This window comes from Streptomyces sp. NPDC018947 (genome assembly GCF_044390505.1).
GTDB lineage: Bacteria > Actinomycetota > Actinomycetes > Streptomycetales > Streptomycetaceae > Streptomyces.
Window position 1 is genome coordinate 244,969 of the sequence record NZ_JBIRZD010000007.1, and the last position, 56,205, is coordinate 301,173.

The 56,205-nt window shown below is 72.9% G+C and carries 53 protein-coding genes (1 of these 53 only partly in view); 28 read left to right on the plus strand and 25 right to left on the minus strand.

Going from position 1 to position 56,205, the window contains the following annotated elements; all coding sequences use genetic code 11:
• The first annotated feature begins 293 nt into the window (after nucleotides 1–293).
• Nucleotides 294–860, plus strand: coding sequence for a hypothetical protein (locus tag ACH499_RS16105; protein ID WP_399016320.1), 567 nt, complete (start codon nucleotides 294–296; stop codon nucleotides 858–860).
• A gap of 18 nt (nucleotides 861–878) precedes the next feature.
• On the opposite strand, the gene ACH499_RS16110 is transcribed toward ACH499_RS16105, so the two are convergent.
• Both ACH499_RS16110 and ACH499_RS16115 read right to left on the minus strand, forming a co-directional pair.
• Nucleotides 879–2,018, minus strand: a complete 1,140-nt coding sequence (locus tag ACH499_RS16110; protein ID WP_356199883.1) for an adenylate/guanylate cyclase domain-containing protein — start codon at nucleotides 2,016–2,018, stop codon at nucleotides 879–881.
• A gap of 216 nt (nucleotides 2,019–2,234) precedes the next feature.
• Nucleotides 2,235–3,098 (minus strand): biotin--[acetyl-CoA-carboxylase] ligase, encoded by an 864-nt coding sequence (locus ACH499_RS16115; protein ID WP_399016322.1) that lies wholly within the window; start codon nucleotides 3,096–3,098, stop codon nucleotides 2,235–2,237.
• Nucleotides 3,099–3,208: 110 nt separating this feature from the next.
• Between ACH499_RS16115 and ACH499_RS16120 the strand changes: the two genes are divergently transcribed.
• From ACH499_RS16120 to ACH499_RS16135, 4 genes are all read left to right on the plus strand, one after another.
• Nucleotides 3,209–4,810 (plus strand): acyl-CoA carboxylase subunit beta, encoded by a 1,602-nt coding sequence (locus tag ACH499_RS16120; protein ID WP_356199886.1) that lies wholly within the window; start codon nucleotides 3,209–3,211, stop codon nucleotides 4,808–4,810.
• Nucleotides 4,811–4,819: 9 nt separating this feature from the next.
• Entirely contained in the window at nucleotides 4,820–5,029 is a 210-nt protein-coding gene (locus ACH499_RS16125; protein WP_399016325.1) for an acyl-CoA carboxylase epsilon subunit, read from the plus strand.
• Between the two features lie 132 nt (nucleotides 5,030–5,161).
• Nucleotides 5,162–5,290, plus strand: coding sequence for a morphogenic membrane protein MmpB (gene mmpB, locus ACH499_RS16130; protein ID WP_356199889.1), 129 nt, complete (start codon nucleotides 5,162–5,164; stop codon nucleotides 5,288–5,290).
• A 31-nt stretch (nucleotides 5,291–5,321) separates the two neighbouring features.
• Complete coding sequence (locus ACH499_RS16135) at nucleotides 5,322–5,945, plus strand: nucleoside triphosphate pyrophosphatase (protein WP_356199891.1); 624 nt, start codon at nucleotides 5,322–5,324, stop codon at nucleotides 5,943–5,945.
• On the opposite strand, the gene ACH499_RS16140 is transcribed toward ACH499_RS16135, so the two are convergent.
• On the minus strand, nucleotides 5,914–6,393 hold the full coding sequence (locus ACH499_RS16140; RefSeq protein WP_399016327.1) for a hypothetical protein: 480 nt from the start codon (nucleotides 6,391–6,393) through the stop codon (nucleotides 5,914–5,916). The genes ACH499_RS16135 and ACH499_RS16140 overlap by 32 nt on opposite strands.
• 373 nt (nucleotides 6,394–6,766) lie before the next feature.
• On the opposite strand from ACH499_RS16140, the gene ACH499_RS16145 reads away from it, so the two are divergent.
• The gene (locus ACH499_RS16145; protein ID WP_356199894.1) at nucleotides 6,767–8,539 is read left to right on the plus strand and encodes a biotin carboxylase N-terminal domain-containing protein; all 1,773 of its coding nucleotides are present in this window, start codon (nucleotides 6,767–6,769) and stop codon (nucleotides 8,537–8,539) included.
• A gap of 96 nt (nucleotides 8,540–8,635) precedes the next feature.
• Here the strand turns inward: ACH499_RS16145 and ACH499_RS16150 are convergent, their stop codons facing one another.
• Entirely contained in the window at nucleotides 8,636–9,616 is a 981-nt protein-coding gene (locus ACH499_RS16150; protein ID WP_356199895.1) for a DeoR/GlpR family DNA-binding transcription regulator, read from the minus strand.
• Nucleotides 9,617–9,784: 168 nt separating this feature from the next.
• The gene (locus ACH499_RS16155; protein WP_399016330.1) at nucleotides 9,785–11,233 is read right to left on the minus strand and encodes an NAD(P)H-quinone dehydrogenase; all 1,449 of its coding nucleotides are present in this window, start codon (nucleotides 11,231–11,233) and stop codon (nucleotides 9,785–9,787) included.
• An 84-nt stretch (nucleotides 11,234–11,317) separates the two neighbouring features.
• Between ACH499_RS16155 and ACH499_RS16160 the strand changes: the two genes are divergently transcribed.
• From ACH499_RS16160 to ACH499_RS16175, 4 genes are all read left to right on the plus strand, one after another.
• A complete protein-coding gene (locus ACH499_RS16160; protein ID WP_356199899.1) occupies nucleotides 11,318–11,755 on the plus strand; it encodes a gamma-glutamylcyclotransferase in 438 nt (145 codons plus the stop codon).
• A gap of 98 nt (nucleotides 11,756–11,853) precedes the next feature.
• Nucleotides 11,854–12,678, plus strand: a complete 825-nt coding sequence (locus tag ACH499_RS16165; RefSeq protein WP_365593888.1) for a purine-nucleoside phosphorylase — start codon at nucleotides 11,854–11,856, stop codon at nucleotides 12,676–12,678.
• A 571-nt stretch (nucleotides 12,679–13,249) separates the two neighbouring features.
• Nucleotides 13,250–14,881, plus strand: coding sequence for a phospho-sugar mutase (locus tag ACH499_RS16170; RefSeq protein ID WP_399016332.1), 1,632 nt, complete (start codon nucleotides 13,250–13,252; stop codon nucleotides 14,879–14,881).
• A 254-nt stretch (nucleotides 14,882–15,135) separates the two neighbouring features.
• Nucleotides 15,136–16,371, plus strand: coding sequence for a hypothetical protein (locus tag ACH499_RS16175; RefSeq protein ID WP_399016334.1), 1,236 nt, complete (start codon nucleotides 15,136–15,138; stop codon nucleotides 16,369–16,371).
• Between the two features lie 321 nt (nucleotides 16,372–16,692).
• On the opposite strand, the gene ACH499_RS16180 is transcribed toward ACH499_RS16175, so the two are convergent.
• The gene (locus ACH499_RS16180) at nucleotides 16,693–17,391 is read right to left on the minus strand and encodes a PH domain-containing protein (RefSeq protein WP_356198159.1); all 699 of its coding nucleotides are present in this window, start codon (nucleotides 17,389–17,391) and stop codon (nucleotides 16,693–16,695) included.
• 135 nt (nucleotides 17,392–17,526) lie between these two features.
• On the opposite strand from ACH499_RS16180, the gene deoC reads away from it, so the two are divergent.
• From deoC to ACH499_RS16200, 4 genes are all read left to right on the plus strand, one after another.
• The gene (gene deoC / locus ACH499_RS16185) at nucleotides 17,527–18,510 is read left to right on the plus strand and encodes a deoxyribose-phosphate aldolase (protein ID WP_356198181.1); all 984 of its coding nucleotides are present in this window, start codon (nucleotides 17,527–17,529) and stop codon (nucleotides 18,508–18,510) included.
• A 5-nt stretch (nucleotides 18,511–18,515) separates the two neighbouring features.
• Complete coding sequence (locus ACH499_RS16190; protein ID WP_399016337.1) at nucleotides 18,516–19,952, plus strand: aldehyde dehydrogenase family protein; 1,437 nt, start codon at nucleotides 18,516–18,518, stop codon at nucleotides 19,950–19,952.
• Entirely contained in the window at nucleotides 19,945–20,838 is an 894-nt protein-coding gene (locus ACH499_RS16195) for an aldehyde dehydrogenase family protein (RefSeq protein ID WP_356198156.1), read from the plus strand. Before ACH499_RS16190 ends, ACH499_RS16195 begins: the two co-directional genes overlap by 8 nt.
• A gap of 159 nt (nucleotides 20,839–20,997) precedes the next feature.
• Nucleotides 20,998–21,711: a uridine kinase gene (locus tag ACH499_RS16200; RefSeq protein WP_399016339.1), complete on the plus strand. Its 714-nt coding sequence runs from the start codon at nucleotides 20,998–21,000 to the stop codon at nucleotides 21,709–21,711.
• Nucleotides 21,712–21,942: 231 nt separating this feature from the next.
• On the opposite strand, the gene ACH499_RS16205 is transcribed toward ACH499_RS16200, so the two are convergent.
• Entirely contained in the window at nucleotides 21,943–22,704 is a 762-nt protein-coding gene (locus ACH499_RS16205; RefSeq protein ID WP_399016341.1) for a SigE family RNA polymerase sigma factor, read from the minus strand.
• Between the two features lie 278 nt (nucleotides 22,705–22,982).
• Between ACH499_RS16205 and afsQ1 the strand changes: the two genes are divergently transcribed.
• From afsQ1 to ACH499_RS16230, 5 genes are all read left to right on the plus strand, one after another.
• Complete coding sequence (afsQ1, locus tag ACH499_RS16210; RefSeq protein WP_029394402.1) at nucleotides 22,983–23,660, plus strand: two-component system response regulator AfsQ1; 678 nt, start codon at nucleotides 22,983–22,985, stop codon at nucleotides 23,658–23,660.
• Nucleotides 23,657–25,288, plus strand: a complete 1,632-nt coding sequence (locus ACH499_RS16215; RefSeq protein ID WP_356198153.1) for a HAMP domain-containing sensor histidine kinase — start codon at nucleotides 23,657–23,659, stop codon at nucleotides 25,286–25,288. The genes afsQ1 and ACH499_RS16215 overlap by 4 nt, the downstream gene beginning before the upstream one ends.
• Complete coding sequence (locus ACH499_RS16220) at nucleotides 25,288–25,890, plus strand: hypothetical protein (protein ID WP_399016343.1); 603 nt, start codon at nucleotides 25,288–25,290, stop codon at nucleotides 25,888–25,890. Before ACH499_RS16215 ends, ACH499_RS16220 begins: the two co-directional genes overlap by 1 nt.
• Nucleotides 25,891–25,982: 92 nt before the next feature.
• Complete coding sequence (locus ACH499_RS16225) at nucleotides 25,983–26,531, plus strand: VanZ family protein (RefSeq protein ID WP_356198149.1); 549 nt, start codon at nucleotides 25,983–25,985, stop codon at nucleotides 26,529–26,531.
• Between the two features lie 95 nt (nucleotides 26,532–26,626).
• Nucleotides 26,627–26,830, plus strand: coding sequence for a PspC domain-containing protein (locus ACH499_RS16230; protein WP_356198147.1), 204 nt, complete (start codon nucleotides 26,627–26,629; stop codon nucleotides 26,828–26,830).
• A gap of 111 nt (nucleotides 26,831–26,941) precedes the next feature.
• Here the strand turns inward: ACH499_RS16230 and ACH499_RS16235 are convergent, their stop codons facing one another.
• Both ACH499_RS16235 and ACH499_RS16240 read right to left on the minus strand, forming a co-directional pair.
• Entirely contained in the window at nucleotides 26,942–27,220 is a 279-nt protein-coding gene (locus ACH499_RS16235; RefSeq protein WP_356198146.1) for an ATP-binding protein, read from the minus strand.
• Nucleotides 27,221–27,367: 147 nt separating this feature from the next.
• Nucleotides 27,368–28,543: an adenosine deaminase gene (locus tag ACH499_RS16240; protein ID WP_399016346.1), complete on the minus strand. Its 1,176-nt coding sequence runs from the start codon at nucleotides 28,541–28,543 to the stop codon at nucleotides 27,368–27,370.
• 150 nt (nucleotides 28,544–28,693) lie between these two features.
• Here ACH499_RS16240 and ACH499_RS16245 point away from each other — a divergent pair, with 150 nt between their 5' ends.
• Nucleotides 28,694–29,455, plus strand: coding sequence for an alpha/beta hydrolase (locus ACH499_RS16245; protein WP_356198142.1), 762 nt, complete (start codon nucleotides 28,694–28,696; stop codon nucleotides 29,453–29,455).
• A 12-nt stretch (nucleotides 29,456–29,467) separates the two neighbouring features.
• Here ACH499_RS16245 and ACH499_RS16250 read toward each other — a convergent pair whose 3' ends face one another.
• Complete coding sequence (locus ACH499_RS16250; RefSeq protein WP_399016348.1) at nucleotides 29,468–30,421, minus strand: LysR family transcriptional regulator; 954 nt, start codon at nucleotides 30,419–30,421, stop codon at nucleotides 29,468–29,470.
• 63 nt (nucleotides 30,422–30,484) lie between these two features.
• On the opposite strand from ACH499_RS16250, the gene ACH499_RS16255 reads away from it, so the two are divergent.
• Together ACH499_RS16255 and ACH499_RS16260 are read left to right on the plus strand one after the other, a co-directional pair.
• Entirely contained in the window at nucleotides 30,485–31,816 is a 1,332-nt protein-coding gene (locus ACH499_RS16255; protein WP_399016350.1) for an MFS transporter, read from the plus strand.
• Between the two features lie 108 nt (nucleotides 31,817–31,924).
• Nucleotides 31,925–32,929 carry a sigma-70 family RNA polymerase sigma factor gene (locus tag ACH499_RS16260; protein ID WP_399016352.1) on the plus strand — a complete coding sequence of 335 codons (1,005 nt, stop codon included), beginning with the start codon at nucleotides 31,925–31,927 and terminating at the stop codon, nucleotides 32,927–32,929.
• On the opposite strand, the gene ACH499_RS16265 is transcribed toward ACH499_RS16260, so the two are convergent.
• The gene (locus ACH499_RS16265) at nucleotides 32,822–33,208 is read right to left on the minus strand and encodes an STAS domain-containing protein (protein WP_399016354.1); all 387 of its coding nucleotides are present in this window, start codon (nucleotides 33,206–33,208) and stop codon (nucleotides 32,822–32,824) included. The genes ACH499_RS16260 and ACH499_RS16265 overlap by 108 nt on opposite strands.
• A 131-nt stretch (nucleotides 33,209–33,339) precedes the next feature.
• Between ACH499_RS16265 and ACH499_RS16270 the strand changes: the two genes are divergently transcribed.
• Nucleotides 33,340–34,260, plus strand: a complete 921-nt coding sequence (locus ACH499_RS16270) for an AEC family transporter (RefSeq protein ID WP_399016356.1) — start codon at nucleotides 33,340–33,342, stop codon at nucleotides 34,258–34,260.
• 96 nt (nucleotides 34,261–34,356) lie between these two features.
• Here the strand turns inward: ACH499_RS16270 and ACH499_RS16275 are convergent, their stop codons facing one another.
• From ACH499_RS16275 to ACH499_RS16330, 12 genes are all read right to left on the minus strand, one after another.
• Nucleotides 34,357–35,634, minus strand: coding sequence for a thymidine phosphorylase (locus ACH499_RS16275; protein WP_399016432.1), 1,278 nt, complete (start codon nucleotides 35,632–35,634; stop codon nucleotides 34,357–34,359).
• Between the two features lie 18 nt (nucleotides 35,635–35,652).
• On the minus strand, nucleotides 35,653–36,045 hold the full coding sequence (locus tag ACH499_RS16280) for a cytidine deaminase (protein ID WP_356198128.1): 393 nt from the start codon (nucleotides 36,043–36,045) through the stop codon (nucleotides 35,653–35,655).
• A complete protein-coding gene (locus tag ACH499_RS16285; RefSeq protein ID WP_356198125.1) occupies nucleotides 36,042–37,307 on the minus strand; it encodes an ABC transporter permease in 1,266 nt (421 codons plus the stop codon). Before ACH499_RS16285 ends, ACH499_RS16280 begins: the two co-directional genes overlap by 4 nt.
• On the minus strand, nucleotides 37,304–38,428 hold the full coding sequence (locus ACH499_RS16290) for an ABC transporter permease (RefSeq protein WP_356198123.1): 1,125 nt from the start codon (nucleotides 38,426–38,428) through the stop codon (nucleotides 37,304–37,306). The genes ACH499_RS16285 and ACH499_RS16290 overlap by 4 nt, the downstream gene beginning before the upstream one ends.
• A complete protein-coding gene (locus ACH499_RS16295; RefSeq protein WP_356198121.1) occupies nucleotides 38,428–39,993 on the minus strand; it encodes an ABC transporter ATP-binding protein in 1,566 nt (521 codons plus the stop codon). The genes ACH499_RS16290 and ACH499_RS16295 overlap by 1 nt, the downstream gene beginning before the upstream one ends.
• Before the next feature lie 212 nt (nucleotides 39,994–40,205).
• Entirely contained in the window at nucleotides 40,206–41,255 is a 1,050-nt protein-coding gene (locus ACH499_RS16300) for a BMP family ABC transporter substrate-binding protein (protein ID WP_356198119.1), read from the minus strand.
• A gap of 314 nt (nucleotides 41,256–41,569) precedes the next feature.
• Nucleotides 41,570–42,622 carry a BMP family ABC transporter substrate-binding protein gene (locus tag ACH499_RS16305; protein ID WP_356198116.1) on the minus strand — a complete coding sequence of 351 codons (1,053 nt, stop codon included), beginning with the start codon at nucleotides 42,620–42,622 and terminating at the stop codon, nucleotides 41,570–41,572.
• A 177-nt stretch (nucleotides 42,623–42,799) separates the two neighbouring features.
• On the minus strand, nucleotides 42,800–44,032 hold the full coding sequence (locus ACH499_RS16310; protein ID WP_356198114.1) for a M20 family metallopeptidase: 1,233 nt from the start codon (nucleotides 44,030–44,032) through the stop codon (nucleotides 42,800–42,802).
• Between the two features lie 232 nt (nucleotides 44,033–44,264).
• Entirely contained in the window at nucleotides 44,265–45,329 is a 1,065-nt protein-coding gene (locus ACH499_RS16315; protein ID WP_356198111.1) for a hypothetical protein, read from the minus strand.
• 47 nt (nucleotides 45,330–45,376) lie between these two features.
• Nucleotides 45,377–46,315 (minus strand): N-acetylneuraminate synthase family protein, encoded by a 939-nt coding sequence (locus ACH499_RS16320; protein WP_356198108.1) that lies wholly within the window; start codon nucleotides 46,313–46,315, stop codon nucleotides 45,377–45,379.
• A gap of 13 nt (nucleotides 46,316–46,328) precedes the next feature.
• Nucleotides 46,329–47,591: a cytidylyltransferase domain-containing protein gene (locus ACH499_RS16325; protein ID WP_399016360.1), complete on the minus strand. Its 1,263-nt coding sequence runs from the start codon at nucleotides 47,589–47,591 to the stop codon at nucleotides 46,329–46,331.
• A gap of 56 nt (nucleotides 47,592–47,647) precedes the next feature.
• Nucleotides 47,648–48,964, minus strand: a complete 1,317-nt coding sequence (locus ACH499_RS16330) for a DUF6716 putative glycosyltransferase (RefSeq protein ID WP_399016362.1) — start codon at nucleotides 48,962–48,964, stop codon at nucleotides 47,648–47,650.
• A gap of 198 nt (nucleotides 48,965–49,162) precedes the next feature.
• Between ACH499_RS16330 and ACH499_RS16335 the strand changes: the two genes are divergently transcribed.
• From ACH499_RS16335 to ACH499_RS16355, 5 genes are all read left to right on the plus strand, one after another.
• Nucleotides 49,163–50,143: a glycosyltransferase family 2 protein gene (locus ACH499_RS16335; RefSeq protein WP_356198100.1), complete on the plus strand. Its 981-nt coding sequence runs from the start codon at nucleotides 49,163–49,165 to the stop codon at nucleotides 50,141–50,143.
• Complete coding sequence (locus tag ACH499_RS16340) at nucleotides 50,140–51,474, plus strand: polysialyltransferase family glycosyltransferase (RefSeq protein WP_399016365.1); 1,335 nt, start codon at nucleotides 50,140–50,142, stop codon at nucleotides 51,472–51,474. The genes ACH499_RS16335 and ACH499_RS16340 overlap by 4 nt, the downstream gene beginning before the upstream one ends.
• Before the next feature lie 206 nt (nucleotides 51,475–51,680).
• Nucleotides 51,681–52,640, plus strand: coding sequence for a class I SAM-dependent methyltransferase (locus tag ACH499_RS16345; RefSeq protein ID WP_399016367.1), 960 nt, complete (start codon nucleotides 51,681–51,683; stop codon nucleotides 52,638–52,640).
• 40 nt (nucleotides 52,641–52,680) lie between these two features.
• Entirely contained in the window at nucleotides 52,681–53,826 is a 1,146-nt protein-coding gene (locus ACH499_RS16350) for an acyltransferase family protein (protein ID WP_399016369.1), read from the plus strand.
• Between the two features lie 77 nt (nucleotides 53,827–53,903).
• Nucleotides 53,904–54,860, plus strand: coding sequence for a class I SAM-dependent methyltransferase (locus tag ACH499_RS16355; protein WP_356198088.1), 957 nt, complete (start codon nucleotides 53,904–53,906; stop codon nucleotides 54,858–54,860).
• On the opposite strand, the gene leuE is transcribed toward ACH499_RS16355, so the two are convergent.
• Nucleotides 54,857–55,507 (minus strand): leucine efflux protein LeuE, encoded by a 651-nt coding sequence (leuE, locus tag ACH499_RS16360; protein WP_356198085.1) that lies wholly within the window; start codon nucleotides 55,505–55,507, stop codon nucleotides 54,857–54,859. The two genes, ACH499_RS16355 and leuE, sit on opposite strands and share 4 nt — an antisense overlap.
• 86 nt (nucleotides 55,508–55,593) lie before the next feature.
• A protein-coding gene (locus tag ACH499_RS16365) for a methylmalonyl-CoA mutase family protein (protein ID WP_356198082.1) crosses the window boundary here: on the minus strand, nucleotides 55,594–56,205 show its 3' portion. The gene runs 969 nt beyond the window's last position; 612 of the gene's 1,581 nt are visible here — the last part of the coding sequence; its start codon lies beyond the right edge, outside the window — the gene reads right to left on this strand; its stop codon occupies nucleotides 55,594–55,596.

Consider the following 56,205-nt stretch of genomic DNA (forward strand, 5'->3'; position numbering starts at 1 on the left):
ACGCCGCGACGGCCACACCACCGGACGCGACCACGGGCCCGGAGGTCACACCGGAGGTCACATCGGCGCGGCCCGCGGCGGACAGGCCGGCCGCCGCCGAGCGGGGCACCCCTGTGGACGCACAGGCCGCACAAGACGCGCCGGGCACGCCGACCCCGACGGCAACGGAGACAGCCACCACAGCAGCCACAACCACCCCGCCCACCGTCGCGGCACCTCCCCCGCGCCCCCGCGCCCGGGGCCGTCACCGGCGGACGAGGCCCCGTAAGGCGCTGCTCGCCCTCGGGGGACTGGTGCTGGCGATCGGTGCGCTGAGCCTCGTACGCCTGGGCACCGAGACCGGGGTCGGCGCACTCGACGGCTTCGGCGCCGGAGCGGCGCCCCGCGTCGAGGCGGGCGAGGACACCGGCGCGGACCGCGGCTCCCCCGCCGGCACGGGCGAGGGCACCGGCACCGGGCCCGCCGCGAGCCCGTCGGCGACGTCCCTCATGGACGGGATGAGCGCGCCCCCGGGCCCGGCCCTCATACCCGGCGCGTCCGCGAGCGGTTCCCCGGGCAGCCCGCCGTCCCCGTCGGCCCCGGACGACCCCGCACCCTCGTCGGCGGCGGACGCCACGGGCGTCCCGGAGGCCCCGGAGGGGCCTCACGCGCCGGGGACCGGGGCCGGGGAGCCCACGCCTCACCCTCCACAGCAGACTCAGCCGACCCAGCCGCCGCCCGGCACCGGTGCTCCCGCGCCGCGTCCCACGCCCACTCCGACCCCGAGCCGCAGTACGCCGCCCGCACCGCAGCCGGCGGATCCGGGACTGTGCGTGCCGATCATCGGTCTCTGCGTGGACCTGCTGCTCGGCGGCGGCTGAGCAGCGCCGCTCCCGCGGCTACTCCCCGCCGCCGTCCCGCCGGGTGAGCAGCCACGGCTCGACCACGCCGAGACCTCGTACCGGCCGCTGCCACATCGGCTGGAGCGCGAAGCGGTACACCGGGGGCTCCTCGCCCTCCTTCTCCGCCGCCGCGGCCTCCTCGGCCGCCTGCGCCTCGGAGGACGGGGCGTCGCGGGTGCGGATCAGCTCCTCCGCGAAGGCGGAGTCGATGAGCACGGCGTCCTTGGGGGCGATCGAGGTCAGCCGGGAGGCCAGGTTGACGGTCGTGCCGAAGACATCGCCCATCCGGGTGGTCACCGTGCCGAAGGCGAGGCCGACGCGCAGCTCCGGCATGGTCTCGTCGTTCGCCATCGTCTCGATGAGGCGCAGGGCGATCTCGGCGGCGGTGCCCGCGTCGTCGGCGACGTACAGCACCTCGTCGCCGAGGGTCTTGATCAGGCGTCCGCCGCGGGCGGCCACCAGGTCGGCGGCGGTGGTCTCGAAGGCCTCGACGAGTTCGCCGAGCTCCTCCTCCTCCATCCGGCGGGTCAGCCGCGTGAAGCCGACCAGATCGGCGAAGCCGACCGCGAGCCGCCGGTCCACCATCTCCTCGTCGTCGCCGGCCTGGACGACCCTGCCGGTCGAGGCGGCGAGCTGGCGGCGCCAGACGTAGACGAGGAATTCCTCCAGCTCCGGCAGGAGCAGCTCGATCAGGGGGTACGTCACCTCGGTGCGGGTCATCCCCGGCTCCGGCGGCTCCGTCAGGCCCTCCAGGAAGGAGTCGATCTGCCACTCGGCCAACCGGGCGGTGGTCTGCCCGGTCGACCGGGCCACCTGCACGGCCATGGCCTCGCTGAGCAGCCCCGCCTCCACGAGACCGGCCAGGCGCCGCAGGGCCAGGACGTCGGCCTCCGTGAGCGCCTTGGCCTGGCCTATGTCGGCGAAGCCCATCGCCCGCCAGAAGCGGGAGGCCAGTTCCATGGAGACGCCCGCGCTGCGGGCGGCCTGGAAGGGTGTGTAGCGGCGCTCGGCGCCCAGGATGAGCCCTTCGAGGCGCAGTGCGAGCGGGTCCTCGCCGGAATCGGCGGAGTCCGGGCCCGGCTCGGGGTCCACCCGGCCGTCCCCGTCCGCGCCGGAGCCCGTGTCGTCGACGGTCACGCCTGCTGCCCTTCCGATCTGCCGCGGTCAGGTATCGACCGCGCCCAACTTTACGTCAGGTGTGCCCCAGCTCACTCCCGGGAAGTCTCCGGCCGCGGCGGGCGGGCACCCGCACCCCTCCCGCCACCTGACCGGCCCGGACGCCCCCGGGCAACACGGGCGGGCCGCTCCCCGTGCCTCCGCCGGGAGCCGCTCGGCGCGCCCCCGGACGCCGCCTCACACCCCCCGCAGATGCACGATGTCCCCGGCCCCCACCGGCTGCTGCACCCCCGCGTCCGTGGCCAGGACCAGCCGGCCGTCACCGTCGACGGCCACCGCCTCGCCGACCAGGGAGCGGTCCCCCGGCAGTTCCGCCCGTACCGTGCGGCCGAGCGTCGCGCAGCCCGCCGCGTACGTCTCCTGGAGGCCGCTCGCCACCGGGTCGCCGCCCGCCGAGCGCCACCGGCCGTACCAGTCCTCCAGGGCCCGCAGCACGCCCCGCAGCAGCGGGTCCCGGTCGGTGCTCACGGCGCCGGCCAGCGCGAGGGAGCCCGCCCGGGGGACGGGCAGCTCGTCGGCCCGCAGGGTGACGTTCACGCCGACGCCGACGACCACCCCGTCGCCGGCTCGCTCGGCCAGGATCCCGCCGGCCTTGCGTTCCTCGCCGTCCACCGTGACCAGCAGGTCGTTGGGCCACTTCAGGGCCGTGTCCACCCCGGCCGCCCGGGACAGCCCGGTGGCGACCGCGACGCCGGTGAGGAGCGGCAGCCAGCCCCAGCGGGCCACGGGCACCTCGGCGGGCCGCAGCAGCACGGAGAAGAAGAGCCCGGAGCGGGCCGGCGCCGTCCACTGCCGGTCGAGGCGCCCCCGCGCGGCGGTCTGCTCCTCGGCGACGAGCACGCTGCCCTCGTCCGCCGTGCCCGCGGCGGCGCGGGCCACCAGGTCGGAGTTGGTGGAGCCGGTGCGCTGCACCACGTCCAGTTGCCGCCACAGTCCCCCCTCGCGCACCAGTCCCCGGCGCAGCGCCGCGGGGTTCAGGGGCGGCCGGTCCAGGTCGGACCAGCGGCTGCCGAAGGGGTCGGAGGCATCTCGGGGCGTCATGCAACCCACACTAGGTGTGGGAAACACCGCACTGCCGATCGGAGGACCCCCTACTACTCTACGGATGAGTAACCGTCCCCCCTTTTGAGCAGGCAGGGAGCCGCATCCCGATGTCCGAGCCGGAAGAGCAGCAGCCTGACATTCACACGACCGCGGGCAAGCTCGCGGATCTACAGCGCCGTATCCAGGAGGCTACGCACGCCGGTTCGGAACGCGCGGTCGAGAAGCAGCACGCCAAGGGCAAACTGACGGCGCGCGAGCGGATCGATCTCCTGCTCGACGAGGGGTCCTTCGTCGAGCTGGACGAGTTCGCCCAGCACCGGTCCACCAACTTCGGCCTGGACCGGAACCGCCCCTACGGGGACGGCGTCGTCACCGGCTACGGCACCGTCGACGGCCGCCCCGTCGCCGTGTTCTCGCAGGACTTCACCGTCTTCGGCGGCGCCCTCGGCGAGGTCTACGGCCAGAAGATCGTCAAGGTGATGGACTTCGCGCTGAAGACCGGCTGCCCGGTCATCGGCATCAACGACTCCGGCGGCGCCCGCATCCAGGAGGGCGTGGCCTCGCTGGGCGCGTACGGGGAGATCTTCCGCCGCAACACCCACGCCTCCGGTGTGATCCCGCAGATCAGCCTGGTCGTGGGCCCGTGCGCGGGCGGCGCGGTCTACTCGCCCGCGATCACCGACTTCACGATCATGGTCGACCAGACCTCGCACATGTTCATCACCGGGCCCGACGTGATCAAGACGGTCACCGGTGAGGACGTCGGCTTCGAGGAGCTGGGCGGCGCCCGCACCCACAACGCGACCTCCGGCGTGGCCCACCACATGGCGGGCGACGAGAAGGACGCCATCGAGTACGTCAAGCAGCTCCTGTCGTACCTGCCGTCCAACAACCTCTCCGAGCCCCCGGCCTTCCCCGAGGAGGCGGACCTCGCGGTCACGGACGAGGACCGCGAGCTCGACGTGATCGTCCCGGACTCGGCGAACCAGCCGTACGACATGCACGCGGTGATCGAGCACGTCCTGGACGACGCCGAGTTCTTCGAGACGCAGCCGCTGTTCGCGCCGAACATCCTCACCGGCTTCGGCCGGGTCGAGGGCCGTCCGGTCGGCATCGTCGCCAACCAGCCGATGCAGTTCGCCGGCTGCCTGGACATCACCGCCTCCGAGAAGGCCGCCCGCTTCGTGCGGACCTGCGACGCCTTCAACGTGCCCGTGCTCACCTTCGTGGACGTCCCCGGCTTCCTGCCCGGCGTCGACCAGGAGCACGACGGCATCATCCGCCGCGGCGCCAAGCTGATCTACGCCTACGCGGAGGCCACGGTCCCGCTGATCACGGTCATCACCCGCAAGGCCTTCGGCGGCGCCTACGACGTCATGGGCTCCAAGCACCTGGGCGCCGACCTCAACCTGGCCTGGCCCACCGCCCAGATCGCCGTCATGGGCGCGCAGGGCGCCGTCAACATCCTGCACCGCCGCACCCTCGCCGAGGCGGAGGCGAGCGGCGAGGACGTGGAGGTGGTGCGGGCCCGGCTGATCCAGGAGTACGAGGACACCCTCCTCAACCCCTACACGGCGGCCGAGCGCGGCTACGTCGACGCGGTGATCATGCCGTCCGACACCCGCCGCCACATCGTCCGCGGTCTGCGTCAGCTCCGCACCAAGCGGGAATCCCTCCCTCCGAAGAAGCACGGCAACATCCCCCTGTAAGGAGCCGCTGTGACGATCAAGGTCGTACGGGGCAATCCGACCCCGGAGGAGCTCGCCGCCGCCCTGGCGGTGGTCCGGGCGCGCGCCGCGGCGGCTCAGGACGAGCCGTCCGGCGCGCCGGGCCCGCGGGACGCGTGGTCGGACCCGTCCCGCATCGCCGTCGCCAGGGTCCCCCGGCCCGGCCCGGCGTCGTGGGGCCGCACCTACTGGCCCGGCTAGCGGACCGGGGCAGGGACGGGGGCCCTGCCGGCGTGCGGCCGCGCCGCGTGGGCGCACGCCGGGCCGTCCCCGCGTCCCAAATGAGTACCCGTACTCAAGCGCCGCCCCGTCGCCCGGCCGCACGCTGGTGTCATGCTGTGGTCCGACCCCGAGAACGAGCCGCCCGAGGAACTGCGCGACATGCAGGCCATGCTTCGGCGGCTGGGCGTTCTCCTGGCGCTGGCCATGGTGCTGGCGATGATCGTGGCCGGGCTCAAGTAGCCCGCCGGGGCACCGCCGCTACCCTGGCCGCATGACAGACCAGCAGCCCCGCCGCCGACTCGTCCTCGCCTCCCAGTCCCCCGCCCGGCTCGGGCTGCTGCGCCAGGCCGGGCTGGCGCCCGAGGTGATCGTGAGCGGCGTCGACGAGGACGCCGTCTCCGCCCCCACCCCCGCCGAGCTGGCCCTCGCCCTCGCCGAGGCCAAGGCCTCCGTGGTGGCCGCGAAGCCCGAGGTGGCCGGCGCGCTGGTGATCGGCTGCGACTCCGTGCTCGACCTGGACGGACAGGCCCTCGGCAAGCCCGCGGACGCCGAGGAGGCGACCGCCCGCTGGAAGGCGATGCGCGGACGGGCCGGCACGCTGCAGACCGGCCACTGCGTCTGGGACACCGTTACCGGGCGCCACGTCTCGGCGACCGCCTCCACCGTCGTCCGCTTCGGCGACCCGACCGACGAGGAGATCGCCGCGTACGTCGCCTCCGGCGAGCCGCTGTACGTCGCCGGGGCCTTCACCCTGGACGGCCGCTCGGCGCCGTTCATCGACGGCATCGACGGTGACCACGGGAACGTCATCGGCATCAGCCTGCCCCTCGTACGCCGGCTGCTGGCCGAACTGGGGGTCGGCATCACGGAGTTGTGGGAGCGGGCGGAGAGCTGACCGGGGAGCCGTCGTCGCCCTGGCCGCCCCCCGACGGTCCGGCGGCCGGCTCCGGCCGGTCGTCGTAGGTCATCAGCAGCAGCACGATGAGGGCGAGCACGAGGAGCATGGACAGGAAGGCCTGCCAGCCCACCAGCCCCCAGGTGAAGGCGCCGAGCAGTCCGTGGACCACGGCCGCGCTGATCAGCAGGACCCTGCCGAACCCGGCGGGCGGCCGGTCCCGCAGCGCCACCAGCAGGGCGACCAGGGCGCACAGGGCGAAGTAGAGCCCGAAGACCACGCCGCCGATCTTCGAGGACACGGACATCATGTCCGGGTCGAGGCCGGCCAGGGACATGTCCTGCCGGTCGACGACGACGCCCAGGAACCAGTTCAGCGCGGCGACTGCGAGCGCCTCCGCGAACAGCACGACCGCCACGATCCACGCCACCGGTCTGCGCACCGCCACCGGCCCCACCCACCTTCGACCGCTGCCGCCCCGGACAGCCGTTACCCCGAGTACGTTCCGGACGCCGCAAACGCTACTAACGGGTAAACCTCGCGGCAAGGGTTCTGCGACGGGCAAAGAATCATTGGGCCATTCGTAGGGACTCCACAAAGAATCGGAGTGGCGCGCGGCACGCTCTCACAGAGACCTTGGCCACACAAGAGGGCTAGGGTTACGCGGAGGAGTCCTGCGTAACGCGGTAGGACAAGGGATTTCGCGGGTCGAGCGAGCCTCGAATCACTCTCCGTGTGGGCAAGCTCACCATTGGGGACGGGTCGAAGTGCCGTGTCGGCAGTCCCTAAACTCGGCTTGTTTCAAGGAGGGAGCCTCAATCGTGCGCAAGGTGCTCATCGCCAACCGTGGCGAAATCGCTGTCCGCGTGGCCCGGGCCTGCCGGGACGCCGGGATCGCGAGCGTGGCCGTCTACGCGGACCCGGACCGGGACGCTCTGCATGTCCGCGCCGCTGATGAGGCGTTCGCCCTGGGTGGTGACACCCCGGCCACCAGCTACCTGGACATCGCCAAGGTGCTGAAGGCGGCGAGCGAGTCGGGCGCGGACGCCATCCACCCCGGCTACGGCTTCCTCTCGGAGAACGCCGAGTTCGCGCAGGCGGTCCTGGACGCGGGTCTCATCTGGATCGGCCCGCCCCCGCAGGCCATCCGCGACCTGGGTGACAAGGTCGCCGCCCGGCACATCGCCCAGCGTGCCGGCGCCCCGCTGGTCGCCGGCACGCCCGACCCGGTGTCCGGGGCGGACGAGGTCGTGGCGTTCGCCGAGGAGCACGGCCTGCCGATCGCCATCAAGGCGGCCTTCGGCGGCGGCGGACGCGGCCTGAAGGTCGCCCGCACCCTCGAAGAGGTCCCCGAGCTGTACGACTCGGCGGTCCGTGAGGCCGTGGCCGCGTTCGGCCGCGGCGAGTGCTTCGTCGAGCGCTACCTCGACAAGCCCCGCCACGTGGAGACCCAGTGCCTGGCCGACCAGCACGGCAACGTGGTCGTCGTCTCCACCCGTGACTGCTCGCTCCAGCGCCGCCACCAGAAGCTGGTGGAGGAGGCTCCCGCGCCCTTCCTGTCGGACGCCCAGATGGAGGAGCTGTACTCGGCCTCCAAGGCGATCCTGAAGGAGGCCGGCTACGTCGGCGCGGGCACCGTCGAGTTCCTCGTCGGCAACGACGGCACGATCTCCTTCCTCGAGGTCAACACCCGTCTCCAGGTGGAGCACCCGGTCACCGAGGAGGTCGCCGGCATCGACCTGGTCCGCGAGATGTTCCGCATCGCCGACGGCGAGGAGCTCGGTTACGGCGACCCGGAGCTGCGAGGCCACTCGTTCGAGTTCCGCATCAACGGCGAGGACCCGGGCCGCAACTTCCTCCCGGCCCCCGGCACCGTGACCGCGTTCAACCCGCCCACCGGCCCCGGCGTGCGCCTGGACGCGGGCGTCGAGTCCGGCTCGGTGATCGGCCCGGCGTGGGACTCCCTGCTGGCCAAGCTGATCGTCACCGGCCGCACCCGCAAGGAGGCGCTCCAGCGCGCCGCCCGCGCCCTGGAGGAGTTCCAGGTCGAGGGCATGGCCACCGCGATCCCGTTCCACCGTGCCGTGGTGCGCGACCCGGCGTTCGCCCCGGAGCTGACCGGCTCGGCCGACCCCTTCACGGTCCACACCCGCTGGATCGAGACGGAGTTCGTCAACGAGATCAAGCCGTTCACCGCCCCGGCGGACGCCGAGGCGGACGAGGACGCGGGCCGTGAGACGGTCGTCGTCGAGGTCGGCGGCAAGCGCCTGGAGGTCTCCCTCCCGTCCTCGCTGGGCATGTCCCTGGCGCGCACGGGCCTCGCGGCCGGCGCCAAGCCCAAGCGGCGCGCGGCGAAGAAGTCCGGCCCGGCTGCCTCGGGCGACACCCTCGCCTCCCCGATGCAGGGCACCATCGTGAAGATCGCGGTGGAGGAGGGCCAGGAGGTCAAGGAGGGCGACCTGATCGTCGTCCTGGAGGCCATGAAGATGGAGCAGCCCCTCAACGCCCACCGGTCCGGCACCATCAAGAACCTGGGCGCCGAGGTCGGCGCGTCCGTCACCTCGGGTGCGGCGATCTGCGAGATCAAGGACTGACACCCGTACGACAGCACCGGGGCGCCCGGCAGGCCGTTCACCGCGGTCCGCCGGGCGCCCCGCGTTTCACGGGGACGCGACGGACCGCACGGCCGTTCAGCGGCGGCGCAGATCCGCGACCCGGGCCCGCTCGGTCCCGGCGTTGTCGCCCAGTGCCGTGGCCGCCCGCAGCCCCGCCCCGGCACCGGGGACCTGGCGGCGCGGGCCGGGCAGCGGCACGTCCCGGCGCTGCTGCCGTGCCGGGGCGGAGTCAGCCCCGGCCGCCTGGGGGTTTCCCGCGCCGCTCCCGCCCCCCGAGGCCCCGGCCACGGCGATCTGCACGCCCTGGTCGGCGAGGGCCTGGAGCTCGGTGGCCGCGCGGTCGTCGTGGCCGGGCGGATCGTCCGTGACCAGGCGGGTGATGAGGTCCGTGGGCACGGTCTGGAACATGGTGTCCGTGCCCAGCTTCGAGTGGTCGGCGAGGACGACGACCTCGGCGGCGGCCTGCACCAGCGCGCGGTCGACGGACGCCGACAGCATGTTGGACGTGGACAGGCCCCGCTCGGCCGTCAGACCGCTGCCCGACAGGAAGGCCTTGGACACCCGCAGCCCCTGGAGGGACTGCTCAGCGCCGCTGCCGACCAGGGCGTAGTTGGACCCGCGCAGCGTGCCGCCGGTCATCACCACCTCGACCCGGTTGGCGTGGGCGAGGGCCTGGGCCACCAGCAGCGAGTTGGTGACGACGGTCAGCCCGGGCACCCGCGCGAGCCGGCGTGCCAGCTCCTGCGTCGTGGTCCCCGCCCCGACCACGATGGCCTCGCCCTCGTCGACGAGGCCCGCGGCGAGATCGGCGATGGCCGTCTTCTCGGCGGTCGCGAGATGGGACTTCTGCGGAAAGCCGGACTCCCGCGTGAAACCGCCCGGCAGTACCGCACCGCCGTGCCGGCGGTCGAGGAGTCCTTCTGCCTCCAGTGCACGCACGTCCCGCCGTACGGTCACTTCGGAGGTCTGGACGACGCGGGCGAGTTCACGGAGCGACACGGCTCCGTTCGCTCGCACCATTTCGAGGATCAATTGGCGACGTTCTGCAGCGAACACGAAACTGACAGTAACCCCAACGACCGTCTGCTTTCAGCAGTATGCGCCGAATAACAGAAGTTGTTCGCAGCGCAGGCAGGGAGGTGGTATATGCGCCTACTCCGGCCGCCTATGCCACCCGCAAGCGTCGCGACTCCCCGTGACCGGCGGGGAGTCGGTTCCGGCCGCTCAGCCCTCTCCGTTGGCCTTCCGGGTGTGGAGCTGGCGGGCCACCTCCGCGATCGATCCCGACAGGGAGGGGTACACGGTGAAGGCGTTCGCGATCTGTTCGACCGTCAGGTTGTTGTCGACCGCGATCGAGATGGGGTGGATGAGTTCGGAGGCGCGCGGCGCCACCACCACGCCGCCGACCACGATCTCGGTGCCGGGCCGGCAGAAGATCTTGACGAAGCCGTCGCGGATGCCCTGCATCTTGGCGCGCGGGTTGCGCAGCAGCGGCAGCTTGACCACGCGGGCGTCGATCTTGCCGGCGTCGACGTCGGCCTGCGTGTAGCCGACCGTCGCGATCTCGGGGTCGGTGAAGACGTTGGAGGAGACGGTCTTCAGGTTCAGCGGGGTCACGGTGTCGCCGAGGAAGTGGTACATGGCGATGCGCCCCTGCATCGCGGCGACCGAGGCGAGCGCGAAGACGCCGGTCACGTCGCCTGCGGCGTACACGCCGGGGGCGGTGGTGCGCGAGACCCGGTCGGTGCGGATGTGGCCGGAGTCCTTGAGCCTGACCCCGGCCTCCTCCAGGCCCATGCCCTCGGTGTTGGGGATGGCGCCGACGGCCATCAGGCAGTGCGACCCGGTGATGACACGCCCGTCGGCGAGGGTCACCTCCACCCGGTCCCCGACCCGCTTGGCGGACTGGGCGCGGGAGCGCGCCATGACGTTCATGCCGCGCCGCCGGAAGACGTCCTCCAGGACCGCGGCGGCGTCCGGGTCCTCGCCGGGAAGCACCCGGTCCCGCGACGACACGAGCGTCACCTTCGACCCGAGCGCCTGGTAGGCACCGGCGAACTCGGCACCGGTGACACCGGACCCGACGACGATCAGCTCTTCCGGCAGTTCCTCCAGGTCGTACACCTGGGTCCAGTTCAGGATGCGCTCGCCGTCCGGCTGGGCGTCGGGCAGCTCGCGGGGGTGGCCGCCGGTCGAGATCAGCACGGCGTCGGCCGTCAGCGTCTCCTCGGTGCCGTCGGCGGCGGTCACGACGACCTTGCGGGAACCGTCGAGGGCCTGCATGCCCTCCAGCCGGCCGCGCCCGCGCACGACCCGCGCGCCGGCACGGGTCACGGAGGCGGTGATGTCGTGCGACTGGGCCAGCGCGAGGCGCTTCACACGCCGGTTGACCTTGCCCAGGTCCACGCCGACCACCCGGGCGGCCTGCTCCATGGGCGGGGTGTCGTCGGCGACGATGATCCCCAGTTCCTCGTACGACGAGTCGAAGGTGGTCATCACCTCGGCCGTGGCGATCAGAGTCTTGGACGGCACGCAGTCGGTCAGCACCGACGCCCCGCCCAGACCGTCGCAGTCGACGACGGTCACCTCCGCGCCGAGCTGCGCGGCCACCAGCGCCGCTTCGTATCCGCCGGGTCCGCCACCGATGATCACGATCCGAGTCACGTATTCCATTGTCCCGCACCGGTCCACGTGGGACCGCCCGGGGGCACGTCTGTTACCGGAGCGACGCCGGGGAGGCTGCCGTACCCTCTCCCCATGTCGCTCTACGCCGCGTACGCCGGCAACCTCGACGCACGGTTGATGACGCGCCGCGCCCCGCACTCCCCGCTGCGCGCCACCGGCTGGCTGAACGGGTGGCGGCTCACCTTCGGGGGCGAGCACATGGGCTGGGAGGGGGCCCTCGCGACCCTCGTCGAGGACCCGCTGTCGCAGGTCTTCGTCGCGCTGTACGACGTCGCCCCGATGGACGAGGACTCGCTCGACCGCTGGGAGGGCGTGGGGCTGGACATATACCGCCGGATGCGCGTCCGGGTCCACACCCTGGACGGCGAGGAGAAGGCCTGGACCTACGTCCTGAACGCCTACGAGGGCGGTCTGCCCTCCGCCCGCTACCTGGGCGAGGTGGCGGACGCCGCGGAGTCCGCCGGGGCGCCCCACGACTACGTGATGGAGCTGCGCAAGCGCCCCTGCTGACGCGACCCGCATCTCGTCGGAAACGACAAGACAACGATCCCGATCCCGTGACCTCCGTCATCTACGCGCGTAGGCGTAAAGCGGCTACCCTCGTCGACGTGAACGCATCTCTTCTTCCGGACGACATCCAGGGCGACCCCTACGCCGCCGCCGACGCCGCCGCGGCCCGCCTGCGCGAACTCACCGGCGCCGAGACCCACGACGTCGCCCTCGTGATGGGCTCCGGCTGGGCACCGGCCGTGGACGCCCTGGGCGACCCCGAGACCGAGCTCCAGGTCACCGATCTGCCCGGCTTCCCCAAGCCGGCGGTGGAGGGCCACGGCGGCAAGATCCGCTCGTACTCCATCGGTGACAAGCGCGCGCTGGTCTTCCTCGGCCGTACGCACTACTACGAGGGCCACGGCGTGGCCGCGGTCTCCCACGGCGTCCGCACGGCCGTCGCCGCCGGTGCCAAGACGATCATCCTGACCAACGGCTGCGGCGGCCTGCGCGAGGGCATGCGCCCCGGCCAGCCGGTCCTGATCAGCGACCACATCAACCTGACCGCCACGTCGCCGATCGTCGGCGCGAACTTCGTGGACCTCACCGACCTGTACTCGCCGCGGCTGCGCGCGCTGTGCAAGGAGGTCGACCCCACGCTGGAGGAGGGCGTCTACGCCCAGTTCCCCGGCCCGCACTACGAGACGCCGGCGGAGATCCGCATGGCCCGCGTGATCGGCGCGGACCTGGTGGGCATGTCCACGGTCCTCGAGGCGATCGCCGCGCGTGAGGCGGGCGCCGAGGTGCTGGGGATCTCGCTGGTGACGAACCTCGCGGCGGGGATGACCGGGGAGCCCCTCAACCACGAGGAGGTCCTCCAGGCGGGCCGCGACTCGGCGACCCGGATGGGCGCGCTGCTGGGCCAGGTACTGGGGCGCCTGTAACCGACCCGGTGCGGTGCCCGGCGAGGGCTCGCGGATCCCGCGTCGCCCGGTCGCCCGGCGTGGCTGCGGTGCGGGGGTGGGTCGCGCGCCCGGCGCCACGAGGTGCCTCCCCCACCGCCCACCCGTGCCGCCCCGGGGGTGCCTCCCAGGCCGTTCAGGCACTGAGGGAGGCACGACTGCCCGCAGCGGCGGCGGCTGGGCGGTCAGCCGGGGGCGGGACGGCGGTCAGCCGCGTACGGCGGGAAGGGGACGGGTCGGGGGGTGTCCGCCCGCAGCGGTTGGCGCGTCAACACGGGCACGTTGGTAAGAAACCGATTCCGCGCCGTTCCGAGGACGGACACCCCCCGACCCGGCCCCGACCCACAAGACCACCGAACGCGCTACGCGCACCCCCACCGAACCCGCACAGGCGCCGCAGGCACCCCGCACCCCCACCGGAGCCGCTCAAGCGCCGCAGGCACCCGCACACCCACCGGAGCCGCACAGGCCGCCGCAGCACCCCCGCCCAAGCGCCGCAGGCACCCGCAGGCACCCCCACCACGACGACCGACCACACGAGAGGCTGACCGACGTGCAAGACGACCTCCTCGCACAGGCCAGGGCATGGCTGGCCGAGGACCCCGACGCGGACACCCGCGCGGAACTCGCCGAGCTCATCGACGCCGAGGACCACGCCGAGCTCACCGCACGCTTCTCCGGCACCCTCCAGTTCGGCACCGCGGGCCTGCGCGGCGAACTCGGCGCCGGCCCGATGCGCATGAACCGCTCGGTGGTGATCCGCGCCGCAGCCGGCCTCGCCGCGTACCTGAAGAAGCAGGGCCACACCGACGGCCTCGTCGTCGTCGGCTACGACGCCCGCCACAAGTCGGAGGACTTCGCCCGCGACACCGCCGCGGTGATGACCGGCGCCGGCCTCAGGGCCGCCGTCCTCCCCCGCCCCCTCCCCACCCCGGTCCTCGCCTTCGCCATCCGCCACCTCGGCGCGGTCGCGGGCGTGGAGGTCACCGCCAGCCACAACCCGCCCCGGGACAACGGCTACAAGGTGTACCTCGGCGACGGCTCCCAGATCGTGCCCCCCGCCGACGCCGGCATCGCCGCGGAGATCGACGCCGTACGCTCCCTGAACGACGTCCCCCGCCCCACCACCGGCTGGCGGACCCTGGACGACTCCGTCCTGGACGCCTACCTGGCCCGCACGGACGCGGTCCTCGCCAAGGACTCCCCCCGCACCGCCCGCACCGTCTACACGGCGATGCACGGCGTCGGCAAGGACACCCTCCTGGCCGCCTTCGCCCGCGCCGGCTTCCCGGAGCCCGCCCTCGTCGCCGAGCAGGCCGACCCCGACCCCGACTTCCCGACCGTCGCCTTCCCCAACCCGGAAGAGCCCGGCGCGATGGACCTCGCCTTCGCCAAGGCCCGCGACACGCACCCCGACCTGGTCATCGCCAACGACCCGGACGCCGACCGCTGCGCCGTGGCGGTCCCCGACGGCGGCGACTGGCGCATGCTGCGCGGTGACGAGGTCGGCGCGCTCCTCGCCGCCCACCTGGTGTCCCGCGGGGCGCGCGGCACGTTCGCGGAGTCGATCGTCTCCTCCTCCCTCCTCGGCCGTATCGCCGAGAAGGCGGGCCTGCCGTACGAGGAGACGCTCACCGGCTTCAAGTGGATCGCCCGCGTGGAGGACATCCGCTACGGCTACGAGGAGGCCCTCGGCTACTGCGTCGACCCGGAGGGCGTCCGCGACAAGGACGGCATCACCGCGGCGCTCCTGATCACGGAGCTGGCCTCGACGCTCAAGGAGCAGGACCGCACGCTGCTCGACCTGCTCGACGACCTCGCCGTGGAGCACGGCCTGCACGCCACGGACCAGCTCTCGGTCCGCGTGGAGGACCTGTCGGTGATCGCGGCCGCGATGCGGCGCCTGCGCGAGCGGCCGCCGGTCCTCCTCGCGGGCCTGCCGGTGTCGAAGGCCGAGGACCTGACCCGGGGCACGGAGACGCTCCCGCCCACCGACGGCCTGCGCTACACGCTCGACGGCGCCCGGGTGATCGTCCGCCCGAGCGGTACGGAGCCCAAGCTGAAGTGCTACCTGGAGGTCGTGGTCCCGGTCGCGGCGCACGCCGACCTCCCCGAGGCCCGCGCGAAGGCGGCGGACCTGCTGGCGGCGCTCAAGCGGGACCTCTCGGCGGCGGCGGGCATCTGACCGCACCGGCACCCGCCACCGCACCCGGCGCGCCCCGCCCACCGCAGCACGGGCACCACGCGCACCACGAGCACCGCACCGCACAGCGCCGCGGCACAGCGCAGCGCCCTGCAGCACACAGGGGTGCCCCCACCCGGGGGCACCCCATCGGGTGATTTCCCCCCACCCGTTGACCCGCCCTGCGCACTCCCGACCGCCCTCCGGGCAACGGTGGACCGGAACGCCCGCCCGAGAGCCGTCAGGGAGCCGCCACCGTGTCCTCGACCGCCTCCGGAACGACCCCGAGCGGCCACATCCCGGCCACCCGGCGCCCCCACTCCCGCCGAGCCACCGCCCCGTCCCCGAGGACCCGCGCGTCCACGGACACCCGCACCCGGCGCCTCCTGCGGGCGGCCCACCGCGCGGCCCCGGCCCTCGGCGCCTACCTCGCCGTCCGCGGCACGTCCCTGCTCGTCCTCGCCGTCTGGGCCCCGCGCCGGCACCAGGACCTCTGGGTGAACCTGGCCGCGCAGTGGGACTCCGACTGGTACCTCGGCATCGCCGAGCACGGCTACACCGACGAGCTGGGCACCGACCTCAACGCCAACAACCTGGCCTTCTTCCCGCTCTACCCGGTCCTGGTGAAGGCGGTGGCCGTCCTCACCCCGGGCAGCCGCGCCTCCACGGGCCTCGGCGTCGCGGTCGCGGCGTCACTGGTCGCGGCGTGGGGGATCTTCGCGGTGGGCGACCGTCTGTACGGCCGGCGGGCGGGCGTCCTGCTCACCACGCTGTGGGCGGCGTTCCCGGTCGGCGTGGTGCAGTGGATGGGCTACACGGAGTCGCTGTTCACGGCGTGCGCGGCCTGGTCGCTGTACGCGGTGCTCAGCGGGCGCTGGCTGTGGGCGGCCGCCTGCGCGGTCCTGGCGGGCCTGACCCGCCCGACCGGCGTGGCGGTGGCGGCGGCGGTCACCCTCACGGCCCTGGCGCACGTGGTCCGCCGCCGCGAGCCGCACCCCCGTCTCCTCGCCGCGGCACTGCTCGCACCGCTCGGCTGGTGCGGCTACGTCGGCTGGGTGGGCCTGCGCCTCGGCCGCTGGGACGGCTACTTCGCCGTACAGCGCCTGTGGCACAACGATCTGGACGGCGGTCTGCGGACCCTGCACCAGTTGCGCTGGCTGCTGTGGAGCGAACCGACGCCGCCGCTGTTCCTGGTGATGGTGACGCTCACGCTGATCGCGTCGGTGGTGCTGTTCGGCCTGTCGGTGTCGGACCGCCAGCCGCTGCCGCTGCTCGTCTTCACGGGCGTCCTGCTGGTGATCGTCCTGTGCAGCGGCGGGGTCTACTTCCCCCGGGCCCGCTTCCTGCTGCCGGCCTTTCCCCTGCTGCTCCCCCTGGCCCTGCACCTGTCCCGGGCCTCGGCCCGCCACCGGGCGCTCGCCCTGGCGGCGGCGGTGCTGACCTCGGCGTACTGCGGCGCGTACATGCTCCTGGTCTGGCCCGCGGCACCGTAGGAAACACATCCCGCACCCGGCGGCCACGGCAGCCGAAGCCCCCACGTCCGGCGACCGGACCACACCCGGTACCCCAACGCCGCGAACAGCCGCCCCGGCACCTGGCGGGCGGCCACGGGCAGCCACGGGCAGCCACGGGCAGCCACCGAAGCCTTCCTCGGACTGACGTCCGCGCACCCCGCACCGCAAGTCAGCAACACACCCCGGCCGACCACGGCGAACAGCGAGGCCGCCGGACACCCGGCCACCACCCGGGCCGGTCGGCGCACGCGCCAGGCCCCACCCCGCCGGCCGAGGTCCCCGCCGGCAGCCCCCGACGGTTCACCCCAGGCCGAGCAGCACGCCCAGCAGCACGGCCCCGGCCACCGCGGGCACGACGACCTCGTAGGCCCAGCGCACGACGACCTCGCCGGGCGCCGTGTCGGTCTTCTCGCCCTTCGCCCCCGCCCGCAGCTCCCGGCTCTCCAGCAGCTCACGCAGCTCGTCCATCATCCGGTCGCTCTCGGCCCGCACGGGCCCGTCCGGCACTTCCGCGGCCCCGGCGCCCCGTCCGCCGCCCGTCCGGCCCCCGCGGGCGCGGGTGTCCCCGGCCAGGCGCCGGTCCTCCCGCCGCGCGGCCTTCTTGCGGGCGCGCAGCGAGACGGGGATGGCCCAGAGCTGGTACTTGGTGCCGGCCTCGTCGAAGACCTCGTTGGAGTAGCCGGAGCGCAGCGAGTCGACCCGGTCCCAGGGCAGCGTGACGACGCGGAAGGGGTTGCGGACGCGCAGCCGCTCCTCGTTGGCGAAGACGGCGGGCCGCACGGTGTAGGCGACGACGAGCGGCACGAGGAACAGCATCGCGGCCAGCGCCTTCCACGGGGTGCTCCCCTCGCCCCCGACCACGGCGTCGATGCCGAGCCAGGCGATGAGGGCGAGCAGCAGGACGCCGCCGGCGAGGCCCGCGGGCGACCGGTAGACCCGGTCCTTGGACTCGGGTACCGAGGGCTGCGGCGGTGGTGACTGGGACTCCGGGGTCGTCATGCCGCCGATTGTGCCCGACGGCCCCGGCGGCGCTTCCGCAAGGTGCCGCCCGACGGCCCGGGGACGGTTCCCCGTGGAGCCGGCCGACGGGGGCTGTACAGCCGCTACGCGCGTAGATATGCTCGGCTGGTGACCATGCCCACCTCTGCATCCGCTGCACCCGCTGCATCCGCTGCGTCCGCCCACGGACTCACGGACGTCACCGCGTCCGACAGCACGCTGCGCCGCTTCCTCCACGGGCTGCCCGGCGTCGACGCGGTCGGCCTGGAGGCGCGTGCCGCCTCTCTCGGCACCCGTTCCATCAAGACCACCGCGAAGGCGTACGCGCTCGACCTCGCCATCTCGATGGTCGACCTGACGACGCTGGAAGGCGCGGACACCCCGGGCAAGGTCCGGGCGCTCGGCGCCAAGGCGGTCCACCCGGACCCGACGGACCGCGCGACCCCGTCGACCGCGGCCGTCTGCGTCTATCCCGACATGGTGCCCGCCGCCAAGGCGGCCGTCGCCGGCTCGGACGTCAAGGTCGCCTCGGTGGCCACCGCGTTCCCGGCGGGCCGCGCCTCGCTGGCGGTCAAGCTGGCCGACGTGCGCGAGGCCGTCGCGGCGGGCGCGGACGAGGTCGACATGGTCATCGACCGCGGCGCGTTCCTCGCCGGGAACTACATGAAGGTGTACGACGAGATCGTCGCCGTGAAGGAGGCGTGCGGCACCTCCGCCCGCCTCAAGGTCATCTTCGAGACCGGCGAGCTGTCGACGTACGACAACATCCGCCGCGCGAGCTGGCTCGGCATGCTGGCCGGCGCCGACTTCATCAAGACGTCCACAGGCAAGGTCGCGGTCAACGCGACCCCGGCCAACACGCTGCTGATGCTGGAGGCGGTCCGCGACTTCCGCGCGCAGACGGGCGTCCAGGTCGGCGTGAAGCCGGCCGGCGGCATCCGCACCGCGAAGGACGCCGTCAAGTTCCTGGTCCTGGTCAACGAGACCGCGGGCGAGGACTGGCTGGACAACCACTGGTTCCGCTTCGGCGCCTCCTCGCTGCTGAACGACCTGCTGATGCAGCGTCAGAAGCTGGCCACCGGCCGCTACTCCGGCCCCGACTACGTGACGGTGGACTGATCACCATGGCATCTGCATTCGAGTACGCGCCGGCGCCCGAGTCCCGCGCCGTCGTCGACATCGCCCCGTCGTACGGCCTGTTCATCGACGGCGAGTTCACCGAGGCGGCCGACGGCAAGGTCTTCAAGACCGTCAGCCCCAGCACCGAGGAGGTCCTCTCCGAGGTCGCCGAGGCCGGCGAGGCGGACGTCGACCGCGCCGTCGGGGCGGCCCGGAAGGCCTTCGAGAAGTGGTCGGCGCTCCCCGGCTCCGAGCGCGCCAAGTACCTGTTCCGCATCGCGCGGATCATCCAGGAGCGCAGCCGCGAGCTGGCCGTCCTGGAGACGCTGGACAACGGCAAGCCGATCAGGGAGACCCGCGACGCGGACCTGCCCCTGGTCGCCGCGCACTTCTTCTACTACGCGGGCTGGGCCGACAAGCTCGGCCACGCCGGTTTCGGCGCGGACCCGAGGCCGCTGGGCGTCGCGGGCCAGGTCATCCCGTGGAACTTCCCCCTCCTGATGCTGGCGTGGAAGATCGCCCCGGCGCTGGCGACGGGCAACACGGTCGTCCTGAAGCCCGCCGAGACGACCCCCCTGTCCGCGCTGTTCTTCGCGGACGTCTGCCGCCGGGCCGGGCTGCCCAGGGGCGTCGTCAACATCGTCACCGGCGACGGCCGCACCGGCGCCGCGCTGATCGCCCACCCCGACGTGAACAAGGTCGCCTTCACCGGTTCCACGGCCGTCGGCAAGGAGATCGCGCGCACGGTCGCGGGCACCCGCAAGAAGCTGACGCTGGAGCTGGGCGGCAAGGGCGCCAACATCGTCTTCGACGACGCCCCGATCGACCAGGCCGTCGAGGGCATCGTCGACGGGATCTTCTTCAACCAGGGCCAGGTGTGCTGCGCGGGCTCGCGCCTCCTCGTCCAGGAGTCGGTCCACGACGAGCTGCTGGACTCCCTCAAGCGGCGCCTGTCCACGCTGCGCCTCGGCGACCCGCTGGACAAGAACACCGACATCGGCGCGATCAACTCCGCCGAGCAGCTCGCCCGGATCACCGCGCTGGCCGACCGGGGCGAGGCGGAGGGCGCCGAGCGCTGGTCCCCGGCCTGCGAACTCCCCCAGAACGGCTACTGGTTCGCCCCGACGCTCTTCACGAACGTCACCCAGGCGCACACCGTCGCCCGCGACGAGATCTTCGGCCCCGTCCTGTCGGTCCTCACCTTCCGCACCCCGGACGAGGCCGTGGCCAAGGCCAACAACACCCCGTACGGCCTGTCGGCGGGCATCTGGACGGAGAAGGGTTCGCGCATCCTGGCGGTGGCGAACAAGCTCCGCGCGGGCGTGATCTGGTCCAACACGTTCAACAAGTTCGACCCGACCTCGCCGTTCGGCGGTTACAAGGAGTCGGGCTTCGGCCGCGAGGGCGGCCGCCACGGCCTGGAGGCGTACCTCGATGTCTGACCAGAACCGACTCAGCGTCTTCAAGACCTACAAGCTGTACGTCGGCGGGAAGTTCCCGCGTTCCGAGAGCGGCCGGGTGTACGAGGTGACGGACTCGAAGGGCAACTGGCTGGCGAACGCTCCGAAGTCCAGCCGCAAGGACGCCCGTGACGCGGTCGTCGCCGCGCGCAAGGCGTTCGGCGGCTGGTCCGGCGCGACGGCGTACAACCGCGGCCAGATCCTCTACCGCGTCGCCGAGATGCTGGAGGGCCGCCGCGACCAGTACGTCCGCGAGGTGGCCGAGGCCGAGGGCCTGTCCCGGGCCAAGGCCGCCGCGCAGGTGGACGCGGCGATCGACCGCTGGGTCTGGTACGCGGGCTGGACCGACAAGATCGCCCAGGTGGTCGGCGGCGGCAACCCGGTCGCGGGCCCGTTCTTCAACCTGTCGTCGCCGGAGCCGACCGGCGTGGTCGCGGTCCTCGCCCCGCAGGAGTCGTCGTTCCTGGGCCTGGTCTCGGTCGTCGCCCCGGTGATCGCCACCGGCAACACGGCGGTCGTGATCACGAGCGAGCGCTTCCCGCTCCCGGCCCTCTCCCTCGGCGAGGTGCTGGCCACCTCCGACCTGCCCGGCGGCGTGGTCAACATCCTGTCCGGCCGCACGGCGGAGATCGCGGCGCCGCTGGCCGCGCACCAGGACGTCAACGCCATCGACCTCGCGGGCGCCGACGAGGCGCTGGCGAAGGAGCTGGAGACCGCCGCGGCGGACAACCTCAAGCGGGTCCTGCGTCCACAGCCTGTGGACGACTGGTCGGCGATGCCGGGCACGGAGCGCATGACCGCGTTCCTGGAGACCAAGACGGTCTGGCACCCCACGGGCGCGCTGGGCGCCTCGGGCTCGTCCTACTGAGCCCCCTCGCACAGGAGAGCCGCGCCCGACCTCCGTCCGGGTGGGGCGCGGCTCTCCGCCGGGCGACTCCACCGAACGGATGCGGCGCCGCCGCCCGCCGTCGGCCGCCCTGCCGACGGCGCGGAGGGTGACCGGTCCGCCACGCGGCGCGCCCGAGGTGTGACGCGCGCTGCAAAGCCGGTACGCGGGCTCGTACGGCGGCCGTCCGATGCCCCACACTGGTGTCCCGTGACCTCCCATCCGCCCATACCGACGCGAGTCGTGCTGCTCTGCGGCCCCTCCGGCTCCGGCAAGTCCCTCCTCGCCGCCCGCTCCGGTCTTCCGGTGCTGCGGCTCGACGACTTCTACAAGGAGGGCACCGACCCGACGCTGCCGCTGGTGGCCGGGAGTTCCGACATCGACTGGGACCACCCCGGCTCGTGGGACGCGGACACCGCCGTCGCCGCGATCACCGAGCTGTGCCGCACGGGCCGTACGCGCGTGCCCGTCTACGACATCGCGCTCAGCGCCCGTACCGGCGAGGACGCGGTCGACATCGGGCGCACCCCGCTCTTCCTCGCGGAGGGCATCTTCGCCGCGGAGATCGTCGAGCGCTGCCGTGAACTGGGCGTGCTGGCGGACGCGTTGTGCCTGAGCCGGGGACCGCTGACGACCTTCCGCCGGCGCTTCCTGCGGGATCTCAAGGAAGGCCGCAAGTCCGTGCCGTTCCTGCTGCGCCGCGGCTGGCGGCTGATGCGGCAGGAGCGGGCGATCATCGCCCGGCAGACGGCCCTGGGCGCCCACGCCTGCGACCGGGACGAGGCGATGGGCCGGCTGGCCGCCGCGGCGGCGGGCCGGTGCGCCACGGCGCGCTCGACACGTACGGCGGTGTGACGGGCGGACGCGCACGGGCAAAGAGAACGGGACTGGACGGACCCCCCGGCCCTCCAGTCCCGCTTCCTTGTTGCTCCCCCGTGTTCCCCGTTCCCCCGTTCTCCCCCGTCCCCCGTTGTCCCCCCGTCGGTCCCCCGTGGTGCTTCCCCGTGAGTAAGAGCCCGGTACTCCCCCGCTGATACACCCCGGGCTCCGGTTTTTTTCCGGGGACCCCCCCGAGCCCCCGGGACCTCAGGCGACGAGTTCGCCGAAGGCGTCCTCCCGGTCACGGCCGAAGCTGAGGACCTCGTCGTCGCGCAGCCGGCGCAGCGAGCGCCAGATGCTGGACTTCACCGTGCCGACGCTGATGCCGAGGATGTCCGCGATCTCCGGGTCCGTGCGGCCCTCGTAGTAGCGCAGGACCAGCATGGTGCGCTGGAGTTCGGGCAGCCGGGCCAGCGCCTGCCACAGGACCGTGCGCAGTTCCGTGCCGCGCATGGCGTCCGTGTCGCCGGGCGTCTCCGGCAGTTCCTCGGTCGGGTACTCGTTGAGCTTGCGGCGCCGCCAGGCGCTGATGTGCAGGTTGGTCATGGTGCGGCGGAGGTATCCGCCGACGGCCGCCTTGTCGCTGATCCGGTCCCACGCCCGGTAGGTCGAGAACAGCGCGCTCTGCAGCAGGTCCTCGGCCTCGAAGCGGTCCCCGGTGAGGTGGTAGGCGGTGGCGTACAGGGAGGCGCGGCGCTCCTGGACGTAGGCGGTGAACTCCGCCTCCGACAGCGAGCGGCGCTCCCCCGGGACCTCCCCGTACGTCGCTCCCCCGTGCGTCTCCCCCCGGCCGCCCGTGTCCCCCGTGCGGGCGTCGATCACCGTCATGTAGGCGGTGTGCTGACGCCCGGTGCCGCGAGCGCACCCCCGCCCGCTCACGGCACCGGACTTCTCGGAACCCCGGTGTGCGTGCACGTCGTGCAGACGCGTGACCACTGCGCTGGTGCTGGTGCCCTTCAGCGTGTTCATCTCGCGCCCCCCGTCGTGGACTTCCGGTGTTCGGACTGCTGTGCCGCGCCGTCCCGCGATGTTCCGCGTGCGGCGGGGCCTCGTGCGACGTGCGGTGTTGCCTGTGCCGAAAAGCTTGCCGCGGCGACTTCATGGCCGTGTCCGCCGACTGTCACAGACCTGTCACAGGGGTCGGCCACGGTTGCGCCACAGATCCTTCACAGGGCCCGTCGGCGGGTGAGGACCCCATCCTGGCCCGCGGGTCGAACCCGGCCCCCTCCATGGGCCAGAATGAGCCTGTGCCTTCCCTGTTGCTGATCGAGGACGACGACGCCATCCGGACGGCCCTGGAGCTCTCTCTGACGCGCCAGGGACACCGCGTGGCGACCGCTGCCAGCGGTGAGGACGGTCTGAAGCTGCTGCGCGAGCAGCGGCCCGATCTGATCGTGCTGGACGTCATGCTGCCCGGCATCGACGGATTCGAGGTGTGCCGGCGCATCCGGCGCACCGACCAGTTGCCGATCATCCTGCTGACCGCGCGCAACGACGACATCGACGTGGTCGTCGGCCTGGAGTCGGGCGCCGACGACTATGTCGTCAAGCCCGTGCAGGGCCGGGTGCTGGACGCCCGGATCCGGGCCGTGCTGCGGCGCGGCGAGCGCGAGTCCAGCGACTCGGCGAGCTTCGGCAGCCTGGTCATCGACCGTTCCGCGATGACCGTGACCAAGAACGGCGAGGACCTCCAGCTCACGCCGACCGAGCTGCGGCTCCTCCTGGAACTGAGCCGGCGCCCGGGGCAGGCCCTGTCCCGCCAGCAGTTGCTGCGCCTGGTGTGGGAGCACGACTACCTGGGCGACTCCCGGCTCGTGGACGCCTGTGTGCAGCGGCTGCGCGCCAAGGTGGAGGACGTGCCGTCCTCCCCGACCCTGATCCGTACCGTGCGGGGTGTCGGCTACCGGCTGGATCCGCCTCAGTGACACAGGAACACCAGGGGGGTTCGCGCGGCTGGGCCGCGACGCGCAAGGGAGTCTGGTCACGGCTGCGCTTCACCAGCCTGCGCCTTCGGCTGGTCGTCGTCTTCGGCCTCGTCGCGCTCACCGCGGCCGTGTCCGCGTCCGGCATCGCGTACTGGCTGAACCGCGAGGCGGTGCTCACCCGTACCCAGGACGCCGTGCTGCGCGGCTTCGAGCAGGAGATGCAGAACCGGGCGGGCGCGCTGCCCGCGCGGCCCACGCAGGACGAGTTGCAGCACACCGCCGGCCAGATGGCCAACAGCAGCCAGCAGTTCGCCGTGCTGCTCGTCGCCGCCGACGCCGACGGGGCTCCCGTGTACGGCAGTTCGGGCGGCCTCGGGGGCTTCTCGCTGGCCGACGTACCCGAGTCGCTGCGCGTCGCGGTGAACCGGGAGCAGAAGGTCACCTCGGCCAACAAGCACCCGTACCACCTGTACTGGCAGCGGGTCGTCGACGACGGCACCCCCTATCTGGTGGCCGGGTCGCGGGTGAACGGCGGCGGGCCGACCGGATACATGCGCAAGTCGCTGGAGCCCGAGGCCAAGGACCTGAACTCGCTGGCCTGGTCGCTGGGGATCGCGACGGGGCTCGCGCTGCTCGGCTCGGCGCTGCTCGCGCAGGCGGCGGCGACGACCGTGCTCAAGCCGGTGCACCGGCTCGGCACCGCGGCGCGGCGGCTCGGCGAGGGCAGGCTGGACACCCGGCTGCGCGTGTCCGGCACCGACGAACTGGCGGATCTGTCCCGGACGTTCAACAGTGCCGCCGAGGCCCTGGAGAAGCGGGTCGCGGACATGGCCGACCGGGAGCAGGCCTCACGGCGCTTCGTGGCGGACATGAGCCATGAGCTGCGGACGCCGCTGACGGCCATCACCGCCGTCACGGAGGTGCTGGAGGACGAGCTGGAGTTCGAGGGCGGCGGCATCGACCCGATGATCGAACCGGCCGTACGGCTGGTGGTGAGCGAGACGCGGCGGCTGAACGACCTCGTGGAGAACCTGATGGAGGTCACCCGCTTCGACGCGGGCACCGCCCGGCTGGTCCTGGACGACGTCGACGTCGCCGACCAGATCACCGCCTGCATCGACGCCCGTGCCTGGCTGGACGCCGTCGACCTGGACGCCGAGCGCGGCATCCACGCCCGCCTCGACCCGCGCCGCCTGGACGTCATCCTGGCCAACCTGATCGGCAACGCCCTCAAGCACGGCGGGTCGCCGGTGCGGGTGTCGGTGACGCGGGCGGACCACGAGGTCGTCATCGCGGTGCGCGATCACGGCCCCGGCATCCCGGAGGACGTCCTGCCGCACGTCTTCGACCGCTTCTACAAGGCGAGCGCCTCCCGGCCGCGCTCCGAGGGCAGCGGGCTCGGCCTGTCCATCGCCCTGGAGAACGCGCACATCCACGGCGGCGAGATCACCGCGGAGAACCATCCGGAGGGCGGCGCGGTGTTCACGCTGCGGCTGCCGCAGGACGCGTCGGTCCCGGCCGAGGAGGACGCCCAGGGCGCCGAGGGCACGGCGGCGGACGGCGGGAGCGGGGACGCGGGCCGCGAGCAGGGCCGGGGCCAGGGCAAGGACGCGAAGGGACAGGCCTGATGACCGTACGCCGCCTGCTGGCGCTCCCCGTGCTGGCCGCGCTGCTCGCCGGATGCGGCATCCGCGCCACGGAGGTGCCCACGGACTACGGCCCCGCGCCCTCGCGGGTGCGCTGCTCGCTCGCCGAGCCGGACGTGTCGGTGCAGGCCGCGCCCGGTCTGCCGGTGCAGGTGTTCCTGCTGTGCGGGTCGTCCCTGGTGACCGTGGACCGGTCGGTGCGCGTCCCGGACGGCACGGCGGACTCCGCGCGGCGGGTGCTGGTCGCCCAGGGGCTGCTGGACCAGCTCGCGAAGCAGCCGCCGGCCGCGGAGAAGGAGGCCGGGTACACCACCGACGTACGCGGCGGCATCACCGTGAAGGGGCCGCGCCGCGGCGACCCGGAGGACACGCTGCGGCTGGGCACCGCGCCCGGGGACCTCACCTCGTACGCGCTCGCGCAGGTGGTCTGCACCTTCGCCGCGTCGGCCGCGGCCGAGGGCGACGGTTCCGTGATCCTTGCCGGGCCCGACGACCGGGCGCCGCGCCGTTACACGTGCACGGACGAGGTCCGTGCCCGGCCCGGCAGCAACGAACCGCCGTCGCGGGAGGTCACCGGCGGCTGAGGTCCGGGCGCCCGTGGGCCATGTGGCGCAAGCCTCACCCTTGCGTATGAGGCGCCGGAACCACGCGCCCCGGAGGCCGCGTCTAGGGGGGCGTGCAGCGTCAAGGGTTCATCGGCGGCAGCGCCGCGCTCCGCATCCGTGTGACGGGAGGTGTCCTCCTCGTCGCACACCTCGCGTTCGTCGCCTGGTACACCCTGCGTCCGCTGGACGTGCCCTGGGTGCTGCCGGCCAACGTGCATCCGTTCGCGGGGATCCGGGCCGACCTGGCGCTGGGCTGGCCGGCGGCGGCCCGCGCGCTGGGCGGGTCGCTCGCGCTGCTCGCGCCGCTGGGCGTGCTGCTGCCGGTGGTGAACGGGCGGCTGGCCGTGTCGCCGACGGTGTCCCTGCTGCGCACCATGGCCGCGGGCGCCCTGCTGTCGCTGGGCATCGAGCTGCTGCAGACCGGGGTGCCGGGCCAGGTCGTGGACGTCGACTCGGTGCTGCTGAACACCCTGGGGGTGGCCCTCGCCCACCTCGCGGTCGTCCCCGCGGGCCGGGCCAGGCTCCGTCGCGGGGCCGGCCCGGAGTCGGCGGGGGACGTTCCCCAGGAGGCCGCTCAGGGTCGGACCCCGACGATTCCCAGGGTCGGCATCGCCCCGTAGAGCGACGCTTTGTTCCGTTCGTCTCCGTAGCGTGGAGGGCAGATGAGGGGGCAGCCGGAGGGCAGTCCCCGCCACACGCTCACGAAGGAGCCGCGATGTCCCGCCTCGCCCGCCCCACCCACGGCCGCATGATCGGCGGAGTGTGCGCCGCGCTGGCCCGGCGCTTCGGCACCTCCGCCTCCACGATGCGGGTGATCTTCGCGGTCTCCTGCCTGCTCCCGGGCCCGCAGTTCCTGCTCTACCTGGCACTGTGGATCCTCCTGCCGTCGGAGGAGAAGGCGGCCCGCACGGCCTGGTGACGGGCCTGGACGGGCGGCGTCCGGCGCCCGGTGGACGCGCTTCCCCTGATGACACCGATGGGGCGCACCCGGAACGGGTGCGCCCCATCGGCGCGTTGCGGCAGGCGCGGCTCAGCCGAGCGGCACGCCGTTCACCGACCAGCCCTGCGTGGGCATGCCCTGCGGCGGCAGTCCGCCGACCAGTTCCGTGACCGGCTGGGCCGGGCCGTCCGCGACCTGGTCGGTGACCGGCTGCGTGACGTTCTCGGCGGGCAGGGTGCGGGCGACGGAGCCCACGGTCTGGCCGGCGTCGGGGAGCTCCGGGGCCGCGGAGGCCGCGCCGGCACCGGCGGCGGCGAAGGCGGCACCGAGAGCGGCGACACCGAGGGTCTTGGCAGCAGACTGCTTCATGAAAATGCGTCCTCGAAATGAGTAGACGGGGGATTCGAGCGGTTCTCGACCGTAAACACGCGACACCGTCCGCCGCAAACATCGAAATGCGGACGGATGGTGAACATCCGCCCGCACGCCGATTTCCCTTCTTTCCTCACTCAGTCGTCAGTCACCCGAAGAACCGCTGGTGGAAGCCGTCTGCTGGAACAGCCATTCGGATTTCAGTTCCGCGTATCCCGGCTTGATCACGTCATTGATCATGGCCAGCCGTTCATCGAAAGGAATGAACGCCGATTTCATCGCGTTGACGGAGAACCATTGCATGTCGTCGAGCGTGTAGTCGAATGCGTCGACAAGATGCTCGAATTCCCGGCTCATGCTGGTGTGGGACATCAGCCGGTTGTCGGTGTTGACGGTGACGCGGAAGTGCAGCCGGCGCAGCAGGCCGATGGGGTGCCCGGCGTAGGAGTCGGCCGCGCCGGTCTGGAGGTTGGAACTGGGGCACAGTTCGAGCGGGATCCGCTTGTCCCTCACGTAGGAGGCGAGCCGGCCGAGCTCGACCGTTCCGTCCTCGTGGACCTTGATGTCGTCGATGATCCGCACCCCGTGCCCGAGCCGGTCGGCGCCGCACCACTGCAGGGCCTGCCAGATGGACGGCAGCCCGAACGCCTCGCCGGCGTGGATGGTGAAGTGGTTGTTCTCCCGCTTCAGGAACTCGAAGGCGTCGAGGTGCCGGGTGGGCGGGTAGCCGGCCTCGGCGCCCGCGATGTCGAAGCCGACGACGCCGAGGTCGCGGTAGCGGTTGGCGAGTTCGGCGATCTCCAGGGAGCGGGCGGCGTGCCGCATGGCGGTGAGCAGGGCGCCGACGCGGACGCGGTGGCCGTTCTCCCGCGCCCGCCGCTCGCCCTCGCGGAAGCCCTCGTTGACGGCCTCGACGACCTCTTCGAGGCTCAGCCCCGCCTCCAGGTGCTGCTCGGGGGCGTACCGCACCTCGGCGTAGACGACCCCGTCCTCGGCGAGGTCCTCGGCGCACTCGGCGGCGACCCGGACCAGGGCCTCGCGGGTCTGCATGACGCCGACGGTGTGGGAGAAGGTCTCCAGGTACCGCTCGAGCGACCCGGAGTCGGCGGCCTCGCGGAACCAGGTGCCGAGCCGGTCGGGGTCGGTCTCGGGAAGGTGCCGGTATCCGGTGGCGCGGGCGAGGTCGACGACCGTGCCGGGGCGCAGCCCGCCGTCGAGATGGTCGTGCAGCAGAACCTTGGGCGCCCGGCGGATCTGGTCCGGCGACGGAGTCCTCGCGGCGCTGTGCGCGCCGCCCTTCGCGGTGTTCTGGCTCGTCATTGGCGCACTGTAGCTCCTACGCGCGTAGAGCGGCAGGAGGTACGCGCGAGTAGGCGGGGACGGTGCGGAACCGGTGGACGCGGGCGCCGATATGTAACGGTGACTGCGAGTACGGGTCGCGCACACCCGGTCTTCTGAGAATGTTCTGTCATGGCACAGCAAGCGACGCCGGTCCGTCGGGCCCGGCTGGGGCGAACGCTCGGTCCGGAGGGGACGGCGGTGAGCGGTGTGGTGCTGCTGCTCCCCGGCGGTGACGAGGTCTCCAGCCGCAGGCCCTCCCCCCTGCTGGCGGCCGCGTCCGTGCGCGCGCTCGGGCGCCGGCTGGCCCGCGCGGGCCGGGACGAGGGCCTGGCCACGCACGTGGTGCACTACCGCTACCGGGGCTGGAACGGCGCGGAGGCGCATCTCGCCCGCGACGCCGACTGGGCCGCCGACGAGGCCGTACGGCGCTACGGCGACGTCCCGGTCTGCCTCGCCGGTGTCGGCATGGGCGGGCGGGCCGCGCTGCGTGCCGCCGGGCACGAGGCGGTCACCTCCGTACTGGCCCTCGCCCCGTGGCTGCCCGACGAGGACGTGGCGGCGACGCCCGAACCGGTGAAGCAGCTCGCCGGGCGCCGGGTGCTGATCGTGCACGGCACCAACGACGGACGCAGCGACCCCGAGCTGTCGTTCCGGCTGGCGGCGCGGGCGAAGAAGGCCAACCGTGACGTGTGCCGGTTCGAAGTGCACTCCGACGGGCACGGGTTGCGGCACTACCGGGACGAAGTCGTCGCGCTGGCGGAGGACTTCGTGATGGGTGTGCTGTTCGGGCAGTCCTTCTCCCGTCCGGTGGTGGACGCGCTGGCCGCGCCCCCGCCGCTGGGACTGCGGATGCCTCTGGCGGCCGGGTTCGGCAAGTCGCTGCGGCGGTAGCCGGGGCCGGGTCTACGCCGGCAGCAGACTGCCCCTGCGCGACAGCAGGAACTTCTTGAAGGCGGCCACCGGCGGTGTGTCCGTGCGCCCCGCCAGCCAGGCCACGCCGATCTCGCGCGCCGCACGCGGTGCCGTGACCGTCAGTTCGACCACGCCGGGGCGGGGCACCGCGGGCGGCGGCAGCAGGGCGACACCGAGGCCCGCGGCGACCAGGCCGCGCAGCGTCTCCGCCTCCTCCCCCTCGAAGGCCACCCGCGGCCGGAAACCGGCCTCCTCGCACAGGGCGTCCGTGATGCGCCGCAGGCCGTAACCGGGCTCCAGGGTCACGAAGTTCTCGTCGGCGGCCTCGGCGAGGCGGATGCGTCGCCGGCCGGCCAGGGCGTGGTCGGCAGGGACGACGAGGCGCAGCTTCTGCTCGTCGAGGCGGCGGGCGACCAGGTCGGGCGCGTCCGGGACCGGGGAGGTGAGGCAGAGGTCGAGTTCGCCCGCGCGCAGGCGTTCCAGCATGGCCTCGCCGTAGTTCTGGACGAGACTGAAGCGGACGCGGGGGTGGTCGGCGCGGAAGGCGTGCAGCAGGCCGGGGACGGTCTCGGCGCCCATGGTGTGCAGGAAGCCGAAGGCGACCTTGCCGGTGGCCGGGTCGGCGTCGGCGCGGACCTCCTCGGCGGCGCGTCCGATCTCGGCGAGGGCGCGTTCGACGGAGCCGAGGAAGCCGCGTCCGGCGGGGGTGAGGGCGAGGGTGCGGCCGTGGCGGACGAACAGGTCGACGCCCAGGTCCGCTTCGAGGCGGACGAGGGCGCGCGAGAGGGTCGACTGGGGGACGTTCATCTCCTGGGCGGCCCGGGTGACGTGCTCGGTGCGGGCGACGCCGGCGAAGTGCGCGAGGCGGGGCGCGAGCAGCGTGACGATGTCTTCTGTGTCACCGGACGGTGACAGGCGGGCCTGTGAGCTTGACTGATGCACCATGGGAACGATTATGGCGATTCCATGCATTGGACGGATGAGTTCCGGGCTTCGTACCGTCACGGCATGACTCCCGCCGATACCGGGGCGTCCACCACCGTGGGCGCCGCCTCCTCCGTCCCCGCCTCCTCCCCCTCCCCCGCGCCCGCGGCGTGCGGCCCCGACTCGGGCGACTCGCGCATGACCCCGGGCGGCCCCGGCTACCGCCGGATGAGTCTCGCCCTCTTCCTCGCGGGCGTGGCGACCTTCGCGCTCCTGTACTCCACCCAGGCCCTGCTGCCGCTGATCTCCGGCGACCTCGGGGTGTCGGCGGGCGACGCGAGCTGGACGGTGGCCGCGGCGACCGGCGGTCTCGCCGTGTTCGTGCTGCCGATGAGCGCCCTGTCGGAGCGCTTCGGACGCCGTACGGTCATGACGGCCTCGCTCGCGGTCGCGGTGACCGTCGGGCTGCTGGTCCCCTTCGCCCCGTCGCTGCCGGCGCTGGTCGCGCTGCGCGCGGTGCAGGGCGCGGCGCTCGCCGGGCTGCCGGCCTCGGCGACGGCGTACCTCGCGGAGGAGGTGCGGCCGCGGGCGCTGGTCACGGCGATCGGGCTGTTCGTGGCCGGCAACAGCGTCGGCGGGATGAGCGGCCGGGTCATCACCGGCTGGGTCGCGCAGGAGTGGGGCTGGCGGGTCGCCGTCGGCGTGATCGGCCTGGTCGCGGTGGCGTGCGCGGTGGCCTTCCGCATGCTGCTGCCGGCGCCGAAGCACTTCACCGCCGGTTCACTGCGCCCGCGGGTCCTGGTCCGCACGGTCCGCGACCACCTCGCCGACCCGCTGCTGCGCCGCCTGTACGCGATCGGCGCGCTGTTCATGACGGTGTTCGGCGGCGTCTACACCGTGATCGGATACCGCCTGACGGAGGCGCCGTTCTCGCTGCCGCAGGGCGTCATCGGCTCGATCTTCCTGGTCTACCTGGTCGGCACGGTCTCGGCGTCGGCGGCCGGCCGGCTGGTGGGGCGCCTGGGCCGGCGCGGTGCGCTGTACCTGGGCGGGGGCACGACGGCGGCGGGGCTGCTGCTGTCCCTCGCCCCGTCCCTGCCCCTGGTGCTGCTGGGTCTGGTGCTGATCACGGCGGGCTTCTTCGCCGGGCACGCGGTGGCGTCGTCGGCCGTCGGCAGGACGGCCGTGCACGGCCGTGCCCAGGCGTCCGCGCTCTACCAGTCCGCGTACTACGTCGGATCCAGCGCGGGCAGCACGGTCGGCGCGGTGGCCTTCCACTCCGGTGGCTGGGCGGGGACGGTCGGGGTGGGCCTGCTGGCGGTGCTCGGCGTCGTGGCGATCACCGGCCTCGGCTCGCTCGCCGCGCGGCGCCGGAGCGCGGGCGCGCCGCTGCGGGCCCTGGGCGCCACTCGCTGACGTGCGCCTTCGCCGACTGCGCAGGCCATTGTCAGTGCCCTGCGGTAGCTTCCGAAGTGCGAGGCGCGAAGACGCGCACGACGGGACTGGCCCAGGGGTGGGTGGACGATGACCGACGGCACCGTGACGCAGGAGCTGGACTCCGCGCTGGAGAAGCACCGGGTCGAACTGACGGGGTACTGCTACCGGATGCTCGGTTCCTCCTTCGAGGCCGAGGACGCGGTGCAGGACACCCTGGTCCGCGCCTGGCGCAGTTACGACAAGTTCGAGGGCCGCTCCAGCCTCCGCTCCTGGCTGTACCGCATCGCGACCAACGTCTGCCTGGACATGCTGACCGCGGGCAACAAGCGGGCGCGTCCGATGGACCTGACGGACTCGACGCCCCTCGCGCAGGCCGCCCTGTCGCCGCGCCCGGACCACACCTGGCTGGAGCCGGTGCCGGACTCCCGCGTGCTGCCCACGAGCGCCGACCCGGCGGAGGCGGCGGTCGCCAAGGAGTCGGTGCGGCTCGCCTTCATGGCGGCCCTTCAGCAGCTCCCGCCCAAGCAGCGGGCGGTGCTGATCCTGCGCGAGGTGCTGGCGTGGCGGGCGAGCGAGGTCGCCGAGCTGCTCGGCACCTCGGTGGCGTCGGTCAACAGCGCCCTCCAGCGGGCCCGGGCGACGCTCGCCGAGCGGGCGGACCGGGGCGCGGACGCGGCGGTCTCCGACCCGCTGGACGAGGAGCAGCAGAAGCTGCTGGAGCGCTATGTCGCGGCCTTCGAGGGGTACGACATGAAGGCGCTGACGGCGCTGCTGCACGAGGACGCGGTCATGACGATGCCGCCGTTCGACCTGTGGCTGGCCGGCCCGGCGGACATCACCGGCTTCATGGAGACGCTGGGCGCCGCCTGCGCGGGCTCGCGGCTGGTGCCGGTCGAGGCCAACGGGCTGCCGGCCTTCGCGCACTACAAGCCGGACCCGGACGCGGGCGGTTTCACCCCGTGGGCGGTGCAGGTGCTGGAGATCTCAGACGGCCGCATCACCGGGTTCCACTGCTTCCTGGACACCAAGCGGTGGTTCCCGCTCTTCGACCTGCCCCTCCGTCTCGAAGCGGAGGCCGACCAGGTCCAGTAGGGCGTGCAGGGCCGGGTCGGCGTCGCGCAGGCGTATCCGGCCCCCGGCCCGGCGGGCGGTGAGCTGCAGCCTGGCCAGCAGGTCGACGACGGCGAGCCCGGGTGGTCCCAGGCCGCCGACGTCGCAGACGACCACCCCGGCGCGGGTGCTGTCCAGCAGTGCGCGCACCTCGTCGCAGAGCCGGGGCGTCTCCCCTCGGGAGACGGGCCCCGGCAGCACGAGTACGGCGGGTGTCACGGCGTCCACGTGCGGTAGACCGGGCGGCCCGGTGGAACTCATCGGTGCGGCACGTCGAAGATCACGTTGACCCCGGCACGGCCCGCCACGGAGGGTTGGCATGTGCCCCACATACCTCCGCATCCCGCGCCGTCCGACGCCCTCCGCCTCCTCGTCCCCGGGGAGGCGTCGTCGTGCAGGGGGTGCTGACCGGCTTCGCCGTGATCGCGGTGGTGATCGGCGTCGGCTATGTGCTCGGGATGCGCGGCCACCTCGGCGACCAGGGGCGCGAGGTCCTGACGCGGCTCGCCTTCCACGTGGCGTCGCCGGCCCTGCTGTTCACCACGCTGGCCGGGGCGGACCTGTCGGTGGTCTTCTCCGGCCGCCTCGCGGTGACGGCGCTGTCCACCCTGGCGGTGGCCGGGGTCTTCGTCGCGGTGGGTGCCGCCCGGCGCTGGGGCGTGGGCCGCACGACCATCGGCGCCCTGTGCTCCGGTTACGTCAACTCCGGCAACCTCGGCATCCCGATCGCGGTGTACGTCCTCGGCGACGCCTCGCTGGTGGCACCGGTGCTGCTGTTCCAGCTCGTGCTGGTGACGCCGGTGGCGGTGACGGTCCTGGACCTGTCGGGCGAGGGCGCGAAGGGCACCCTGGGGCGGCGGCTGCTGACGCCGCTGCGCAACCCGGTCGCCGTCGGCTCGCTCGCCGGTGTGGCGGTCGCCGCGGCCGGGCTGCGGGTCCCGGCCCCGGTCATGGATCCGCTGACCCTGATCGGCAACATGTCGGTCCCGGCGGTGCTGCTGGCCTTCGGCATCTCCCTGTGCGGCAGCACGATGCCGATGCGGGGTCCGGACCGGCGGCCGGTGCTGCTCGCCGTCGCGCTGAAGGCGGTGGGCCAGCCGGCCGTGGCCTGGGTCCTCGCCTCGCAGGTGTTCGGGCTGCGGGGCGCCGAGCTGCTGGACGTGGTGGTGACGTCGGCGCTGCCCGCCGCGCAGAACCTGTACACGTACGCGGCGGCCTACCGGGTGGGCGAGCGGCTGGCGCGGGACGCGATCCTGGTCTCGACGGTGGTGTCGGTCCCGGTGCTGGTGGGCGTGGCGGCGGTCCTCGGCTGACCCGGACCGCCGAGGGGCGCGGGGCGCGGCCGGGAACAACGGACGGGACCGGCGCCGCGGCGCGGGTCCCGTCCGTCGTTCCGGCAAGATCCCGGGTCAGCCGATGCGCTCCAGCACCACGGGCGTGGCCGTGAATCCCGTGCCGGGCGCCGCGACGTCGTAGCAGCCCTCCACCGCTTCGAGGGCGTACGCGAAGCGGTCCGGGGTGTCCGTGTGCAGGGTCAGCAGCGGCTGGCCCTCGGTCACCGTGTCGCCGGGCTTGGCGTGCAGCTCGACGCCCGCGGCGGCCTGCACCGGGTCCTCCTTGCGGGCGCGGCCCGCACCGAGGCGCCAGGCGGCGACACCGATGTCGTAGGCGTCCAGGCGGGTCAGGACGCCCGAGGAGGCGGCCTTCACCACGTGCTGCTCCTTCGACGCGGGCAGCGCGGCGTCCGGGTCGCCGCCCTGGGCCGCGATCATGCGGCGCCACACGTCCATCGCGGAGCCGTCGGCGAGGGCCTTCGCCGGGTCGGCGTCCTTCAGGCCGGCCGCGTCGAGCATCTCGCGGGCCAGGGCGAGGGTCAGCTCGACCACGTCCGCCGGACCGCCGCCGGCCAGGACCTCGACGGACTCGCGGACCTCCAGGGCGTTGCCCGCGGTCAGGCCGAGGGGGGTCGCCATGTCGGTGAGCAGGGCGACGGTCCGCACGCCGTGGTCGGTGCCGAGGCCGACCATCGTGGAGGCCAGCTCGCGGGCGTCCTCGATGGTCTTCATGAAGGCACCGCTGCCCACCTTCACGTCCAGCACCAGGGAGCCGGTGCCCTCGGCGATCTTCTTGGACATGATCGAGGACGCGATCAGCGGGATCGCCTCGACCGTGCCGGTGACGTCCCGCAGGGCGTACAGCTTCTTGTCGGCCGGGGCCAGTCCGTCACCGGCCGCGCAGATCACCGCGCCGGTGGTGTCGAGGACGTCCAGCATCTCCTCGTTGGACAGCAGCGCCCGCCAGCCGGGGATCGACTCGAGCTTGTCCAGCGTGCCGCCGGTGTGGCCGAGGCCGCGGCCGGAGAGCTGCGGGACGGCCGCGCCGCACGCCGCCACCAGGGGCGCCAGCGGCAGGGTGATCTTGTCGCCGACGCCGCCCGTGGAGTGCTTGTCGGCGGTCGGGCGGGACAGGGACGAGAAGTCCATGCGCTCGCCCGAGGCGATCATCGCGGCCGTCCAGCGGGCGATCTCGGCGCGGTTCATGCCGTTGAGCAGGATGGCCATGGCGAGGGCCGACATCTGTTCGTCGGCGACCTCGCCGCGCGTGTAGGCGTCGATGACCCAGTCGATCTGCTCGTCGCTGAGTTCGCCGCGGTCCCGCTTGGTACGGATGACGGAGATGACGTCCATGGCCATGTCTGGCGTTCCTTACGTGGTGAGGTGGTCGGGGCCGAAGGCCTGCGGGAGCATCTCCGACAGGGGCAGCACGCCCGCCGGGGTCTCCAGGAGCAGTTCCGGTCCGCCGAACTCGAACAGGAGCTGACGGCAGCGTCCGCACGGCACCAGGACCTCGCCGTGACCGTCGACGCAGACGAAGTGCGTCAGCCTGCCGCCGCCGGTGAGCTGAAGCTGGGAGACGAGCCCGCACTCGGCGCACAGGCCGATGCCGTAGCTGGCGTTCTCCACGTTGCAGCCGGTGACCGTGCGGCCGTCGTCGACGAGGGCGGCGGCGCCCACGGCGTACCCGGAGTAGGGGGCGTACGCCCGGGACATCGCGTCCCGGGCGGCCGTGCGCAGCGCGGCCCAGTCGGGGCCGGTCACTTGCCCTGTCCCTTCCGGTACTGCATGCCGTCCGCCTTCGGCATCCTCAGCCGCTGCGCGGACAGGGCGAGGACGACGAGGGTGACGACGTACGGCGTGGCGGAGACGACCTGGTTGGGGACCTCGTTGGTGCCGGCGTACCAGGCGAAGACGAGGGCGCCGACGACGAAGGTGACCGCGGCCTTGACGTACTTCTTGCGGACCGCGAGCCAGATGGCGCCGGCGACCAGCAGGAGCGCGCCGAGCAGCAGCAGGGCGTGGACGTTGGCGGAGCCGCCGCGCAGGTTGAGGCTGTCGGTGTAGCCGAAGAGGCCGGCGCCGATGGCGAGGCCGCCCGGCATCCAGTTGCCGAAGATCATCGCCGCGAGGCCGATGTAGCCGCGGCCGCTGGTCTGGCCCTCCAGGTAGAAGGGGTTGGCCACGATGGACAGGAAGGCGCCGCCGAGGCCGGCCAGACCGCCGGAGATGATCACGGCGAGGTACTTGTACTTGTAGACGTTGACGCCGAGGGACTCGGCGGCGACCGGGTTCTCGCCGCAGGAACGCAGGCGCAGGCCGAACGGCGTGCGCCACAGGATCCACCAGGTGGCGGGGACCAGCGCGATGGCGATCAGGGTCAGCCAGGACACGTTGGTGACCAGGCCGCCGAGCAGGCCGGCGATGTCCGAAACGAGGAACCAGCCCTTGTCGTTGAGGGTCTGCAGACCGTCGGACAGGCCCGGCACCGTGAAGTGGCCGAGGGAGTCGACCGGCGGGGACTGCTTGGCCGAGCCGCCCTGGTGGCCCTCGAAGGCGAGCGGCGCCAGGTAGCGGGTGGCGCCCAGGGCGAGGATGTTGATGGCCACACCGGAGACGATGTGGTTGACGTTGAAGGTGACGGTGACGATCGCGTGCAGCAGGCCGCCGATCGCGCCGCCGACGATGCCGACGAGGACGCCGGTCCACGGCCCCCACTGGAAGCCGGCCCAGGCGCCGAACCAGGTGCCGAGGATCATCATGCCCTCGAGGCCGATGTTGACGACGCCCGCGCGCTCGGCCCACAGACCGCCGAGACCGGCGAGCCCGATCGGCACGGCGAGCTGGAGGGCGGTGGACATCTGGCTGACGTTGGTGATGCCGTCGGCGCCGGTGATGAGCCGCACGATCGAGGTCAGCGCCAGTGCTCCGGCGATGACCAGCATCAGGACGGGCAGCGACATGCGGCGGCCCGTCGGCGCCGCGGGCTGCAGCGTGGGCTGGTTGAGGTCGGTCGCGGTGGTCATCGTCCGGCCACCTCCTTCTTGGTGTTGTCGGTGGCGCCGAGGACGTGGCCCGCGGCCAGTTCCGCGCCGACCCGGCGCTGCTGGCGGCGCAGGCCCCACTCGCGGACGGCCTCGTAGGAGACGACGACCGACAGGACGATCAGGCCCTGCATGATGACCGCGATCTCCTTGTCGTAGCCGTGGAAGTCCAGCTCGGGCGAGGCCTTGTCGAGCCACGCCCACAGCAGGGCGGCGAAGGCGATGCCGACGGGGCTGTTGCGGCCGAGCAGGGCGATACCGATCCCGAGGAAGCCGATGCCGGTGGGGAAGTTGAGGCTGTAGGTGTGCGTGTCGCCGAGCAGGATCGGCAGGCCCGCGAGACCGGCGAGGCCGCCGGAGATCAGCATGGCGGTGAGCACCATGCGCTTGGGGTCGACACCGCTGGCCGCGGCGGCCGACTCGGAGGCGCCGGAGGCGCGCAGGTCGAAGCCGAAGCGGGTGCGGTTGAGGACGACCCAGTAGCCGACGCCGAGCAGCACGGCGAGGAGCACCAGGCCGTAGATCTCGCCGGCCGCGCCCATGTCGATGCCGGGGATCCAGCCGGACTCGTGCATCTCGCCGGTGGTGTTGTTGTTGCCGATCTTGACGCCGAAGACGTCCGGCCGCCACATGTAGACGATCAGCGAGGTGGCGATGGCGTTGAGCATGATCGTGGCGACGACCTCGCTGACCCCGCGGGTGACCTTGAGGACACCGGCGATGCCGGACCAGAAGGCGCCGGTGAGGACGGCGGTCAGCAGCAGCAGCGGCACCTGGAGGGCGGCCGGCAGGTTCGCGTGGGCGCCGACGACGGCGGCCATCATCGCGGCGAGCTGGTACTGGCCGTCGACGCCGATGTTGAACAGGTTCATCCGGAAGCCGATGGCCACCGCGAGGGCCGCGATGTAGTACATCGACGCCTGGTTGACGATCAGGACCTGGACGTCGGAGAAGCCCGCCTGCTCGAACATCAGGGCGAACGGCTCGACCGGGTTCTTGCCCGAGGCGATCAGGACGATCGCGCTGAGCACGAAGGCCACGGCGAGCGCGATGACCGGTCCGGCCACCGCGAGGAGCACGCGCTCCTTGTCGAACTTCTTCATCAGCGGGCCTCGTCTTCCGGAGACTCGGGAGACTTGCGGATCTCGGGGGTCTCGTCGTGTTCCAGGTGTCCGGTGGCGGCGCCGGTCATCGCCGAGCCGAGCTCCTCGGGCGTGATGGCGGCCGGATCGGCGTCCGCGACCAGCTTGCCGTCGTAGATCACCCGGAGGGTGTCGGACAGGCCGATCAGCTCGTCCAGGTCGGCGGAGATCAGCAGCACGGCCAGGCCCTCGCGGCGGGCCTCGCGGATGTGGTCCCAGATCGCGGCCTGCGCGCCGACGTCCACACCGCGGGTGGGGTGGGCGGCGATCAGGAAGCGCGGACGGTGGCTCATCTCGCGGCCGACGATCAGCTTCTGCTGGTTGCCGCCGGACAGGGAGGCGGCGGTGACGTCGATGCCGGGGGTGCGGACGTCGTACGCCTCGACGATGCGGCGCGTGTCCTCCTGCGCGGCCTTCGGGTCCAGCCAGACGCCCTTGGCGTTGGGCTTCTCGGTGACGTGCCCGAGGATGCGGTTCTCCCAGAGGGGGGCCTCCAGCAGCAGCCCGTGCCGGTGGCGGTCCTCGGGGATGTAGCCGACGCCCTGCTCGCGGCGCTTGCGCGTGGGCAGGGAGGTTATGTCCTCGCCGAGGAAGCGGATGGTGCCGGAGTCGGCGTGGCGCAGGCCGATCAGCGCGTCGACCAGCTCGGTCTGGCCGTTGCCCTCGACACCGGCGATGCCGAGGACCTCACCGGCGTGGATGGTGAAGGAGATGTCGTCGAGCAGGGCCTTGCCGCCGGGCGCGACCAGGCGCAGCGTGTCGACGGTGAGGACCGGGCGGTCGGTGACCGTGGACTCGGCGGTCTCGGGGGTGGGCAGCTCGCTGCCGACCATCAGCTCGGCGAGCTGGCGCGGGGTCGTCTGCGAGGGCACGGCCGTGCCGACCGTCGTGCCGCGCCGGATGACGGTGATGTCGTCGGCGACGGAGAGGACCTCGCCCAGCTTGTGGGAGATGAAGATGACGGACAGGCCCTCGGACTTCAGCCCGCGCAGGTTCTCGAAGAGGGCGTCCACCTCCTGCGGCACCAGGACGGCCGTCGGCTCGTCGAGGATCAGCGTGCGGGCGCCGCGGTAGAGGACCTTGAGGATCTCCACGCGCTGGCGGGCGGCGACGCCCAGCTCCTCGACCAGGACGTCGGGGCGCACGCCGAGGCCGTAGCGGTCGGAGATCTCCGTGATCCGGCGGCGGGCCCTGGCGCCGATGCCGTGGAGCTTCTCACTGCCGAGGACCACGTTCTCCAGGACCGTGAGGTTGTCGGCGAGCATGAAGTGCTGGTGGACCATGCCGATGCCGCGGACGATCGCGTCGGCGGGCGAGGAGAAGGAGACCTGCTCGCCGTCGACCGTGATGGTGCCCTCGTCCGGCTTCTGCATGCCGTAGAGGATCTTCATCAGGGTCGACTTGCCGGCGCCGTTCTCGCCGACGAGGGCGTGGACGGTGCCCTTGCGGACGGTGAGGTGGATGTCGTGGTTGGCCACGACACCGGGGAACCGCTTGGTGATCCCGGCGAGTTCGACGGCGGTCACCGATTCGTTGACCGCCGCTCCGGCCGGAGGGCTGCTGGACGCGTTGATGGCGCACTCTCCTGGGGACGGGGGTCGTCTACGCGCGTAGCGCCCCTACGGCATCTGAAGCGGCGGCGGCACATCGACACGACGGGGTACGGGGAGTCGCCTCCCCGTACCCCGCCGAGCGGCGCAACCGGCGCGGTTACACGCTGTTCGAGGTGGAGCCGGTACTAGCTGCTCTTGACCTTGATCTCGCCGCTGACGATCTTCTCCTGGGCCGCCTTGACGGCCGCCTGGATGTCGGCGTTCTCCGCGAACTTCGGGTTGGAGACCGACAGGCCGACCTCGCCGGACTTCAGATCGCCCTTGACGATACCGGTCTCGGGCTTGCCGTCCTCGACCGACTTCGCGAGGTTGTAGACCGCCTTGGCGACGTCCTTGGTGGCCGAGGTCAGGATGTGGTCCTTGTACTTGGCCAGCGCCTCCTGCTTGTACTGGTCGGAGTCGACGCCGATCGCCCAGATCTTGTGCGTCGCGGCGGCCTCGATCACGCCCTGGCCGGACAGGCCGGCGGCCGCGTAGACGACGTCGGCCTTCTTCTCGATCTGGCCCTCGGCGGCGGTCTTGCCCTTGTCGGGGCTGGAGAAGCCGCCCTCCTCCGCGGTCTGCGTCAGGTACTGCGAGATCACCTTGACCTTCGGGTCGGTGTCCTTGACGCCCTGCTCGAAGCCGGCCTGGAACTTGTGGATCAGCGGCACGTCCACACCGCCCACGAAGCCCACCGTCTTGGTCTTGGTGGCCTTGGCCGCGGCGACACCGGCGAGGTAGGAGGCCTCCTCCTCGTTGAAGACCAGGTCCGCCACGTTCTTGGCGTTGATCGTGGCGTCGTCCACGATGCCGAAGGTGGTGTCCGGGTACTTCTCGGCGGCGTTCTTCATCGCGGAGGCGTACGCGTAGCCGACGCCGATGACCGGGTTGTAGCCCTGCTTGGCCAGCGACGCGAGGCGCTGCTCCTTGTCGGCGTCGGTCTCGCCCTCGGTGGGCTCGATGTCGGCCGTCTCGTAGCCGAACTCCTTCTTCGCCTGCTCCAGGCCCGAGTAGGCCGCGTCGTTGAAGGACTGGTCGCCCTTGCCGCCGACGTCGTACGCGATGGCGAGACCCTTGTCGCCCTTCGACTCCGAGGAGCCGGAGGAGGTGGAGGTACCGCCGCAGGCGGCGAGGGCGAGGGCCAGGGAGGCGGTCGCTGCGCCTGCGACCGTGATCCGGGAAATCCGGCGCATGTGTGGAGCTCCTGTCGTACAAGCGCCGGGGACGGTTCGGCTTCGGCGCTGGCTTCGCCGCAGATTAACGCGCGTAGACCTGCCTGAAAACCCCTTCTGTCCACCTTGTTATCCGCCCGTGAGCTACGCGCGGCGGACGGCGGTGCGGGGCTTGCCGGGCGCAAACGGGGGGTGGCGGAGGGTGACGCCCGGGGCCCGGAACGGCGGGATCCGGCGGACGGGGTCACCGCGGCGGGCTCGGGCGGGGACGCCGGAGCGGGCGGGCACTGGGGGCGCCCGCCCGCTCCGGGGGATTCCGTGGGACCGCTACCGGGTCACTCGGTGTTGACCTTGATGGAACCGCTGACGATGCCTTCCTTGGCCTTGGCCACGGCTTCCTTGGCGCCCGGCACCTCGGCGAACTTGGGGTTGCTGTCGGACAGGCCCACACCGTCGGACTTGAGGTCGAAGGTCTGGGTGCCGGTCAGCGGCTTGCCGTCCTTCACCGACTTGGCGAGGGTGTACACCGCGCCGTTGATGTCCTTGAGGGCGGAGGTGAGGATGTAGTCCTTGTACGCCGCCAGCGCTTCCTGCTTGTACTGGTCGGAGTCGACGCCGATCGCCCAGACCTTCGCCTTCGCGGCGGCCTCGATCACGCCCTGGCCGGACAGGCCGGCCGCCTGGTAGACGACGTCGGCCTTCTTCTCGATCTGGCCCTCGGCCGCGGCGCGGCCCTTGTCGGGGCTGGAGAAGCCGCCCTCCTCCGCGGTCTGCGTCAGGTACTGCGAGATCACCTTGACCTTCGGGTCGGTGTCCTTGACGCCCTGCTCGAAGCCGGCCTCGAACTTGTGGATCAGCGGCACGTCCACACCGCCCACGAAGCCCACCGTCTTGGTCTTGGTGGCCTTGGCCGCGGCGACACCGGCGAGGTAGGAGGCCTCGTGCTCGGCGAAGACCAGGGAGGCGACGTTCTTGCCCTCGACCACGGAGTCCACGATGCCGAAGGTGGTGTCCGGGTACTTCTCGGCGACGGCCTTCATCGCCGGGCCGTAGGCGAAGCCGACGCCGATGACCGGGTTGTAGCCCTGCTTGGCCAGCGACGCGAGGCGCTGCTCCTTGTCGGCGTCGGTCTCGCCCTCGGTGGGCTCGATGTCGGCGGTCTTGTAGCCGAACTCCTTCTGGGCCTTCTGCAGACCGGCGTACGCGGCGTCGTTGAAGGACTGGTCGCCCTTGCCGCCGATGTCGTACGCGATGGCGAGGCCCTTGGCCTCCTTGGTGCCGTCGTCGCCGCTGTCGCTCTCGCTGCTGGTGCCTCCGCAGGCCGTGGCGGCGAGTGCGAGCGACGCGACCCCCACCGCGACGCGGGTCAGTCTCGATATCCGACGCATTTTCGAAGTTCCCCATTCTCCAAAGCCCCGCAGCGGGCGCTCGGTTCGGCGCACATTAACGCGCGTAGAAACTCCTGGGAACGGGGTTCCGCAGGGCCGTTACCCATTCGTGCCGCTGGCCGGTCACGGCCTCGTGAAGCGGTGTCCCGGGCCCGCGGACGGGGCGGGCCCGGTCCGCTACTGGACGGCGTCGATGAGCGCCGCGGCGGTGAACATCTCCACGCCGACGGTGATGGCGTGCTCGTCCACGTCGAAGTCGCCCTGGTGCAGGTCGCGCACCGTGCGCTCGCCGGGCGGGCGGACGCCGAGCCGGGCCATCGCGCCGGGCACCTGCTCCAGGTACCAGGAGAAGTCCTCGCCGCCGAGGCTCTGCTCGGTGCCCTCGACGGCGTCCGTGCCGCGCCGGGCGACCATGGCGGCCTGGAGCAGCTCGGTGCTCGTCACCTCGTTGACGACCGGGGGCACGCCGCGGACGTAGGTGATCTCGGACTTGGCGCGGTACAGGTTGGCGACCTCGTCGATGGCACCGACCACGAGGTCCGGCGCCTGCCGCCAGGCGTCGAGGTCGAGGCAGCGCACGGTGCCGGCCAGCTCGGCGTGCTGCGGGATGACGTTCGGGGCGTGGCCGCAGTCGACCCTGCCCCAGGTCATGGCGAGTCCGCTGCGGCTGTCGACGCGCCGGGACACGATCGCGGGGACGTCGACGACGACGCGGGCGGCCGCGGTGACCAGGTCGGTCGTCAGGTGCGGCCGGGCGGTGTGCCCGCCGGGGCCGTTGAGGGCGATCTCCAGCCGGTCGCAGGCGGAGGTGATGGGCCCCACCCGCAGTCCGACCCGCCCGGCGTCCACGCGGGGGTCGCAGTGCACGGCCAGGATGCGGCGCACCCCGTCGAGCGCGCCGCCCTCGATGGCGTCGGCGGCGCCGCCGGGCAGCACCTCCTCGGCGGGCTGGAAGATCAGCCGCACGGGGCGGGGCAGCAGTCCGCGCTCGTGGAGGTCGGCGAGGACCAGGCCGGCGCCGAGGACGACGGTGGTGTGCACGTCGTGTCCGCAGGCGTGGGCGCGGTCGGGCACGCGGGAGCGGTAGGCGCACTCGCTCTTGGTGTCCGGGATGGGCAGCGCGTCGATGTCGGCCCGCAGGGCGAGCATGCGGGGGCCGCCGGCCCACTGTCCCGAGTCGGTGCCGATGTCGCAGACGAGCCCGGTGCCGATCGGGAGCACCCGCGGCTTGAGGCCGGCACGCTCCAGCCGCTCCTTGATCGCGGCGGTCGTGCGGAACTCCTGGTTGCCCAGCTCGGGGTGCATGTGCAGGTCGCGGCGGAAGGCCACGAGCTCGGCGCGCAGCGCCTCGGGCAAGGTGCCGGGGAGCTGCGCTTCCCCCGACGTGTCGGCCTCGGACTCTCGGGACATCAATTGCTTCACCCTTTGAAGGGTAGGACGCCGAGGCGGTCAACTGTCCTGCGATCAACAAAAGTTCAACCCGTTAGGGGAAGAAAAGTTGGCCGTCCGGCGCATGGTCACCTGTGGAGGTGGGTACAATCCCGCTTTTTGCCACCGTACCCGCCTCCGCGTTGCTTGCTCTCTCCACGGATACCACGGTACGCGCGGGCCACGCCGGGTCCGTCCGAAGCGTGGGCGGCCGCTACCCGGCCGCCACCGCCGACAGCCGGTGTGCGCCGTGGGCCGTGCCGGTGACGCCGGAGAGGAAGCCGCTCGCGCGGGGGGAGGCGGAGCGGGTGAGCCAGGCGGGGTCGATGTCGCAGACGGCGACGCGGACGTCCGTGCCGGCGAGGGCCAGGGGGAGGGTGTGGACGACGGTGGACGGAAAGCTGAGGACCGTACGGCCGATCGGGCCGCGGCGGGCGATCAGTTCCAGGGGCAGGTCGGGGCGGACGACCTCCAGGCCCGTCTCGACGGCCAGGCGGTGGAGCTTGTCGGTGCTCTCGCGGCGGTGCGCGAAGTAGCGGGCCGCCCCGTGCGTCTTCGCCAGGGCGCGTACGGCGTCCAGATAGCGGTCCGCGTCCACGACGCCCGTCTCCACCAGGGAGGTGCCGACCATGTCGGCGCCCTTGGTGACGCGGGGCGGGCCGAAGCGGGCGCGGGTCCAGGCGAAGGCGTTGGCGGTGACGGCGACCTCGTCGGGGACGTCGTCCACGGGCATCGCGGAGAACACCTCGACCGCGCGGCCCCCGGCCGGGGTCAGGCGGCGCCGGGCGGACCGGGAGACCGGGGCGAAGAGGAGGTCGCGGGGGCCAGGGCGGGCGCCCTTGCGGTGCCAGCGCACCAGGCGTTCGCCGCGGGCGAGCTGGGTGACGAACTCCATCGTGGCGGTTCCGTCGTCGACGACGACGAGGTCGTGGGCGCGGGTGATGGTCAGGAGCAGTTGGACGTAGCGGGAGAAGGGGTCGCCCATGACGACGCGGCCGGCCCGGCGCAGCGGCCCCGCGAGGCTCCCCACGGTGCGGAAGGGGGCGGTGGCGCCGCCCCGGGCCTCCTCCCAGCGGACGGTGTGGCCCTCGCGCCGGGCCAGTTCCGCCATGCGGCGGAGCTGGCCGCGAGTCATGGGGTCCAGCGGGGACAGGACGACGAGCGTGAGCTCCGCGCCGGGCGCACGGGTGTGCGCCCACTCCAGTACGTTCAGGAGCTGCACCGGGCTCTCGACGAAGGCGAGAGTGGGGGGGCCGGCGTTCCCGGCGCGGGGGCTCATCGGCGTGCGACCGTCCCGTCGTAGGGCGTGGTGGGGGGTGGGGTGGGTCAGACCGTGACCGGCTCGCCCGCGGCCGTGGCGATCTCCGCCTCGGCGACGACGCCGGTGACGCGGCGCAGCTTCTTCATCGGGCCCAGCTCGGAGTCGTAGACCTTCTTGACGCCGTCGCCGAGGGAGGCCTCGATGGTGCGGATGTCGCGGACCAGGCGGGTCAGGCCCTGCGGCTCGACGGAGGCGGCCTGGTCGGAGCCCCACATGGCGCGGTCCAGGGTGATGTGGCGCTCGACGAACGCGGCGCCGAGCGCCACCGCGGCGAGGGTGGTCTGCAGGCCCGTCTCGTGGCCGGAGTAGCCGATCGGGACGTTCGGGTACTCCTGCTGGAGGGTGTTGATCACGCGGAGGTTCAGCTCCTCGGCCTTGGCCGGGTAGGTGGACGTCGCGTGGCACAGCAGGATGTTGTCGCTGCCGAGGACCTCGACCGCGTGGCGGATCTGCTTCGGGGTCGACATGCCGGTGGACAGGATGATCGTGCGGCCCGTGGCGCGCAGGGCGCGCAGCAGCTCGTCGTCGGTGAGCGAGGCGGAGGCGACCTTGTGGGCGGGGACGTCGAACTTCTCCAGGAACGCGACGGCCTCGGTGTCCCACGGGGAGGCGAACCAGTCGATGTTCTTGCTCTTGCAGTACGCGTCGATCTGGCGGTACTCGTCCTCGCCGAACTCCACCCGGTGGCGGTAGTCGATGTACGTCATCCGGCCCCAGGGGGTGTCGCGCTCGATGTCCCACTGGTCGCGCGGGGTGCAGATCTCGGGGGTGCGCTTCTGGAACTTGACGGCGTCGCAGCCGGCCTCGGCGGCGGCGTCGATGAGCCGGAAGGCGTTCTCGATGTCGCCGTTGTGGTTGATGCCGATCTCGCCGGTGACGTAGACGGGGCGGCCGGGGCCGGCCTCGCGCGAGCCGAGGGTGCGGATGCGGGAGTTGGTGCTCATGGCGGGGGTTTCCTTACCTGGACTGGGTGATCGTGGGGGACGTGCGGGAGTCGGGGTCGAGGGAGGGGCCGAGGAGCCAGCCCGCGATCTCGCGGACGGCGCCTTCGCCGCCGGGGACGGTGGTGACGGCGCGGGCGGCGCCGCGTACGACGTCGTGGGCGCTCGCGACGGCCACGGGCCAGCCGACGAGGGCGAAGCAGGGCAGGTCGTTGACGTCGTTGCCGGCGTAGAGCACGCGCTCGGGGGCGATGCCCTGCTCGTCGCACCACTGCTTGAGGGCGAGGTCCTTGCGGTCGATGCCGTGCAGGACGGGGATCCGGAGCTTGCGGGCGCGGGCGGCGACGACCGGGTTCACCTCGGTGGAGAGGATGAGCAGGGCCAGGCCGCTGCGGCGCAGGGCGGCGATGCCGAGTCCGTCGCCGCGGTGGACGGAGACGCACTCCCGTCCGTCTGCGTCGATCAGCACCCGGTCGTCGGTCTGGGTGCCGTCGAAGTCGAGGACGACCGCGTCGACGTCGGCGGCGGTCGGCAGGGCGCCGGGTCGGGCGCCGTCGAAGAGGGGCGCGAGGGCGCGGGCGCGGGACAGGTCGTGCGGGTCGTCGATCTCCAGCACGCGGGCCGGGTCGGTGCGGACGAGTTCGGTGCGGCCGAAGAAGCGGTGCCCGTGGGTGCGGAAGCCCGCGGCGTCCATGGCGTAGGCGGCGCCGGTCTCCAGCAGGTCCTGGGGGCGGTCCTGGCGGCGGGGGCGGTGGGACTTGTCGTGGTTGACGCCGTGGCCGCCGTCGCCGGCGGTGCCGTCCCGCCAGACGAAGCCGTGGAAGGGGGCGACGGTCACCGCGGTGTCGGCGCCCCCCTCGGCGACCGCGCCGGCCACCGCGTCCACGTCCTCGCCCACGAGGAACGGGCTGGTGCACTGCACGAGCAGCACCACGTCGACGGGGGCGCCGTGCAGGGCCTCGTGGGTGTCCAGGGCGTGCAGCACCGCCGCCTCGGAGGTGGCCGTGTCCCCGGCGATGGCGGCGGGCCGCAGGACGACCTCGGCGCCGGCCTCACGGGCGGCGGCGGCGATGGCCCGGTCGTCGGTGGAGACCACGACGTCGGTCACCAGACGGGCGGCCAGGCACTCGCGGACGGCGCGGGTGACCAGGGGGACGCCGCCCACGGGGGCGAGGTTCTTGGCGGGCACGCCCTTCGAGCCGCCCCGCGCGGGGATGACGGCGAGCACGCGGCGCACGGCGGCACCGTCGCCGGCCTGCGGGTCGTCCGGCTGGGTCATGGGTGGGGCTCCTTGGACGGGAACGGGCGGGTGCGGTCGGGTGGGGCGCGGGCCGGTCACAGCTCCCCCATCCGCCGGATCACCGGGGCGACGCGCTGGACGCCGTGCCGGTAGGCGCCGCGGGCGGCGCGGCGGACGATCTGCCGTACGGGGCCGGGCTCGCGGCCGGCCGCCGGGGCGCCGGGCAGCGGGCTGCCGTCCGGGGCGAGGTGGTGGCGGGCGAGGATGCCGGGCAGGTAGCCGGGGGCGGTGACGGGTGTGTAGTACGGGGTGAGCGGGGGCAGGCCGCCGGGCCGGTCGAGCAGCGCGGTGATGCGGGCGCGGGCGGTGTCGAAGGCGGTGCCGTAGCCGCCGTCGGCCGCGACGCCCTGGCGGGCGAGCCAGTCGGGGTCGGGCACGGGGCGGTGGCCGTCGTCGAGCTGGTCCCAGGAGGCCAGGCAGCCCGAGCCGACGAAGTGGTGGTTGCCGAGCGCCTCGCGCACGCCGAGGTCGGTGAGCACCGCGGTCGGGATGCGGCGGTGCAGGGACTCCAGGGCGGCCGTGGAGCTGACGGTGACCAGCAGGTCGGTGCGGTCGAGGACCTCGCCCATGTGCCCGTAGACCAGGCGGAAGTTGGGCGGCGGGTCGGCCTTCTGCACCAGCTTCTGGTAGGGCAGCTCCTCGATGTGCGTGGTGTGTTCGCCGGGCTTGGAGCGCAGCTTGAGCAGCACGTCGCGGTCGGGGTGCCGGCGGGCGTGCCGGATCAGGCGGTCCAGCAGGTACGTGCGGTCGGCGCGGCTGTCCGGGACGGAGGGCTGGGCGGCGAAGACGACCGTGTGGGGGTGGCCGTGGTCGCCGGTGTGCGCGGCCCCGCCGAGGAAGGGCAGCGCGACCTCGGTCACCGCGGAGGCGTCGGCGCCGACACCCTCGTACACGGCGCGGAAACGCTCGGCGTCCTGGCGGGAGTTGGCCAGGACGAGGTCGGCGCCGTGGCGCAGCAGCAGGCCGTCGGTGAGCTTCTCGTAGACGACGCCGACGTAGCCGGTGACGACGACGGGCCGGTCGGTGCGGCCCTCCCAGACGTGGGCCAGCCCGTGCAGCATGGCCTGGACGCCGCCGCCGACCAGGGCGAGGACGAGGACGTCGTACGGCTCCTCGGCCATGGCACGCAGGAACTCGGCGGCGGTCACCTCGCGGAGGGAGTCCGCGACGGCGCCGACTTCCGCCAACTGGCGGGCGGTGGGGGTGGCTCGGCCGCGCAGGAGGTAGCCGTCCAGGTGGAGGTCCGCACCGTGGGGGGAGACGCGGGCCGCGGTGAGCGCGCCCCATTTCCACCGGGTGTCGGAATCCGCGAGAACGGCAACTCGCCGGGCCTTCGTTGCACTTGCTGGCACGCCGAAGACGCTAGGAATCCATTCCTAGGAATCGCCCAACCGGAATGCAACAAAGGGTGAACAGCACCTCGCCGGACAGCGAATCGGCCCGTCCGGCGCGACGGAAAGGGTCCACTTCACCGCTTCGCCACGCCTCGTTCACCTCGCGTCAAAGCACAGGTAAATCCTCATGCCGGGCTGCCGCTTAACGTCACTTACGTGCCCAAGCTCTCCGTCATCGTGCCGTTCTACAACGTGCGGCAATACGCACCCGACACCCTGCGGAGTCTGCGCGCGAACGCGCGGGACGACTTCGAATTCATTCTCGTCGACGACTGTTCGTCCGACGGCACCGTGGACCTCCTCGCGCGCGCGGAGGAGGAGCTGCCGGGCGCGGTGCTGGTCCGGCACGAACGCAACGGCGGTCTGGCGACCGCCCGCAACACCGGCATCGACCGGGCGCGCGGCGAGTACCTGACCTTCCTGGACGGTGACGACTGGCTGGCGCCGGGCCACTACGGCCGGCTGGTCGCCGCGATCGAGGATCTGGGCTGCGACTTCGTGCGCACCGACCACGTGCAGTGCACGGCCCGGTCCCGCAGCGTGTTCCGGGTGCCCCACGGACGCCGGAACACCGTGCTGGACCCGCGCGCGGCGATACTGCCCGCCCACCGTTCCACCTCGGTCGACTACGCCTACGCCTGGGCCGGGATCTACCACCGCCGGCTGGTCGAGCGGGGCCTGCTGCACTTCACCGACGGGCTGCGCACGGCCGAGGACCGGCCGTGGATCTGGAAGCTGCACCGGGAGGCGGAGTCCTTCGCGGTGACCGGGCTGCTCGGCGTGTTCTACCGGCGCGGGGTGGCGTCCTCGCTCACCCAGATCGGGGACGTGCGCCAGCTCGACTTCATCCGCGCCTTCGACCAGGTCGTCGCCGAGACGGCCGCGGACGCCGACGCGGCACGGCTGCTGCCGAAGGCGGTGCGCACGTACTGCGCGATCATCGCCCACCACCTGGGTTCCGTGGAGAGGTTCGAGCCGGCCGTGGCACGCAGACTGAAGGCGATGAGCGCGGCCGCGCTGCGGCGGATGCCGCAGGACGCGCTGGACGAGGTGCTGGCCTCGATGGACACCGAGCGGGCCACGCGGCTGCGCCGGCTGCGCCGCCGTCCGGTGCCGGCCGCGGAGGTGGCCGCGTGAGCACGCAGATCTTCATGGCGTCGACGCTGTACGGCGCGGCCACGCTCGCCGCCGCCCTGGACGCGGGCTGCTTCGCGACGGCGGACCGGCGGATCCTGCTGGTCTCCAACAACGCGGCGACGCCCGAGACGACGCCCTCCCTGGACGCGATGCCGGGCTTCGAGCGGCTGCGGGGCCGGTTCGACGACGTGGTGTCGTGGAACGAGGCCGTCTTCCCGTTCCACCCGGGCGGCTGGGCGCCGCGCGTGGACGACGTCCCGATGTGGGAGCGGTATCTGAGGCTGGCCTGGGGGCTCGGGGACGACGACGTGTCGCTGGCCGTGGAGTCGATCCAGGTGCAGCCGGCGCTGGGGGTGGCGCAGATCTTCCCGGACGCGCCGCTGACCGTGTACGCGGACGGCCTGATGAGCTACGGCCCGACCCGCAACAAACTCGATCCGCTGGTCGGCACGCGGGTGGAGCGGCTGCTCCACCTCGACCTGGTGCCGGGGCTCACCCCCCTGCTGCTGACCGAGTTCTCGGTGCCGCCGGAGCTGGTGCCGACGCCCGCGTTCGCCGCGGTGCTGGCGGAACTGGCCGGCACCGGCGACGGTCTGCCGGACGTCGAGGAGCCCGCGCTGCTGCTCGGGCAGTACCTGTCCGCGCTCGGCATCCTCTCCGCCGAGGAGGAGGAGGACCTGCATGTGCGGATGCTGACGGGCGCGGTCGGCCTGGGGCACACGCGGGTGGTGTTCAAGCCGCACCCCACGGCCCCGGCCCGCTTCACCCGCACCCTGGAGGAGGAGGCGGAGCGGCTCGGCGTCGCGCTCACGGTGGTGGACACGCCGGTCCTCGCCGAGGTGCTGTACCAGCGGATGCGCCCGGCGCTGGTGGTGGGCTGCTTCTCCACGGCTCTGCTCACCGCGTCCGAGCTGTACGGGCTGCCGGTCGCACGGGTCGGCACCGGGACGCTGCTGGAGCGCCTGACCCCGTACGAGAACAGCAACCGCGTCCCCGTCACCATCGTCGACGCGCTGCTGCCCGGGCCGGACGACGCGGAGGCCGTCGCGGAGCGGCGCCGCGGCCTGGACGCGCGGGCCCTGGGCGCGCTGGTGCGGGCGGTGGGGCACGCGATGCAGCCGAAGATCCTGCCCGAGCTGCGGCCGGACGCGGAGGAATATCTGCGCCGGGAGCTGGACGCGCACACCTGGCGGTATTTCAAGAAGCGGCGGCTGACGTCGCTGGGGCTGCCCGGCGGAATTCCGGCCCGACTGGCTTTCCTGCCGCGCAATTCGGCCGCGCGGAAGGTGGTGCGGCGGGCGCGGGCCATGCGGCGCTCGGTCAAACGCTGAGGTGATTCCGGGTGACGGAAACGTGAACCGCGCGGAAGGACCGGCCGCCGTCGCGATTCCGTCATCCGGTGTTCCGCGGAAATTCCCCCGGCGGTCCGCCCGGTGGCGCCGTTCGGGGTCCGGGGCCCGCCTAGCCTTGCCCCACCCACCACACACGTGTTCCTCGTACCCCCGTTCAACTCCGTGACGGATTGAGGTCCTGGTCCATGAACAGCCGGTCCACGAACAGCCGTTCCCTGCTCCGCAGTTCTCTCTCGCGGCGTCTGCTGCGCCCGGTCGCCGACCTGATCGACCAGCGCATCGAGCGGCAGGTCCGCTCGGCGGTCCGGTGCAGCGGCCCGGACGGCGCACAGGCGCCCGACACCGCGCGGCTGGCGCGGGAGGTGGAGCTGCTGAGGCGCCGTCAGCTCACCTTCGAGCTGCTGGTCGGACCGGGCGGGCGCGGTGTCTCGCGCATCCTGGGCGAGGAGTCGCTGGAGAGCCTGCACACCGAGGTGGCGGCGCTGTGCGGGGACCGGGACGCGGCGGAGCGGAACGTGGCCTCGGCGTTCCGGCTCCTGGTGGCGCTGGAGTCGCTGGGCGTGGGCCGGATCGCGGGCGGCACGATGAACATCTGCGGCAAGCTCGGCGCGATCCCGCTGCTCGCCCCGGAGAACGACGAGATCCTGGAGATCGGCACGCTGTACGGCATGTTCTCCGCCGGGCTGGTGCGGATGATGGAGCGCGACGGGCGCAGTCCCGGCCTGACCATCGTGGACCCCTTCGCGGGGGTGCAGCTCCAGCCGGGCACGGTCGAGCGCCCCGACCCCACGGGCTCCCCGGTGGACGAGCACGCGGTGCGCACCAATCTCGCGCTGGCCGGTCCGGCGGGCGCGGCGGCCCGGATCCGGCGGGGCTTCTCGGAGGACCCCGAGACCCGGGCGGCCGTCTCGGACCGGGCCTACGGGGTGATCGTCGTGGACGGCGACCACTCGGCCGAGGGCGTGCGCCGGGACCTGGAGTGGGCGGAACGGGTCGCCGCTCCCGGCGCGGTCGTCGTCCTGGACGACTACGGCGACCCGAACTGGCCGGGCATCAAGGACGCCCTCGACGCCCATCTCGAGGGCGGCACGCGCTTCACCTACCTGGGCAGGGCGGCCCGCTCGGCCTATCTGCGGGCGTCCTGACCACCGACGAACGGCCGGCACGGCCGAAGGAGTACGAGCAGTGACCGAGACGGTCGTGAGCACGCCGGCGGCGGACCCCGGTGCGCCCGCCCCGGCGCCGAAGAGGACCCGGGCACCGCGGGCGAAGGCGGCCCCGGGCCGGCTGCGCGCCCTGGACGGGCTGCGGCTGGTGGCCGCGCTGATGGTGGCGGCCTACCACTACGGCGGACGCGGCGGGTCCGTGGCCGACGCGTGGGGCAGCTCCCCCAAGCTCCAGTTCCCCACGCTGCACGCCTACTTCTCCTACGGCTGCCTCGGCGTCCAGATCTTCTTCGTGATCAGCGGCTTCGTGATCTGCATGAGCGGCTGGGGGCGGTCCCTGACCTCGTTCGTCGCCTCCCGCGCCTCCCGGCTGCTGCCCGCCTACTGGGCGGCGGTGATCCTGGTGACGGCGGTGTTCGCGCTGCCGGTGGTCGCCTACGAGGCGGTGTCGCCGAGCGATGCCCTCGTCAATCTGACGATGCTCCAGCAGCCGCTGGGCGCGGACCGGGTGCTGGGCGTGTGCTGGACGCTGTGGGTCGAGGTGCGCTTCTACGCGCTGTTCGCGGTGTGCGTGGTGCTGCCCGGCGTGAACCGCCGGCGGGTGCTGATGTTCTGCGCCGGGTGGCTGCTGGCGTCGGCGCTCGCTCAGGCCGCGCACGAGCCGCTGCTCGAACTGGTGCTGATGCCGGAGTACGCCCCGTTCTTCGTGGGCGGTGTGGGCCTGTACCTCGTCCACCGCGACCGCCGGGACGCGCACGCGTGGGCGCTGGTGGCGGCCGGTTTCCTCGTGGGCCAGCACTACGCGGTGCGCGAGCTGTGGAACGCCGCCGACCCGAACGCGTTCGCCCACCGGACCACGTTCGGCATCGTCCTGGTCGTCGCCCTCGGGTTCCTCGCGGTCGCCGCGGTGGCACTGGGCCTGCTGAACCGGGCGAACTGGCGCTGGCTGACGGTGGCGGGGGCGCTGACGTACCCGTTCTACCTGGTCCACGAGCACCTGGGCTGGGTGGTGATCCGCGCCCTGCACCGGGGTCTCGGGGTGCCGTCGGCGGCGACCTTCGTCCTGACGGCCGCCGGGATGCTGCTGCTGGCCTGGCTCCTGCACCGGTACGTCGAGAAACCGCTGACCCCGCCGCTGCGGACGGTGCTCTCCCGATCACGTTGAGCAATTCGTGCGATATTCCTTCGATCGGATCGCGCGTGCCCGCTGTCTTTCCGGCCCCGAGAAGGCATGCTCCCTTCATGGCGACCGCGCAAGCTACTCAGACGAAGCCCGCCGAGCTGAACGACGTCCCCGGCTGGTTCTGGCCCCTCGACCAAGTGCTGTTCTCCTGGTTCCTGGAACGGCAGGAAGCCGCGGGGGTCCGCGGCGACCTGCTCGAACTGGGTGCCTATCTCGGCAAGAGCGCGATCCTGCTGGGCCACCACCTACAGGACGGCGAGACCCTCACCGTCTGCGACCTGTTCGGGGCGGACGCGCCGGACGAGGCGAACCGGGCCGAGTCCGCGATGTCGTACTCCTCGCTCACGCGGCAGGCTTTCGAAGGGAACTACCTCTCCTTCCACGACACCCTGCCCAGGATCGTCCAGGCCCCCAGCTCCGCGATCACCGGTGAGGTCGCGGCGGGGAGCTGCCGCTTCGTCCACGTCGACGCCTCGCACCTGTACGAGCACGTCCAGGGCGACATCGGCGCGGCCCGCGAGCTGCTGCTGCCCGAGGGCGTCGTCGTCCTCGACGACTTCCGTACGGAGCACACTCCCGGCGTCGCCGTCGCCGCCTGGGAGGCGGTGCTCAACCGGGGGCTGCGCCCGGTCTGCCTGAGCAGCCAGAAGCTGTACGGCACCTGGGGCGACCCCGAGGCGGTGCAGGACGAACTGCTCGCCGCGCTGCGCGAGCGCGACGACTGCACGGTGAGCGTGGAGTGGGCCGCCGGCCACCGGCTGGTGCGGGCCCGCGCCAAGGGCCGGACGATGCGCGCGCCGTCCCTGCCGGCCTCCCGGCACCCGGCGGGCGCCCCGGCCGCCGCGTCGCTCCCGGGCCAGCAGCGCCCGGCCCGCGCGGCGCGGCCGGCTCCCGCGCCGTCCCCCCGCGGCCGTGCCCGCCGTCTCGCCCTGGACCTGCTGCCGCCGCTGGTCACCCGCGCCGTACGCCGTCGCCTGGCGGCCCAGCGGGCCCGCACGGGCCGGGCCGCGCGCTAGGCGCCGGCCGCCGACAGCTTCACCGCGAAGCCCAGGAACAGCGCGCCCGCCGCCGAGGTGGCCCCCGCCGACAGCCGCTTGCGGCGGCGGAAGGCGGCGGCCAGGCGGGTGCCGCTGAAGATCAGGGCGCTGAGGTACAGGAAGCTGAAGAACTGCGCGAAGGCGCCGAGCACGACGAAGGACAGCGCCGGGTAGGCGTAGCCCGGGTCGACGAACTGCACGAAGAAGGCGACGAAGAAGAGGATCGCCTTCGGGTTGAAGAGGCTGACGACCAGGGCCCGGCGGAAGGGACGCTCGTCGCCCCCGGCCGGGGCGGCGGCGGCCTGCTCGTCCCGCTCCCGGCGTGTGCGCCACATCCCCCACGCGGCCCGCAGCATCCCGACCGCGAGCCACGTCAGGTACCCGGCGCCGGCGTACTTCACGATGCCGAAGAGCAGCGCGTTGCCCTGGAGCAGCGAGGCGACCCCGGCCGCCGACAGGGCCATCAGCACCGTGTCCCCGCACCAGACCCCGGCCGCTGCCGTATAGCCCGCGCGCACGCCGCGACGGGCGGCCACGGACAGGACGTAGAGCGAGTTGGGCCCGGGGAGCAGGACGATCAGGGCGAGGCCCGCCAGGTAGGTGGGGAGGTCTATGACGCCGAACATGGGCGCAGTGTCGCACGGAGGTGCGGCACCGCGCCCGGGTGTTCCAGCCGCCGGACGTCCGCTGTCGCCGGACGTCCGGCGGGGGGTCAGAAGGCGTCCGAGGGCACGTAGGTGCCCCAGACCTCGCGCAGCGCGTTGCACACCTCGCCCACCGTCGCCCGGGCCCGCAGCGCGTCCTTCATCGGGTACAGGACGTTGTCCTCGCCCTCGGCGGCCTTCCTCAGGGCGGCCAGCGCCGAGTCCACCGCCTGCTGGTCGCGTTCGGCGCGCAGCTTGGCGAGGCGTTCGGCCTGCTGGGCCTCGATGGCCGGGTCGACGCGGAGGGGCTCGTACGGCTCCTCCTCGTCGAGCTGGAAGCGGTTGACGCCGACGACCACGCGCTCGCCGGAGTCGGTCTCCTGGGCGATGCGGTAGGCGCTGCGCTCGATCTCGTTCTTCTGGAAGCCGTGCTCGATGGCGTTGACCGCGCCGCCGAGGTCCTCGACCTTCTGCATCAGCTCCAGCGCGGCGGCCTCGACGTCGTCGGTCAGCTTCTCGATGACGTAGGACCCGGCGAACGGGTCGACGGTCGCGGTGACGTCCGTCTCGTAGGCGAGGACCTGCTGGGTGCGCAGCGCGAGGCGGGCCGACTTGTCGGTCGGCAGCGCGATGGCCTCGTCGAAGGAGTTGGTGTGCAGGGACTGGGTGCCGCCGAGGAC

Excerpts from the sequence above, each read along its gene's own strand:
- ACH499_RS16120 (WP_356199886.1), top strand. The coding sequence starts at position 3,209 with ATGTCCGAGCCGGAAGAGCAGCAGCCTGACATTCACACGACCGCGGGC.
- ACH499_RS16355 (WP_356198088.1), top strand. The coding sequence starts at position 53,904 with ATGGCGACCGCGCAAGCTACTCAGACGAAGCCCGCCGAGCTGAACGAC.
- ACH499_RS16205 (WP_399016341.1), bottom strand. The coding sequence starts at position 22,704 with ATGAACACGCTGAAGGGCACCAGCACCAGCGCAGTGGTCACGCGTCTG.
- ACH499_RS16115 (WP_399016322.1), bottom strand. The coding sequence starts at position 3,098 with ATGACGCCCCGAGATGCCTCCGACCCCTTCGGCAGCCGCTGGTCCGAC.
- ACH499_RS16310 (WP_356198114.1), bottom strand. The coding sequence starts at position 44,032 with ATGTCCCGAGAGTCCGAGGCCGACACGTCGGGGGAAGCGCAGCTCCCC.
- ACH499_RS16290 (WP_356198123.1), bottom strand. The coding sequence starts at position 38,428 with ATGAAGAAGTTCGACAAGGAGCGCGTGCTCCTCGCGGTGGCCGGACCG.
- ACH499_RS16320 (WP_356198108.1), bottom strand. The coding sequence starts at position 46,315 with ATGAGCACCAACTCCCGCATCCGCACCCTCGGCTCGCGCGAGGCCGGC.
- ACH499_RS16260 (WP_399016352.1), top strand. The coding sequence starts at position 31,925 with ATGACCGACGGCACCGTGACGCAGGAGCTGGACTCCGCGCTGGAGAAG.
- ACH499_RS16180 (WP_356198159.1), bottom strand. The coding sequence starts at position 17,391 with ATGACGACCCCGGAGTCCCAGTCACCACCGCCGCAGCCCTCGGTACCC.
- ACH499_RS16255 (WP_399016350.1), top strand. The coding sequence starts at position 30,485 with ATGACTCCCGCCGATACCGGGGCGTCCACCACCGTGGGCGCCGCCTCC.
- ACH499_RS16135 (WP_356199891.1), top strand. The coding sequence starts at position 5,322 with ATGACAGACCAGCAGCCCCGCCGCCGACTCGTCCTCGCCTCCCAGTCC.
- ACH499_RS16245 (WP_356198142.1), top strand. The coding sequence starts at position 28,694 with ATGGCACAGCAAGCGACGCCGGTCCGTCGGGCCCGGCTGGGGCGAACG.
- ACH499_RS16250 (WP_399016348.1), bottom strand. The coding sequence starts at position 30,421 with ATGGTGCATCAGTCAAGCTCACAGGCCCGCCTGTCACCGTCCGGTGAC.
- ACH499_RS16265 (WP_399016354.1), bottom strand. The coding sequence starts at position 33,208 with ATGAGTTCCACCGGGCCGCCCGGTCTACCGCACGTGGACGCCGTGACA.
- ACH499_RS16230 (WP_356198147.1), top strand. The coding sequence starts at position 26,627 with ATGTCCCGCCTCGCCCGCCCCACCCACGGCCGCATGATCGGCGGAGTG.
- ACH499_RS16315 (WP_356198111.1), bottom strand. The coding sequence starts at position 45,329 with ATGAGCCCCCGCGCCGGGAACGCCGGCCCCCCCACTCTCGCCTTCGTC.
- ACH499_RS16300 (WP_356198119.1), bottom strand. The coding sequence starts at position 41,255 with ATGCGCCGGATTTCCCGGATCACGGTCGCAGGCGCAGCGACCGCCTCC.
- ACH499_RS16155 (WP_399016330.1), bottom strand. The coding sequence starts at position 11,233 with ATGGAATACGTGACTCGGATCGTGATCATCGGTGGCGGACCCGGCGGA.
- ACH499_RS16305 (WP_356198116.1), bottom strand. The coding sequence starts at position 42,622 with ATGCGTCGGATATCGAGACTGACCCGCGTCGCGGTGGGGGTCGCGTCG.
- ACH499_RS16285 (WP_356198125.1), bottom strand. The coding sequence starts at position 37,307 with ATGACCACCGCGACCGACCTCAACCAGCCCACGCTGCAGCCCGCGGCG.
- ACH499_RS16160 (WP_356199899.1), top strand. The coding sequence starts at position 11,318 with ATGTCGCTCTACGCCGCGTACGCCGGCAACCTCGACGCACGGTTGATG.
- deoC (WP_356198181.1), top strand. The coding sequence starts at position 17,527 with ATGCCCACCTCTGCATCCGCTGCACCCGCTGCATCCGCTGCGTCCGCC.
- leuE (WP_356198085.1), bottom strand. The coding sequence starts at position 55,507 with ATGTTCGGCGTCATAGACCTCCCCACCTACCTGGCGGGCCTCGCCCTG.
- ACH499_RS16345 (WP_399016367.1), top strand. The coding sequence starts at position 51,681 with ATGAACAGCCGGTCCACGAACAGCCGTTCCCTGCTCCGCAGTTCTCTC.
- ACH499_RS16220 (WP_399016343.1), top strand. The coding sequence starts at position 25,288 with ATGACCGTACGCCGCCTGCTGGCGCTCCCCGTGCTGGCCGCGCTGCTC.
- ACH499_RS16240 (WP_399016346.1), bottom strand. The coding sequence starts at position 28,543 with ATGACGAGCCAGAACACCGCGAAGGGCGGCGCGCACAGCGCCGCGAGG.
- ACH499_RS16235 (WP_356198146.1), bottom strand. The coding sequence starts at position 27,220 with ATGAAGCAGTCTGCTGCCAAGACCCTCGGTGTCGCCGCTCTCGGTGCC.
- mmpB (WP_356199889.1), top strand. The coding sequence starts at position 5,162 with ATGCTGTGGTCCGACCCCGAGAACGAGCCGCCCGAGGAACTGCGCGAC.
- ACH499_RS16195 (WP_356198156.1), top strand. The coding sequence starts at position 19,945 with ATGTCTGACCAGAACCGACTCAGCGTCTTCAAGACCTACAAGCTGTAC.
- ACH499_RS16190 (WP_399016337.1), top strand. The coding sequence starts at position 18,516 with ATGGCATCTGCATTCGAGTACGCGCCGGCGCCCGAGTCCCGCGCCGTC.
- ACH499_RS16325 (WP_399016360.1), bottom strand. The coding sequence starts at position 47,591 with ATGACCCAGCCGGACGACCCGCAGGCCGGCGACGGTGCCGCCGTGCGC.
- ACH499_RS16275 (WP_399016432.1), bottom strand. The coding sequence starts at position 35,634 with ATGGACGTCATCTCCGTCATCCGTACCAAGCGGGACCGCGGCGAACTC.